The 53,205-nt window shown below is 69.1% G+C and carries 57 protein-coding genes (1 of these 57 running past the window's edge); 33 read left to right on the forward strand and 24 right to left on the reverse strand.

Annotated elements, in window-relative coordinates:
- From O9Y01_RS06140 to O9Y01_RS06170, 7 genes are all read left to right on the forward strand, one after another.
- Window positions 1-186, forward strand: the 3' portion of a protein-coding gene (locus O9Y01_RS06140; protein ID WP_269630654.1) for an NAD-dependent epimerase/dehydratase family protein. Its footprint begins 918 nt before the window's first position; only the last 186 of its 1,104 coding nucleotides appear in the window; its start codon lies beyond the left edge, outside the window; the stop codon is at window positions 184-186.
- Window positions 187-340: 154 nt separating this feature from the next.
- Window positions 341-2,296 carry a tRNA uridine-5-carboxymethylaminomethyl(34) synthesis enzyme MnmG gene (mnmG, locus tag O9Y01_RS06145; protein ID WP_269630655.1) on the forward strand — a complete coding sequence of 652 codons (1,956 nt, stop codon included), beginning with the start codon at window positions 341-343 and terminating at the stop codon, window positions 2,294-2,296.
- Window positions 2,297-2,387: 91 nt separating this feature from the next.
- The gene (rsmG, locus tag O9Y01_RS06150) at window positions 2,388-3,065 is read left to right on the forward strand and encodes a 16S rRNA (guanine(527)-N(7))-methyltransferase RsmG (protein WP_269630656.1); all 678 of its coding nucleotides are present in this window, start codon (window positions 2,388-2,390) and stop codon (window positions 3,063-3,065) included.
- Between the two features lie 139 nt (window positions 3,066-3,204).
- Window positions 3,205-3,972, forward strand: coding sequence for a ParA family protein (locus tag O9Y01_RS06155; RefSeq protein ID WP_269630657.1), 768 nt, complete (start codon window positions 3,205-3,207; stop codon window positions 3,970-3,972).
- A 1-nt stretch (window position 3,973) separates the two neighbouring features.
- Window positions 3,974-4,762, forward strand: a complete 789-nt coding sequence (locus tag O9Y01_RS06160) for a GNAT family N-acetyltransferase (protein WP_269630658.1) — start codon at window positions 3,974-3,976, stop codon at window positions 4,760-4,762.
- A 102-nt stretch (window positions 4,763-4,864) separates the two neighbouring features.
- Window positions 4,865-5,911, forward strand: coding sequence for an OmpA family protein (locus O9Y01_RS06165; protein ID WP_269630659.1), 1,047 nt, complete (start codon window positions 4,865-4,867; stop codon window positions 5,909-5,911).
- Between the two features lie 74 nt (window positions 5,912-5,985).
- Complete coding sequence (locus O9Y01_RS06170; RefSeq protein WP_269630660.1) at window positions 5,986-7,032, forward strand: OmpA family protein; 1,047 nt, start codon at window positions 5,986-5,988, stop codon at window positions 7,030-7,032.
- A 36-nt stretch (window positions 7,033-7,068) separates the two neighbouring features.
- Here the strand turns inward: O9Y01_RS06170 and O9Y01_RS06175 are convergent, their stop codons facing one another.
- Both O9Y01_RS06175 and argC read right to left on the reverse strand, forming a co-directional pair.
- Window positions 7,069-7,494, reverse strand: a complete 426-nt coding sequence (locus O9Y01_RS06175; RefSeq protein ID WP_269630661.1) for a GNAT family N-acetyltransferase — start codon at window positions 7,492-7,494, stop codon at window positions 7,069-7,071.
- Between the two features lie 11 nt (window positions 7,495-7,505).
- The gene (gene argC, locus O9Y01_RS06180) at window positions 7,506-8,450 is read right to left on the reverse strand and encodes an N-acetyl-gamma-glutamyl-phosphate reductase (RefSeq protein ID WP_269630662.1); all 945 of its coding nucleotides are present in this window, start codon (window positions 8,448-8,450) and stop codon (window positions 7,506-7,508) included.
- A 94-nt stretch (window positions 8,451-8,544) separates the two neighbouring features.
- On the opposite strand from argC, the gene O9Y01_RS06185 reads away from it, so the two are divergent.
- Window positions 8,545-9,123: an RBBP9/YdeN family alpha/beta hydrolase gene (locus O9Y01_RS06185; protein WP_269630663.1), complete on the forward strand. Its 579-nt coding sequence runs from the start codon at window positions 8,545-8,547 to the stop codon at window positions 9,121-9,123.
- A gap of 27 nt (window positions 9,124-9,150) precedes the next feature.
- Here O9Y01_RS06185 and O9Y01_RS06190 read toward each other — a convergent pair whose 3' ends face one another.
- The 4 genes from O9Y01_RS06190 to O9Y01_RS06205 are packed head-to-tail and all read right to left on the reverse strand — an operon-like array spanning window position 9,151 to window position 11,598.
- The gene (locus O9Y01_RS06190; protein ID WP_269630664.1) at window positions 9,151-9,510 is read right to left on the reverse strand and encodes a hypothetical protein; all 360 of its coding nucleotides are present in this window, start codon (window positions 9,508-9,510) and stop codon (window positions 9,151-9,153) included.
- On the reverse strand, window positions 9,507-10,070 hold the full coding sequence (locus tag O9Y01_RS06195) for an RNA polymerase sigma factor (protein WP_269630665.1): 564 nt from the start codon (window positions 10,068-10,070) through the stop codon (window positions 9,507-9,509). The genes O9Y01_RS06190 and O9Y01_RS06195 overlap by 4 nt, the downstream gene beginning before the upstream one ends.
- Complete coding sequence (locus tag O9Y01_RS06200) at window positions 10,063-10,464, reverse strand: DUF6249 domain-containing protein (protein ID WP_269630666.1); 402 nt, start codon at window positions 10,462-10,464, stop codon at window positions 10,063-10,065. The genes O9Y01_RS06195 and O9Y01_RS06200 overlap by 8 nt, the downstream gene beginning before the upstream one ends.
- 60 nt (window positions 10,465-10,524) lie before the next feature.
- Window positions 10,525-11,598 (reverse strand): S41 family peptidase, encoded by a 1,074-nt coding sequence (locus tag O9Y01_RS06205; protein WP_269630667.1) that lies wholly within the window; start codon window positions 11,596-11,598, stop codon window positions 10,525-10,527.
- Window positions 11,599-11,743: 145 nt separating this feature from the next.
- Between O9Y01_RS06205 and O9Y01_RS06210 the strand changes: the two genes are divergently transcribed.
- The 5 genes from O9Y01_RS06210 to O9Y01_RS06230 all read left to right on the forward strand — a co-directional run bounded on the left by O9Y01_RS06210 (window position 11,744) and on the right by O9Y01_RS06230 (window position 18,839).
- Window positions 11,744-12,655, forward strand: coding sequence for a ParB/RepB/Spo0J family partition protein (locus O9Y01_RS06210; RefSeq protein ID WP_269630668.1), 912 nt, complete (start codon window positions 11,744-11,746; stop codon window positions 12,653-12,655).
- A gap of 457 nt (window positions 12,656-13,112) precedes the next feature.
- On the forward strand, window positions 13,113-15,035 hold the full coding sequence (locus O9Y01_RS06215) for a PrkA family serine protein kinase (protein ID WP_269630669.1): 1,923 nt from the start codon (window positions 13,113-13,115) through the stop codon (window positions 15,033-15,035).
- Window positions 15,036-15,158: 123 nt separating this feature from the next.
- On the forward strand, window positions 15,159-16,439 hold the full coding sequence (locus O9Y01_RS06220; protein ID WP_269630670.1) for a YeaH/YhbH family protein: 1,281 nt from the start codon (window positions 15,159-15,161) through the stop codon (window positions 16,437-16,439).
- Between the two features lie 95 nt (window positions 16,440-16,534).
- Window positions 16,535-18,043: a SpoVR family protein gene (locus O9Y01_RS06225; RefSeq protein WP_269631375.1), complete on the forward strand. Its 1,509-nt coding sequence runs from the start codon at window positions 16,535-16,537 to the stop codon at window positions 18,041-18,043.
- Window positions 18,044-18,074: 31 nt separating this feature from the next.
- On the forward strand, window positions 18,075-18,839 hold the full coding sequence (locus O9Y01_RS06230; protein WP_269630671.1) for a substrate-binding periplasmic protein: 765 nt from the start codon (window positions 18,075-18,077) through the stop codon (window positions 18,837-18,839).
- Window positions 18,840-18,857: 18 nt separating this feature from the next.
- Here the strand turns inward: O9Y01_RS06230 and O9Y01_RS06235 are convergent, their stop codons facing one another.
- On the reverse strand, window positions 18,858-20,288 hold the full coding sequence (locus tag O9Y01_RS06235; RefSeq protein WP_269630672.1) for an FAD-binding oxidoreductase: 1,431 nt from the start codon (window positions 20,286-20,288) through the stop codon (window positions 18,858-18,860).
- 154 nt (window positions 20,289-20,442) lie between these two features.
- Between O9Y01_RS06235 and O9Y01_RS06240 the strand changes: the two genes are divergently transcribed.
- The 3 genes from O9Y01_RS06240 to O9Y01_RS06250 all read left to right on the forward strand — a co-directional run bounded on the left by O9Y01_RS06240 (window position 20,443) and on the right by O9Y01_RS06250 (window position 21,716).
- The gene (locus O9Y01_RS06240) at window positions 20,443-20,676 is read left to right on the forward strand and encodes a hypothetical protein (protein WP_269630673.1); all 234 of its coding nucleotides are present in this window, start codon (window positions 20,443-20,445) and stop codon (window positions 20,674-20,676) included.
- 64 nt (window positions 20,677-20,740) lie between these two features.
- Window positions 20,741-21,334: a cob(I)yrinic acid a,c-diamide adenosyltransferase gene (locus O9Y01_RS06245; RefSeq protein WP_269630674.1), complete on the forward strand. Its 594-nt coding sequence runs from the start codon at window positions 20,741-20,743 to the stop codon at window positions 21,332-21,334.
- 19 nt (window positions 21,335-21,353) lie between these two features.
- The gene (locus tag O9Y01_RS06250) at window positions 21,354-21,716 is read left to right on the forward strand and encodes a hypothetical protein (RefSeq protein ID WP_269630675.1); all 363 of its coding nucleotides are present in this window, start codon (window positions 21,354-21,356) and stop codon (window positions 21,714-21,716) included.
- On the opposite strand, the gene O9Y01_RS06255 is transcribed toward O9Y01_RS06250, so the two are convergent.
- Window positions 21,689-22,684, reverse strand: a complete 996-nt coding sequence (locus tag O9Y01_RS06255) for a helix-turn-helix transcriptional regulator (protein ID WP_269630676.1) — start codon at window positions 22,682-22,684, stop codon at window positions 21,689-21,691. The genes O9Y01_RS06250 and O9Y01_RS06255 overlap by 28 nt on opposite strands.
- 150 nt (window positions 22,685-22,834) lie before the next feature.
- Here O9Y01_RS06255 and O9Y01_RS06260 point away from each other — a divergent pair, with 150 nt between their 5' ends.
- Together O9Y01_RS06260 and phbB are read left to right on the forward strand one after the other, a co-directional pair.
- The gene (locus O9Y01_RS06260; RefSeq protein ID WP_269630677.1) at window positions 22,835-23,878 is read left to right on the forward strand and encodes a hypothetical protein; all 1,044 of its coding nucleotides are present in this window, start codon (window positions 22,835-22,837) and stop codon (window positions 23,876-23,878) included.
- Window positions 23,879-24,192: 314 nt separating this feature from the next.
- Window positions 24,193-24,918: an acetoacetyl-CoA reductase gene (gene phbB, locus O9Y01_RS06265; RefSeq protein ID WP_269630678.1), complete on the forward strand. Its 726-nt coding sequence runs from the start codon at window positions 24,193-24,195 to the stop codon at window positions 24,916-24,918.
- A 56-nt stretch (window positions 24,919-24,974) separates the two neighbouring features.
- On the opposite strand, the gene O9Y01_RS06270 is transcribed toward phbB, so the two are convergent.
- The 6 genes from O9Y01_RS06270 to O9Y01_RS06295 all read right to left on the reverse strand — a co-directional run bounded on the left by O9Y01_RS06270 (window position 24,975) and on the right by O9Y01_RS06295 (window position 28,642).
- The gene (locus O9Y01_RS06270) at window positions 24,975-25,193 is read right to left on the reverse strand and encodes a hypothetical protein (RefSeq protein ID WP_269630679.1); all 219 of its coding nucleotides are present in this window, start codon (window positions 25,191-25,193) and stop codon (window positions 24,975-24,977) included.
- Between the two features lie 44 nt (window positions 25,194-25,237).
- Window positions 25,238-25,756, reverse strand: coding sequence for a hypothetical protein (locus O9Y01_RS06275; RefSeq protein WP_269630680.1), 519 nt, complete (start codon window positions 25,754-25,756; stop codon window positions 25,238-25,240).
- Entirely contained in the window at window positions 25,753-26,469 is a 717-nt protein-coding gene (locus O9Y01_RS06280; protein ID WP_269630681.1) for an AbrB/MazE/SpoVT family DNA-binding domain-containing protein, read from the reverse strand. Before O9Y01_RS06280 ends, O9Y01_RS06275 begins: the two co-directional genes overlap by 4 nt.
- 465 nt (window positions 26,470-26,934) lie before the next feature.
- Complete coding sequence (locus tag O9Y01_RS06285) at window positions 26,935-27,453, reverse strand: GNAT family N-acetyltransferase (protein ID WP_183102481.1); 519 nt, start codon at window positions 27,451-27,453, stop codon at window positions 26,935-26,937.
- 155 nt (window positions 27,454-27,608) lie between these two features.
- A complete protein-coding gene (locus tag O9Y01_RS06290; protein ID WP_269630682.1) occupies window positions 27,609-28,280 on the reverse strand; it encodes a 3'-5' exonuclease in 672 nt (223 codons plus the stop codon).
- A 32-nt stretch (window positions 28,281-28,312) separates the two neighbouring features.
- Entirely contained in the window at window positions 28,313-28,642 is a 330-nt protein-coding gene (locus tag O9Y01_RS06295; RefSeq protein ID WP_442952718.1) for a nucleotide pyrophosphohydrolase, read from the reverse strand.
- A gap of 437 nt (window positions 28,643-29,079) precedes the next feature.
- Here O9Y01_RS06295 and O9Y01_RS06300 point away from each other — a divergent pair, with 437 nt between their 5' ends.
- Window positions 29,080-30,408, forward strand: coding sequence for a dicarboxylate/amino acid:cation symporter (locus tag O9Y01_RS06300; RefSeq protein WP_269630683.1), 1,329 nt, complete (start codon window positions 29,080-29,082; stop codon window positions 30,406-30,408).
- 170 nt (window positions 30,409-30,578) lie between these two features.
- Here O9Y01_RS06300 and queE read toward each other — a convergent pair whose 3' ends face one another.
- Together queE and O9Y01_RS06310 are read right to left on the reverse strand one after the other, a co-directional pair.
- Window positions 30,579-31,226: a 7-carboxy-7-deazaguanine synthase gene (gene queE / locus O9Y01_RS06305; protein ID WP_269630684.1), complete on the reverse strand. Its 648-nt coding sequence runs from the start codon at window positions 31,224-31,226 to the stop codon at window positions 30,579-30,581.
- 10 nt (window positions 31,227-31,236) lie between these two features.
- On the reverse strand, window positions 31,237-32,343 hold the full coding sequence (locus tag O9Y01_RS06310; protein ID WP_269630685.1) for a 6-carboxytetrahydropterin synthase: 1,107 nt from the start codon (window positions 32,341-32,343) through the stop codon (window positions 31,237-31,239).
- 380 nt (window positions 32,344-32,723) lie between these two features.
- Between O9Y01_RS06310 and O9Y01_RS06315 the strand changes: the two genes are divergently transcribed.
- The 9 genes from O9Y01_RS06315 to O9Y01_RS06355 all read left to right on the forward strand — a co-directional run bounded on the left by O9Y01_RS06315 (window position 32,724) and on the right by O9Y01_RS06355 (window position 37,155).
- The gene (locus O9Y01_RS06315) at window positions 32,724-33,101 is read left to right on the forward strand and encodes a hypothetical protein (protein ID WP_269630686.1); all 378 of its coding nucleotides are present in this window, start codon (window positions 32,724-32,726) and stop codon (window positions 33,099-33,101) included.
- 97 nt (window positions 33,102-33,198) lie between these two features.
- A complete protein-coding gene (locus O9Y01_RS06320) occupies window positions 33,199-33,672 on the forward strand; it encodes a hypothetical protein (protein WP_269630687.1) in 474 nt (157 codons plus the stop codon).
- 144 nt (window positions 33,673-33,816) lie between these two features.
- Complete coding sequence (locus O9Y01_RS06325) at window positions 33,817-34,122, forward strand: NIPSNAP family protein (RefSeq protein ID WP_269631377.1); 306 nt, start codon at window positions 33,817-33,819, stop codon at window positions 34,120-34,122.
- 34 nt (window positions 34,123-34,156) lie between these two features.
- The gene (locus O9Y01_RS06330) at window positions 34,157-34,633 is read left to right on the forward strand and encodes a hypothetical protein (protein WP_269630688.1); all 477 of its coding nucleotides are present in this window, start codon (window positions 34,157-34,159) and stop codon (window positions 34,631-34,633) included.
- A 306-nt stretch (window positions 34,634-34,939) separates the two neighbouring features.
- Window positions 34,940-35,191 carry a hypothetical protein gene (locus tag O9Y01_RS06335; RefSeq protein WP_269630689.1) on the forward strand — a complete coding sequence of 84 codons (252 nt, stop codon included), beginning with the start codon at window positions 34,940-34,942 and terminating at the stop codon, window positions 35,189-35,191.
- 6 nt (window positions 35,192-35,197) lie between these two features.
- On the forward strand, window positions 35,198-35,737 hold the full coding sequence (locus O9Y01_RS06340) for a metal-dependent hydrolase (protein ID WP_269630690.1): 540 nt from the start codon (window positions 35,198-35,200) through the stop codon (window positions 35,735-35,737).
- A complete protein-coding gene (locus tag O9Y01_RS06345) occupies window positions 35,734-36,165 on the forward strand; it encodes an SRPBCC domain-containing protein (protein WP_269630691.1) in 432 nt (143 codons plus the stop codon). Before O9Y01_RS06340 ends, O9Y01_RS06345 begins: the two co-directional genes overlap by 4 nt.
- Before the next feature lie 65 nt (window positions 36,166-36,230).
- Window positions 36,231-36,614: a VOC family protein gene (locus tag O9Y01_RS06350; RefSeq protein ID WP_269630692.1), complete on the forward strand. Its 384-nt coding sequence runs from the start codon at window positions 36,231-36,233 to the stop codon at window positions 36,612-36,614.
- Between the two features lie 43 nt (window positions 36,615-36,657).
- The gene (locus tag O9Y01_RS06355) at window positions 36,658-37,155 is read left to right on the forward strand and encodes an HXXEE domain-containing protein (RefSeq protein WP_269630693.1); all 498 of its coding nucleotides are present in this window, start codon (window positions 36,658-36,660) and stop codon (window positions 37,153-37,155) included.
- 82 nt (window positions 37,156-37,237) lie between these two features.
- On the opposite strand, the gene O9Y01_RS06360 is transcribed toward O9Y01_RS06355, so the two are convergent.
- Window positions 37,238-39,493 carry an aminotransferase class V-fold PLP-dependent enzyme gene (locus O9Y01_RS06360; RefSeq protein ID WP_269630694.1) on the reverse strand — a complete coding sequence of 752 codons (2,256 nt, stop codon included), beginning with the start codon at window positions 39,491-39,493 and terminating at the stop codon, window positions 37,238-37,240.
- Between the two features lie 235 nt (window positions 39,494-39,728).
- Here O9Y01_RS06360 and asd point away from each other — a divergent pair, with 235 nt between their 5' ends.
- A complete protein-coding gene (asd, locus tag O9Y01_RS06365) occupies window positions 39,729-40,571 on the forward strand; it encodes an archaetidylserine decarboxylase (protein WP_269630695.1) in 843 nt (280 codons plus the stop codon).
- Window positions 40,572-40,574: 3 nt separating this feature from the next.
- Here the strand turns inward: asd and O9Y01_RS06370 are convergent, their stop codons facing one another.
- On the reverse strand, window positions 40,575-41,579 hold the full coding sequence (locus O9Y01_RS06370; RefSeq protein WP_269630696.1) for an aldo/keto reductase: 1,005 nt from the start codon (window positions 41,577-41,579) through the stop codon (window positions 40,575-40,577).
- 129 nt (window positions 41,580-41,708) lie between these two features.
- On the opposite strand from O9Y01_RS06370, the gene O9Y01_RS06375 reads away from it, so the two are divergent.
- The gene (locus O9Y01_RS06375) at window positions 41,709-42,623 is read left to right on the forward strand and encodes a LysR substrate-binding domain-containing protein (RefSeq protein WP_269630697.1); all 915 of its coding nucleotides are present in this window, start codon (window positions 41,709-41,711) and stop codon (window positions 42,621-42,623) included.
- A gap of 14 nt (window positions 42,624-42,637) precedes the next feature.
- Here the strand turns inward: O9Y01_RS06375 and O9Y01_RS06380 are convergent, their stop codons facing one another.
- The gene (locus O9Y01_RS06380) at window positions 42,638-44,938 is read right to left on the reverse strand and encodes a putative bifunctional diguanylate cyclase/phosphodiesterase (RefSeq protein WP_269630698.1); all 2,301 of its coding nucleotides are present in this window, start codon (window positions 44,936-44,938) and stop codon (window positions 42,638-42,640) included.
- A gap of 212 nt (window positions 44,939-45,150) precedes the next feature.
- Here O9Y01_RS06380 and O9Y01_RS06385 point away from each other — a divergent pair, with 212 nt between their 5' ends.
- Both O9Y01_RS06385 and O9Y01_RS06390 read left to right on the forward strand, forming a co-directional pair.
- Window positions 45,151-46,455, forward strand: coding sequence for a tryptophan--tRNA ligase (locus O9Y01_RS06385; RefSeq protein WP_269630699.1), 1,305 nt, complete (start codon window positions 45,151-45,153; stop codon window positions 46,453-46,455).
- 213 nt (window positions 46,456-46,668) lie between these two features.
- Complete coding sequence (locus O9Y01_RS06390) at window positions 46,669-48,357, forward strand: AMP-binding protein (protein ID WP_269630700.1); 1,689 nt, start codon at window positions 46,669-46,671, stop codon at window positions 48,355-48,357.
- Between the two features lie 3 nt (window positions 48,358-48,360).
- On the opposite strand, the gene O9Y01_RS06395 is transcribed toward O9Y01_RS06390, so the two are convergent.
- From O9Y01_RS06395 to O9Y01_RS06415, 5 genes are all read right to left on the reverse strand, one after another.
- Window positions 48,361-49,521: an acyltransferase family protein gene (locus O9Y01_RS06395; RefSeq protein WP_269630701.1), complete on the reverse strand. Its 1,161-nt coding sequence runs from the start codon at window positions 49,519-49,521 to the stop codon at window positions 48,361-48,363.
- 72 nt (window positions 49,522-49,593) lie between these two features.
- On the reverse strand, window positions 49,594-50,076 hold the full coding sequence (locus O9Y01_RS06400) for a GNAT family N-acetyltransferase (protein ID WP_269630702.1): 483 nt from the start codon (window positions 50,074-50,076) through the stop codon (window positions 49,594-49,596).
- Window positions 50,073-50,468 carry a VOC family protein gene (locus O9Y01_RS06405; protein WP_269630703.1) on the reverse strand — a complete coding sequence of 132 codons (396 nt, stop codon included), beginning with the start codon at window positions 50,466-50,468 and terminating at the stop codon, window positions 50,073-50,075. Before O9Y01_RS06405 ends, O9Y01_RS06400 begins: the two co-directional genes overlap by 4 nt.
- Before the next feature lie 28 nt (window positions 50,469-50,496).
- Complete coding sequence (locus O9Y01_RS06410) at window positions 50,497-51,063, reverse strand: GNAT family N-acetyltransferase (RefSeq protein WP_269630704.1); 567 nt, start codon at window positions 51,061-51,063, stop codon at window positions 50,497-50,499.
- Between the two features lie 82 nt (window positions 51,064-51,145).
- A complete protein-coding gene (locus O9Y01_RS06415; RefSeq protein ID WP_269630705.1) occupies window positions 51,146-51,538 on the reverse strand; it encodes a hypothetical protein in 393 nt (130 codons plus the stop codon).
- Window positions 51,539-51,692: 154 nt separating this feature from the next.
- Here O9Y01_RS06415 and O9Y01_RS06420 point away from each other — a divergent pair, with 154 nt between their 5' ends.
- Entirely contained in the window at window positions 51,693-53,201 is a 1,509-nt protein-coding gene (locus O9Y01_RS06420; protein ID WP_269630706.1) for an FAD-binding oxidoreductase, read from the forward strand.
- The last annotated feature ends 4 nt before the right edge of the window (window positions 53,202-53,205 follow it).

Below are 53,205 nucleotides of genomic sequence, written 5' to 3' on the forward strand. Positions count from 1 at the left end.
AGCGGCGCCTCTGCCGAAGGCCTGGATTTCCTGATCCAGGACCCCGCCTTCGACACCGGACCAGCCCAGGCCCTGAACCAGCGCTGGGGCCTGCGCGCCGCGCCCCTGGCCCAGGCCCTGGCCGCCACGGCGCGCTTTGTCGCGGGGGACCTCAGCCACCCGCCGACCCGGCCCACCGCGGCCTGAGCGCACAGGGTGCTGCCGCAGGGCGTATGCAGGGCCGTGGGGATGATGGCGCCCAGCTCGCACTTATCCACAGGCCCCGGTAAAATCCTTGCCCTTCCCGCTGCTGATCTCGGGCCCCACGCTGTCAAGGCGCTGGCGGGCCCCTGCCCTTGCCATGCTGTATCCCAAAGAGTTCGACGTCATCGTGGTTGGCGGCGGTCATGCCGGCACCGAGGCCGCCCTGGCCGCTGCCCGCATGGGCGTGCGCACGCTGCTGCTGACCCACAATATCGAGACCCTGGGGCAGATGAGCTGCAACCCGTCCATCGGCGGCATCGGCAAGGGGCATCTGGTCAAGGAGGTGGATGCGCTGGGCGGTGCCATGGCAGCGGCCACGGACGAATCGGGCATCCAGTTCCGCATCCTCAATGGCTCCAAGGGACCCGCGGTGCGCGCCACCCGCGCCCAGGCCGATCGCGTGCTCTACAAGGCGGCCATCCGCCATCGTCTCGAGAACCAGGCGAACCTGTGGCTGTTCCAGCAGGCGGTGGACGATCTCATGGTGGAAGGCGATCGCGTCGTCGGTGCCGTGACTCAGTCCGGTTTGCGCTTCCGCGCGCGTGCCGTGGTGCTGACGGCGGGCACCTTCCTTGACGGTCGCATCCACATCGGCCTGGAGAACTACAGCGCCGGCCGCGCGGGTGATCCGCCGGCGGTGAGCCTGTCTGGCCGACTGAAGGAGCTCAAGCTGCCACAGGGCCGCCTCAAGACCGGCACCCCGCCGCGCATCGACGGCCGCAGCATCGACTTCTCGCAGTGCACCGAACAGCCGGGCGATCTGGACCCCGTGCCCGTGTTCAGCTTCATGGGCTCGGCGGACCAACATCCCCGCCAGCTACCCTGCTGGATCACCCACACCAACGAGCGCACGCACGCCGTCATCCGCTCCGGCTTTGACCGCAGCCCCATGTTCACCGGCGTGATCGAAGGCGTGGGCCCGCGCTATTGCCCCTCCATCGAGGACAAGATCAACCGCTTCGCCGACAAGGACTCGCACCAGATCTTCCTCGAACCCGAGGGCCTGAGCACGCACGAGTTCTATCCCAACGGCATTTCCACCTCCCTGCCCTTTGACATCCAGCTGGCGGCCGTCCAGACCATCCCAGGCCTGGAGAACGCGCACATCCTGCGCCCGGGCTATGCCATCGAATACGACTACTTCGACCCGCGCGAGCTGAAGTCCAGCTTCGAGACGCGAGCCATCCAGGGCCTGTTCTTCGCGGGCCAGATCAACGGCACCACGGGCTATGAGGAAGCGGCCGCCCAGGGTCTCTTCGCGGGCATGAACGCCGCCCTGCAGGTGCAGGGGCGCGAGGCCTGGCTGCCCGGCCGCGAACAGGCCTACCTGGGCGTGCTGGTCGATGACCTCATCACCAAGGGCGTGACCGAGCCCTACCGCATGTTCACCAGCCGCGCCGAGTTCCGTTTGCAACTGCGGGAAGACAACGCCGACATGCGTCTGACCGAAAAGGGCCGCGAACTGGGCCTGGTGGATGACGCGCGCTGGGATGCCTTCAATCGCAAGCGCGATGCTGTTTCACGTGAAACAGAGAAGCTGAAGAGCACCTGGGTCCATCCTGGCATCCTTCCAGCGGCAGACGCCGAGCGCCTCGTGGGCAAGGCCCTGGAGCGCGAATACAACCTGGTCGACTTGCTGCGCCGGCCCGGCGTGAGCTATGGCACCGTGGTGGAGGTCGCCGCCATTGCGCGGCCCGAAGCCGGTGTTTCACGTGAAACCCTCGATGCCGAACTGGGGAGCACCCTGGCCGCAGCCGTGATCGAGCAGGTGGAGACCAGCGTCAAGTACGCCGGCTACATCAGCAAGCAGACGGAAGACGTCGCCCGCGCGGCCCATTTCGAGCATCTCAAGCTGCCCGAGGAGCTGGACTACGCCCAGGTCACCGCCCTCTCCTTCGAGGTTCGCCAGAAGCTCAACAAGCACCGGCCCGAGACCCTGGGCCAGGCCTCGCGCATTTCGGGCGTGACGCCTGCAGCCATCTCCCTGCTCCTGGTCCACCTGAAGAAGGGTCGTTTCAAGGGCTTCGCGGACGATGCCCGGATCAGCGCATGAGCCACCTGCCTGCCCGCGACTGCCGGGCGCAGGTGGCGGCGCCTGCCTCCCCGGCCTTCCCTCATCACCCAAGCCTGAGACCCCCCACCGCATGAGCGCCACCGAACTTCTTGCCCCCTTGCGTGAGGCCGCCCGGACCCTGGGCCTTGACCTCAGCGAGACCCAGCTGCAGCAACTCCTGGACTATCTGGGCCTGATCCAGAAATGGAACAAGGTCTACAACCTGACCGCCGTGCGTGATCCGCAGGCCATGCTGGTCCAGCATCTGGTGGACAGCCTCAGCTTGATTCCGGCCCTGCGCCGCCATCTGGCCACAGCTACGGCCGCAGATCCGACCGCACGGCCGGGCCTGCGCCTGATGGACGTCGGCAGCGGCGGTGGCCTGCCCGGCGTGGTGGTGGCCATCTGCGAACCCGGCCTGGATGTCAGCTGTGTGGACGCCGTGGCCAAGAAGGCCAGCTTCATCCAGCAGGTCGCGGCCGAGCTGCGTCTTCCCAATCTGCATGGCCTGCATGCCCGCGTGGAGGACCTGAAGGTGCCGCCCTTCGACGTCATCACCTCCCGGGCCTTTGCCTCGCTGCTGGACTTCACCACCCTCACCCGCCAGCATCTCAAGCCCGGCGCCATCTGGCTGGCCATGAAGGGTCAGCACCCGGACGACGAGCTCGCCGCCCTGCCCCCGGACCTGAGCGTGTTTCACGTGGAACAGCTCCAGGTGCCCGGCCTGGACGCCCAGCGCTGTCTCATCTGGATCAAAACCGCCGCATAAGCTCGGTGCCTCTCACCATCCCAAGTACGATAGCCCCCCTAAGCACACCACGCACCCGATGACCGAGTGGAGCCCGAAGTTCCGGCTTCGCCGGGCCTGCCCTTCCGGGGATGCCCGCAGCGCGTAGGGGGGAGCCACCATGAAGATTTTCTGCGTCGCCAATCAAAAAGGTGGGGTCGGCAAGACCACCACCACCGTCAATCTTGCTGCGGGCCTGGCCAAGGTCGGCCAGCGGGTGCTGGTGGTCGACCTGGACCCGCAGGGCAATGCCACCATGGGCTCGGGCGTGGACAAGCGGGCGCTGGAACTGAGCGTCTACGACGTGCTGCTGGAGTCCGCCAGCATCGCCGAAGCCCGGCAGCGCAACGAGAAGGTGGGCTACGACGTGCTCGGCGCCAATCGCGAACTGGCCGGTGCCGAGGTCGAGCTGGTAGAACTCGAGCGCCGCGAGCGTCGTCTCAAGGCCGCGCTGAAGGCCGCCGAGGGCGACTACGACTTCGTGCTGATCGACTGCCCGCCGTCCCTCTCCATGCTGACGCTGAACGGCCTGTGCTCGGCCCACGGCGTGATCGTGCCCATGCAGTGCGAGTACTTCGCCCTGGAGGGCCTGTCGGATCTGGTGAACACCATCAAGCAGGTCCACGCCAACCTGAACCCCGACCTGCAGATCATCGGCCTGCTGCGCGTCATGTTCGACCCCCGCATCACGCTGCAGAACCAGGTCAGCGAGCAGCTGAAGGCGCACTTCGGCGAGAAGGTCTTCGACACCGTCATCCCGCGCAATGTGCGCCTGGCCGAAGCCCCCAGCTACGGCCTGCCGGGGGTGGTCTTCGATCCCTCGTCCAAGGGCGCCCAGTCCTTTGTCGAGTTCGCCCGAGAAATGGTGCGCCGCATCTCGGCCATGTGACATGGACGCCGCCGAGCTGGCTGAACTGGGACGACAGGCCGAACAAGCCGGTCTCAACGCCACCTCGCCGCCGCAGGAATCCCGCATCGAGGGCTGGCTGATCCGGCTCTCCCCCGGTCAGGCCAAGCGCGCCCGCTGCATCAACGCCCTCGAGCCGGGCTCCCTGCCCGTGGAGGAACTGCTGGCCCGCTGCGCCCGCAGCTTCCATGCCGCAGGCCTGCCCCTGGTGGTGCGCATCACGCCCTTCACCCAGCCGCCGGAGCTGGATGCTTTGCTGGCCGCCAAGGGCTGGCCCGCCTATGACGCCGCCGAGGTCCTGGTGCGGCCCCGGCTGGACGATGTCATGGGCTGGCCCCTGCCCGGGGGTCAGGTCTTGCATGCGGTGGATGCCCTGGACTTCGCCCGCCAGATGGGCGAGCTCAAGGGCAGCAGCGCGCTCGAGGTCCAGTCCCAGGCCGAGCGGCAATCGCAGTCCCCTGTGCCCTACCAGGGCTTCTGGCTACGCCGCAACACCATCCGCGGCTGGGAGCTGCTCGCCTGCGGCCAGATCGCCCGCGAGGGCGACTGGGTGGGCCTCTATGACATCTACACGCCCGCCCCCTTCCGCGGCCAGGGGCACGCCCGCAGCCTGTGCCTGGCCCTGCTGCAGCAGGCCTGCGCACAGGGCGCGCGCCGGGCCTATCTGCAGGTGGGCGAGGCCAATGCACCGGCCCTGGCCCTGTACCGCGGCCTGGGCTTCCAGCAGGCCTATCGCTACCACTTCCGCAGCCCGCCGCAAGACCTTCGCTGAGCCCTCCAGCCAAGCGGGGCGAGGCAAGCACATCGTTACATCATGTAGAAGTGTGCTGGGTAGCATCCCGCTGCATTGCCACTCCCATGAAAGACGCTGTCGATGCGCCTCTCCAGCCTCCCCCGCCTGACCCGCCCTGCCCTGCTGCTGGGTCTGGCCCTGAGTGCCTTCGCGGCCCAGGCCGCAGCGCCCAGGGCCGACGTTCCCGGGGCCAAGGACCACCCGGTCCTGCAGCGCTTCAGCGGCAGCCTGCTGGTGGGCTATGCCCAGCAGGACTGGGACCAGCGCCAGTTTCCCGATGCACGCGGCGCCGCCAAGGACGACAACCGCTTTGCGAATCCGGTCGCTGTCGAAGGCAAGGTGACGCGGTTGTTCTACCTCGCCCCCCTGGGCAAGAGCCCGCTGGAGGTTTTCCGGAACTACCAGCAGGCCCTGATGGCCGCGGGCTTCAAGACCACCTGGACCTGCGAGACCGAGGCCCAGGGCTGCGCCCGCGCCTACTTCGCGCTGGACGGCTACGAGCGCGCCAAGGGCATGCGCTGGGCTGAGGGTGACCTGCCCGGCATCGACGCTGCCTACCGCGACAGCAGCTGGAACCTGGAGATGTCCCTGAGCTACGAGCAGGGGCGCATGCTGGTGGGCACGCTGCCCAGCGGCGGCCGCAACCTCCAGGTGCTGCTCTACACCTCGATCGCCGACAACGCCCACACCGGCCGCACCGCCACCTACATCGAGATCGTCGAGCCCAAGGCCATGGCCACCGGCCAGGTCACGGTGGACGCCAAGGCCCTGGGCCAGGGCCTGCAGACCGAGGGCAAGATCGCGCTCTACGGCCTGTCCTTCGACACCGGCAAGACCGAGGTCAAGCCCGAGAGCCAGGCGCAGCTGGACCAGATGGTTGCCGCCCTCAAGGCCCAGCCTGCGCTCAAGGTGCTGATCGTCGGCCACACCGACAACGTCGGTGGCATCGACGCCAATCTGGCGCTGAGCCAGGGCCGGGCGCAGGCCGTCGTCGCGGCCCTCGTGCAGCGCGGCATCGCGGCCGGCCGGCTGCAGGCCCGCGGCGTTGCCAACTTCGCCCCACTGGCCAGCAATGCCGGCGAGGACGGCCGCGCCCGCAACCGTCGCGTGGAGATGGTGCTGCAGTAAGCAGCCCTCCCCCGCCCCTGCATCCCGCAGGGGAGCCCGGCGGCGGGCTTCCCCTGATTCCTGGAGAAAACCTCATGGCATCCATCCGTGCACTCGGCGCCGGCGCCCTCCTGGCGCTGGGCACCGCCCTGTCACCCCTGCCCTCCCGGGCCGACGTACCTGCTGCCGACGTACCCGGCGGCAATGACCACCCCGTACTCCGACGCTTCACCGGCAGCGTGCTCGTGGGCTTCGCCCAGCAGGACTGGGAGCAGTCCAGCTTCCCGGACGCCAGCGGCGTTGCCAAGAACGGCGACAAGTTCGCCAACCCGCAGACCCTGGAAGGCAAGATCACCCGCCTGTTCTACCTGGCCCCGCTGGACAAGGGCCCGCTGGAGGTCTTCCGCAATCACCAGCAAGCCTTGCAGGCCGCCGGCTTCAAGACCGTCTGGACCTGCGAAAGCAAGGAGCAGGGCTGCACCAAGGCCTACTTCGCGCTGGACAAGAATCAGCGCCTGCGGGGCATGAGCTGGGCCAAGGGTGACCTGCCCAACATGAGCAAGCCATCCGGCGGACGCTGGTCCCTGGAAGCCAGCATCACCACCGACGGCGGCCGCATGCTGGCCGGCCAGTTGACCCAGGGCGGCCGGACCTTGCACCTGCTGCTCTACACCTCGTTGGCCCAGAACGACTACACCCACCGCACGGCCACCTACATCGAGATCATCGAGCCCAAGGCCATGCCCACCGGCCAGGTCACGGTCGATGCCGGCGCCATCGGCCAGGGCCTGAAGGCCGAGGGCAAGGTGGCGCTGTACGGTCTCTTCTTCGACACCGGCAAGAGCGAGGTCAAGCCCGAGTCCCAGGCCCAGCTGGCCGAAATGGCCCAGGTGCTGAAGGCCGATCCCAAGCTGCGGGTCTTCATCGTCGGCCACACGGACAACGTCGGGGGCTTCGAGGCCAACCAGGTGCTGTCCCTGGCCCGGGCGCAGGCCGTGGTCGCCGCGCTGGGCAAGCCGCCCTACGGTATCGAGGCCAGCCGCCTCAGTGCCAAGGGCGCCGCCAATATCGCGCCCCTGGCCTCCAATGCCGACGAGGACGGCCGTGCCCGCAACCGGCGGGTGGAGATGGTGCTGCAGTAAGCGTCTGCCGCTTCAGCAGGGCCGGGCCCGCGGACCTCAGTCCCGCGGCCGCCAGACCTTCAGCAGGGTGTGCCGGGTGAAGCCGGGCACGAAGTCGTGGACGTGGGCGATGCAGGCATAGCCCAGGTGCTCGTAGATCGCCGCGGCTTCGTCGAGCAAGGTCTCGACCAGGGCGTCCCGGCAGCCGCGCCGCAGGGCCTGGGCTTCCAGGCGGCGCAGGGTGTCCCCGCCCAGGCCCTCACCGCGGCGGTCCGGGTGGACCCACAGGTAGTCGATGTAGAGCCGCTCGAACTCGGTGCGGCCGCAGGCACCGGCCAGCAGGGTGCCGTCCTCGTCATGGACGGCGCAGGCGATGTCCCGGGCATCGCTGCCCTGGGCCTGCTGCCGGCCGTGCAGGATCACGCCCTCGCGCAGGGCCTGCAGGTCTGCTGCGGGCACCGCCTCGTCGCTGCTCCAGTGCATGGAGGGCGGGCTCAGACCAGGCCGAGGGTCTCGTCCACGCCCAGGTGCACGTTCATGCTCTGCACCGCGGCGCCGCTGGCGCCCTTGCCCAGGTTGTCCAGGCGGGCCATGACGAGGATTTGGGTGTCACTGCCGAAGACGAAGAGGTCCACGCGGTTCGTGTCATTGCAGGCCTGCACGTCGAAGAAGCCGCTGGCCAGGGTGTCGGCATCGCGCAGAGGCATCACGCGGATGAAGCGCTCACCCTCGTAGTGCGCGGCCAGGGCCTCGCGCACCTGCTCGGGGCTGGTGCCCGCACGCAGCTGCTGCAGGTGCAGGGGCACGGTGACGGCCAGGCCCTTGTAGAAATCGGCCACGATGGGCATGAACACGGGCGCCGTCTTCAGGCCGGTGTGCGCCATCATCTCGGGCAGGTGCTTGTGGGCCAGGCCCAGGGCATAGGGGCGCGGCGACTTCAGCTGGGCATTCCCGCCGGCCTCGTACTCCGCGATCATGCCCTTGCCGCCGCCGGAATAACCGGTAATGGAGGTGGCCGAGATCAGGGCCTCGGGCGCCAGCAGGCCGGCATCCACCAGGGGGCGCACGGCCAGGATGAAGGCGCTGGCGTGGCAGCCCGGGTTGGCGATGCGCTTGGCACCGCGGATGGCCTCGCGCTGGCCCCTGCACAGCTCCGGCAGGCCGAAGGTCCAGCCCGGCACGGTGCGGTGGGCGGTGCTGGCGTCGATCAGGCAGGTGTTGGGGTTGCTGATCATGGCCGCGGCCTCGCGGGAGGCGGCATCCGGCAGGCACAGGAAGGCCACGTCGGCGGCGTTGAGCAGGCGGGCACGCTCGGCGGCGTCCTTGCGCTTGTCGGCGTCAATGCGCAGCACCTCGATGTCGCTGCGCTGGGCCAGGTACTCATGGATGCGCAGGCCCGTGGTGCCCTCCTGTCCATCCACAAACACGGTGTACGTCATGAGATCTCCAGCACAATCAATGGGAACAATACGACAGCATAAGGGATGACCCGGCCCCCCGGCTGTGCAGGGCGGGCCCCATCCTTCGCCCCTGATGATGCCTCTGCCCTCCTGTGACACGCCCCCACCCGTCTACCTGCTGCCCGGCTGGCTCAATTCCGATCCTGAGCACTGGCAGAGCCGCTGGGAGCGGCAGCTGGGCCATGTCCGCATCGAGCAGGCCGACTGGGATTGGCCGCGCCGCGGCGACTGGATGGCGCGGCTGGACGAGGTGCTGCTGACCGACCCGCGCCTGGCGCAGACACCCGCCGTGCTCGTGGCCCACAGCCTGGGCTGCCAGCTGGTGGCGGCCTGGGCCGCGCATTCGCAGCACACCGGCCGCGTGCGCGGCGCCCTGCTGGTGGCGCCGCCCGACACCGAGCGCGAGGACATGCCGCCCCAGCTGCACAACTGGCGGCCCATCCGCCGCCCTCGCCTGCCCTTCCCGGCCATTGCCGTGGTCTCGTCCGACGACCCCTACTGCGCGCCCGAGCGGGCCGGCCAGATGGCCGCCGACTGGGGCGCCCGCCTGGTGATGGCGGGACCGCGCGGCCATCTCAACACCGAAAGCGGCCTGGGCGACTGGCCCGAGGGCCAGGCTCTGCTGGCGACGCTGTGCGGCGAGACGCGCTGAGACGCTCTGAGAGAGGCCCGGCCGCGCTCAGCCCTCGCGCTCCGCCCAGACCCAGCCGCTGACCCCGGCGCTGAGGCCCAGCACGCAGGCCAGGACGACGCCCAGCGCCGGCGTGAGCAGGCCTGCCGCTCCACCGGCCAGGGCCTGGGGCAGCAGGCCCGTGCCGGCCAGCTGCCAGACCAGCAGACCGCCGCCCAGCCCCGCCCCCCACAAGGGCGCCTTCGAGCGCCGACGGTAGCGCCCGGGGTCGGGCAGGCGCTGCATCAGCGCCGCGCTGAAACCGTCGTCCGGCACCGGGTCGAGCCGGGCCTGGGCCAGCCAGGCGTCCAGCACGGCGTCGTCGTCCGGATCCGAAGGCCCCAGGGTCTCGTGATTCAACTCGCTCATGGCGTCGTCTCCTTCCAGTCCTGCAACCAGCTTCGCAGACGCTGCTTGCCTCGTTGCACATGCGACTTCAGCGTGCCCAGGGGCAGTCCCATCACCTGGGCGGCCTCCTCGTGGCTCAGGCCCAGCTCGGCGCAATGCATCAGGGCCTGGCGCTCCGGGCGGGGCAGGCGCTCCAGGGCCTGCTGCAGGTCCAGGCGCAGGGCCGGCGAGGGGCCGAGGTCGGCACCAGCCGCGCCTTCCAGGTCCGCGTCGTCCTCCAGGGGGAGGTGGCGCTTGCGACGCGACTCCAGGAACACGGTGTAGGCCAGGCGGAACAGCCAGGTCGCGAAGCGGGCCTCGCCGCGGTACTGGTCCAGCTTGCGCCACAGACGCAGGAAGACCTCCTGCGCCAGCTCGTCCGCCTGGGCGGCGTCGCCGTGAAGCAGGCGGCGCAGCTGGGCCCGGACCAGGCCCTGGTGGCGCCGCAGCAGCTGCTCGAAGGCCTGTGCCTCACCGGTGTCCAGCACCCGCCGCACGAGGAGCCGGTCCAGCCGGTCCTCCGGGTCGAGGGGCTCAGCCATCGGCCCGCTGGCCGCGCTGGCCCAGCCACCAGCTGGCCAGGTAGCCCAGGCCCACCATCAGCGGCAGGCAGGCCAGGCCCCACAACTCGCCCAGGCGATGCCCCTCGCTGTACTCCAGCGGCAGCAGCTGCAGGCTCAGCCAGATGCCCACGGCCGCGCTGACCAGCACCAGGCCGCGGCGGCGGTCCGCCTCGGTCGGCGTGGGCTCCTTCAGCAGCTCCGGCGGCAGCACCTGATGGCGGTCGGCCAGGTCCAGCAGGAAGCGGTAGCGCTGTTCCTTCTGGCGGGTCTGGTGGCGCATCAGGCGCAGCAGCACCATCACCGGGCCGATGATGGCGACCAGCGTCACCACGATCATTCCCAGGCCTACAAACAGCTCGTTCACGTTGTCCATCGTCGTAATCCTTCGTCATGACGGGGTCAGGCCGCTTCCGGCCGGGCCGCGGTGCGGGGCTCAGAGGCCCAGCAGTTTCGATACTTCGTCCAGTTCGCCCAGGATCTCTTCCCGCTCGCCTGGCATGGCGCTCGGTGCCTTGGCCTGCACCAGGTCCTTCAGCGCCCGGCCATAGGCCACGCGTCGCGCCTCTGGGGCCTTGACGCGCTCGTCGGGCTGGACGCCGTGCCCTTCCCAGTTGCCACCCGTGACCGGGCTCACCGAGCGCGCCAGCGAAACCCACAGGCGGAAGTGCGGATGCACAGTGCGGAAGGCGCCGGGATTGGCTCCGCCGCCGCTGGGTTCGCCGACCACCGTGGCGCGGCCGGCCTGCTGCAGGTCGTAGGCCAGGTGCTCGCCGGCCGAGAAGGTCTTGCTGCTGGTGAGCAGGTACAGCGGGACTCGGCTCAGGTCCGGCCCCGGCAGGCCGGCCTGCGTCTTCAGGGCTTCGCTGGAAGCATCACGGGCACGGACCATGGAACTCAGGGCTGTCTGCGGCGGCAGGAGGTGGCTGGCCAGCCATTGCACCATGTCCGGGCTGCCGCCGCGGTTGCGGCGAAGGTCCAGGATCAGGGCATCGCTCTGCGCCAGCACCTGCAAGGCGGCCGCCATCGTGGGCGCGCAGGCCTCGGGCGGGGCCATGGCATCCACGCGCAGGTAGCCGATATTGCCGGGATAGTGCTCCACGCGCTCCACACCACAGTTCAGGTGGCGCATCACCTCGGGGGGTGGGCCCGAGGGGCCCTCCTCGGCCGCGTCAGCGTCCAGCGGCAAGGCCTCGGGGCTGTAGACCAGGCGGGCATGGGCATCGTTGAGCTGATCCTGCAGCAGGCGGGTCCAGGCCTCGGCCAGGACCGGGCCTGGCAAGGCCCCGGCCTGCGGCTTCAGGGCTGCCAGCGCGGCGGGGACCCGGGTCAGGTCGTGATAGTCCCGGTTCAGGCGCAGGCCGATCTGCTGGCCCAGGGCCGCCTGTTCCGCAGGTGGCAGGACCAGGGGAGAGCCGACGCCTGGCGCGGCCATGCTCAGCGGGCTCAGCATCAGGGCGGCCGCCAGGGCCAGGCCTTGTGTCTGCCGTTTCATCTGGGGTGTCGACATGCAAGCGCTCCTCGTTTCAGGACCCCGCCACATGGAGGTCTCTTCTGCTTGGATGCAGGGAGCGCCGATCTGGATGCAGGTCGCCTGAAAAAATCCTCCGGCGCTGCGCGCAGGGGCGCAACGGCACTTTGCGACAATCCACCCCATGGTCACGAAAAAACCCAAGGGGCTCGGCATGGGCCTGGAGGCCCTGCTGGGCCCCAAAGTCTCTGAAACGCCCGCCGCGCGCGAAGGCGAGCCCAGCACACTGCGCCTGGAGCAGATGCAGGCCGGCAAATACCAGCCCCGCACGCGCATGGACGAGGGCTCGCTCTACGAGCTGGCCGAGAGCATCAAGGGCCAGGGCATCATGCAGCCCATCCTGGTCCGCCCCATTGGTGCCGACGCTTCCAAGGACGGCGTGGCCCGCTACGAGATCATCGCCGGCGAGCGCCGCTTCCGTGCCGCCAAGCTGGCCGGCCTGCGCGATGTGCCGGTGCTGGTCAAGGCTGTGCCGGATGAAGCCGCGGCGGCCATGGCCCTCATCGAGAACATCCAGCGCGAGGACCTCAACCCGCTGGAAGAGGCCCAGGGCCTGAAACGCCTCACGGACGAGTTTGGGCTCACTCACGAGCAGGCTGCACAGGCCGTGGGCCGCTCGCGCAGCGCCGCCAGCAACCTGCTGCGCCTGCTGAACCTGGCCGAGCCGGTGCAGGCCATGCTGATGGCGGGTGACCTCGACATGGGCCATGCCCGCGCCCTGCTGGCCCTGGACGGCGCCCATCAGATCACCAGCGCGACTGAAATCGCCGCCAAGAAGCTGAGCGTGCGCGAGGCCGAGAAGCTGGTGCAGCGCCACCAGGGCGCCGGCCGCCAGGCACCGCTGCTGCGCGTCAAGGGCGACAAGAGTCGCGACGTGCTGCGCCTGGAGGAAGAGCTGTCCGATCTGCTGACCGCACAGGTGGAGATCCGCGTGAAGAAGAAGACGCGGCGCGGCGAGTCCGGCGAGATCGCCATCCAGTTCAGCTCGCTGGACGAGCTCAACGGCCTGATCGAGCGCCTGCGCGGGCCTCAGTGAAGCCTTTGTGAGTCCGCGCCGCGCCTGACACGCGTCCACGCTCCCAAAGCCGTGCCCTGTGCACGGCTTTTTTTCACGCCTTTCGACACCGGATTCCCTGCCCGCGCATCATGCAGGGGTCTATGCTGTAAACGCGCCCCCGCAGGACAGCGTTGCGAAGTCATCGTGAAAGGACTACAAGTGAAGCCATGAGGGGTCAGGTCTTGTGTCCTTCCTTGCCGCGACAAGCGGCGTAGGATGGGAACCGGCCCCTGATTGCAGCAGACAGGCCTCGAGAAGTCGCCCCGCACGGGCCTTTTTCGAGGACTGCCGGATCCCCCGCTGCACGACGCTGCTGACCAGCGCTGATGCTCGGAAAGCTCTGATGACGCCTTGCCCCAGGACGTCACCAGAACTTCCCGGACGATGCCGGATGTCATATGCCCGGCATCGCCTCCAACGAACACAGGAGGTCAGCATGGACGTGATCAGCAACTACACCGCACGCTACGAGCGCAGCCGGATCGAAGAGCTCTCGCTCGAAGAGTACCTGGCCGAGTGCAAGCGCAATCCCCTCGCCTACGCCACCGCCGCGGAGCGCATGCTCAAGGCCATCGGCGAACCGCAGATGGTGGACACGCGCAACGACCCACGGCTCTCGCGCATCTTCGCCAACAAGACCATCAAGCTCTATCCCGCCTTCGCCGAGTTCTACGGCATGGAGGAAGCCATCGAGCAGGTCGTCAGCTACTTCCGCCACGCCGCACAGGGCCTGGAGGAAAAGAAGCAGATCCTCTACCTGCTGGGCCCGGTGGGCGGCGGCAAGAGCTCCATCGCCGAGCGGCTCAAGCAGCTGATGGAGCAGGTGCCCTTCTACGCGCTGAAGGACTCGCCGGTGAACGAATCGCCGCTGGGCCTCTTCGACCCGGTGGAGGACGGCCCGCTGCTCGAGAAGGAGTTCGGCATCCCCAGCCGCTACCTCAACCGCATCCTCTCGCCCTGGGCCGTCAAGCGCCTGGACGAGTTCGGCGGCGACATCCGCAAGTTCCGCGTGATCAAGCGCTACCCCAGCGTGCTCAAGCAGATCGGCGTGGCCAAGACCGAGCCGGGTGACGAGAACAACCAGGACATCTCCAGCCTGGTGGGCAAGGTCGACATCCGCAAGCTCGAGACCTACGCGCAGGACGACCCCGATGCCTACAGCTACAGCGGCGGCCTGTGCCTGGCCAACCAGGGCCTGCTGGAGTTCGTGGAGATGTTCAAGGCGCCCATCAAGGTGCTGCACCCGCTGCTGACCGCCACGCAGGAAGGCAACTTCAAGGGCACCGAAGGCTTCGGTGCCATCCCCTTCGACGGCATCGTGCTGGCGCACAGCAACGAGAGCGAGTGGAAGACCTTCCGCAACAACAAGAACAACGAGGCCTTCCTCGACCGCATCTACATCGTCAAGGTGCCCTACTGCCTGCGTGTCAGCGAGGAGATGAAGATCTACGAGAAGCTGATCCGTGGCTCCTCGCTCGCCGAGGCCAAGTGCGCCCCGGGCACGCTGAAGATGATGGCGCAGTTCGCGGTGCTGACCCGGCTGAAGGAGCCGGAGAACTCGACGCTCTATTCCAAGATGCAGGTCTACGACGGCGACAACCTCAAGGACACCGACCCGCGCGCCAAGAGCCTGCAGGAGTACCGCGACTACGCCGGCGTGGACGAGGGCATGAACGGCATCAGCACGCGCTTTGCCTACAAGATCCTTTCCAAGGTCTTCAACTTCGACCCCAGCGAGGTCGCGGCCAATCCGGTGCACCTGATGTACGTGCTGGAGCAGCAGATCGAGCGCGAGCAGTTCTCGGGCGAGCTGGAGCAGAAGTACGTCGGCTTCATCAAGGAGGCGCTGGCGCCGCGCTATGCGGAGTTCATCGGCAAGGAGATACAGACGGCCTACCTGGAGAGCTATTCCGAGTACGGTCAGAACATCTTCGACCGCTACGTCACCTACGCCGACTACTGGATCCAGGACCAGGAGTACCGCGACACCGACACCGGCGAGGTCTTCGACCGTTCGGCGCTGAACGCCGAGCTGGAGAAGATCGAGAAGCCCGCGGGCATCAGCAATCCCAAGGACTTCCGCAACGAGATCGTCAACTTCGTGCTGCGGGCCCGCGCCAACAACGCCGGCAAGAACCCGGCCTGGACCAGCTACGAGAAGCTGCGCACGGTGATCGAGAAGAAGATGTTCTCCAACACCGAGGAGCTGCTGCCCGTGATCAGCTTCAACGCCAAGGCCAGTGCCGAGGAGGCCAAGAAGCACGAGAACTTCGTGCAGCGCATGGTCGACAAGGGCTATACGGCCAAGCAGGTGCGCTTGCTCTGCGAGTGGTACCTGCGCGTGCGCAAGAGTAGCTGACCGGACCACCCCCTACGCGCTTCGCGCGCCCCCTCGAGGGGGCGGGCCCGACGGCCCGGCCAAGCCGGATCCGCGGGCCCCGCTCGGGAAAGCCGGGTGGAGCGGGCTACAGAAGGACAGCACATGCTGCAGCAGATCATCGATCGACGGCTTTCGGGCAAGAACAAGTCCATCGGCAATCGCGAGCGGTTTCTGCGTCGACACAAGGACCAGATCCGCGAGGCGGTACGGCGGGCGGTGGACGGGCGTGGCATCCGGGACATGGAGCGCGGCGAAGAGGTGCACATCCCCAAGAAGGACCTCAGCGAACCCGTCTTCGGCCATGGCGAGGGCGGTACCCGCGAGGTGGTGAGGCCGGGCAACCGGGACCACGTCAAGGGCGACCGCGTACCCAAGCCCCAGGGCGGCCAGGGCCAGGGCCAGGGCAGCCAGGCCAGCGACTCCGGCGAGGGCGAGGACGACTTCGTCTTCCACCTCAGCAAGGAAGAGTTCATGCAGGTCTTCTTCGACGACCTGGCCCTGCCCAATATGGCCCGCACCACCCTGGCCGAGACGCCGGAATGGAAGAGCCACCGCGCCGGCTTCACCAGCGACGGCACGCCCACCAACCTGCACGTGGTGCGCTCCATGCGGGGCGCCCTGGGCCGTCGCATCGCGCTGGGCATGGGCAAGCGGCGCGAGCTGCATGAGCTGGAGGAACGCCTGGCCCTGCTGCTGCGCGAGCTGCCCGAACATCCCGAGAACAAGCCGCTGATCGAGGACACCGAGGCCCGCATCGCCCATCTCAAGGGGCGCATCGAGGCCATCCCCTTCCTCGACCCCATCGACCTGCGCTTCCGCTCGCGGGTCAAGGTGCCGGTGCCCACCACGCGCGCCGTGATGTTCTGCCTGATGGACGTCTCCGGCTCCATGGACGAGGCCCGCAAGGACCTGGCCAAGCGCTTCTTCATCCTGCTCTACCTCTTCCTCACGCGGCACTACGAGAAGATCGAGGTGGTCTTCATCCGCCATCACACGCAGGCCCAGGAGGTGGATGAGCAGAACTTCTTCCACGCCACCGAGACCGGCGGCACCGTGGTGTCCTCGGCCCTGGTGCTGATGGAGCAGATCATCCGCGAGCGCTACTCGCCCTCGGAATGGAACATCTACGGCGCCCAGGCCAGCGATGGCGACAACTGGCACCACGACAGCGGCCGTTGCCGCGAACTGCTCACCGACAAGATCCTGCCCCTGTGCCGCTACTTCGCCTATGTGCAGGTGGCGGAGGCCGAACAGAACCTCTGGGAGGAATACGCCAAGCTGGCCGACGAGGTGCCGCAGTTCGCAATGCGCAAGGCCGTGGAGGTGAACCAGATCTACCCGGTCTTCCGCGACCTGTTCAAGAAGGAAGGAGCCTCCGCATGAACCGCTCTCCCGATCTTGAAAACCGCCGCAGCACCGGCCTGGCGGCCAACCGCCATGAATGGGGTGGCCGCCGCTCCCCGCCTCCCCTGCGTCAGATGAAACCCCTCGAGAAACGACCGGACCACCCCCTGCCCGCTCCCAGCGACTGGACCTTCGAGCTGATCCACGAGTACCACGAGGTGATCCGCCAGACCGCCGAGCGCTACGGCCTGGACACCTATGCCAACCAGCTGGAAATCATCACCGCCGAGCAGATGATGGACGCCTACGCCTCCGTGGGCATGCCGGTGAACTACCGGCACTGGAGCTACGGCAAGGAATTCATCGCCACCGAGCGCAACTACAAGCGCGGCCAGATGGGCCTGGCCTACGAGATCGTCATCAACTCCGACCCCTGCATCGCCTACCTGATGGAGGAGAACACCATGGCCATGCAGGCCCTGGTGATCGCCCATGCCTGCTATGGCCACAACAGCTTCTTCAAGGGCAACTACCTCTTCCGCATGTGGACGGACGCCTCGTCCATCATCGACTACCTCGTCTACGCCAAGAACTACGTGGCCGAATGCGAGGAGCGTCATGGTCTGGACGCGGTGGAGGCTGTGCTCGATTCCTGCCACGCCCTGATGAACCACGGCGTGGACCGCTACCGGCGGCCTGCCAAGCTCTCGCTGGCCGAGGAGCGCAACCGTCTCAAGGATCGCGAGTCCTACGCCCAGCAGCAGATCAACGACCTCTGGCGCACCCTGCCCCGCCGGGCCGACAAGGACGCCGAAGCCCAGGCTGCACGCCGCTTCCCCGAGGAGCCGCAGGAGAACCTGCTGTACTTCATCGAGAAGAACGCACCCCTGCTGGAGCCCTGGCAGCGCGAGATCGTGCGGATCGTGCGCAAGATCGCCCAGTACTTCTACCCGCAGCGCCAGACCCAGGTGATGAACGAGGGCTGGGCCACCTTCTGGCACCACCGCCTGCTCAATCAGATGTACGACGACGGCTACCTCACCGACGGCATGATGATCGAGTGGCTGAAGTCGCACACCAACGTCATCGCGCAGCAGCCCATGGCCAACCTGAATCCCTATGCCCTGGGCTTTGCCATGTACACCGACCTCAAGCGCATCTGCGAGGCCCCCACCGCCGAGGACCGCCAGTGGTTCCCCGACATCGCCGGCAGCGACTGGCTGCCCACGCTGCAGCACGCCATGCGCAACTTCAAGGACGAGAGCTTCATCGGCCAGTACCTGAGCCCCAAGCTCATGCGCGACTTCAAGCTCTTCGCCATCCTGGATGACGAGAAGGAGAAGGAGTACCTGATCTCCGCCATCCACGACGAGAGCGGCTACCAGCACGTGCGCGAGGCCCTCTCGCGCCAGTACGACCTCTCCACCCGCGAGCCCAACATCCAGGTCTGGAACGTCAACCTGCGCGGCGACCGCTCCCTGACCCTGCGCCACACCCAGCATCTGGACCGTCCCCTGCATGAGGGCGCCCAGGAAGTGCTCAAGCACGTGGCCCGGCTGTGGGGCTTTGGCGTGCAACTGGAGAGCGTCAACGGCAAGGGCGAGGTGAGCAAGCGCTGGACCGTGCCGGCGCCTGCACATTGAGCACGGCGCCTTCCCTCAGGAGGCCCTGAGCATGGGCGCCTGGGCCGCGCGGGCCTGCACGCTGGCCATCCTGGCCCTGAGCCTGGCTGCCGAGGCCGCCGCACCACCGCTGCGCCTGCTGGTGACCACGGGCGCCAGCCTCCCCTTCGCAGACATCAGCCAGGGCAGCGGCGAGGCCCGGCTGCAGGGCGGCATCGTCCATGACTGGGGCCTGGCCCTCGCGCAGCGCCTGGGGCGCGAGGCCCGCTTTCTCCTGATGCCCACGCGCCGTGTGGGTCAGCAGCTGCGCGAAGGCGGCTTCGATGTGCAGTGCTTCGAGAACCCCCAGTGGTACAGCGCGCAGGACGAGGCCTGGATCGAGTGGCTGCCGCGGCCGCTGATGGAGGTGGTCGAGGAGCTGGTGAGCCTGCCCGGCACGCCCCTGGTGCGGCATCTGGAGCAGCTGCAGGGCCGGACCGTGGGCGTGGTCAGCGGCTACCGCTATCCGCTGCTGGACCCGCTGTTCGAGGCCGGCCACCTGGAGCGCAGCCTGGCGCACAACGAAGGGCGCCTGCTGCTCATGCAAAGCCTGGGTCGTGCCGACTACAGCGTGATCAGCCATCTGCAGTTCGCCTATGCCCGGGCGCATGACCCCCGGCTGCGCATCCTGGTGACTTCGCCGCTGGAGGTCTCGCGCACGGCCCTGTACTGCCTGCGCCAGCGCAGCTCGCCCATTCCGCTGTCCGAGCTGGCCTCGGCCCAGCAGGCCCTGCTGAGCGAGGGCCGGCTGGAGGAGATCCTGCGCCGCTATCGCTAGCGGCCCTGCCCGCCGGGCCTAGGCGCCCGCCTGACCGGGAAAGATCTTGCCCGGATTCATGATGTCCAGCGGGTCCACCGCCCGCTTGAGCGTGCGCATGAGGTCCACGGCTTCCGCGCCGGCCTCGTCCAGCAGGAAGTCCTGCTTGTGCAGGCCGATGCCGTGTTCGCCCGTGCAGGTACCACCCAGGCGCAGGGCGCGTGCCACCATCTGTGCCGACAGGCGCTCGGCCGTCTCGCGCTCGGCCGGCAGGGCCGGGTCGATCAGGTAGCCCATGTGGAAATTGCCGTCCCCCACGTGCCCCACGATGAAATAGGGCAGCCCCGAGGCCTGCACCTCGGCCACCGACTCGTTGATGCTCTCGGCCAGGCGCGAGATGGGCACGCAGGTGTCCGTGGTGACGCAGCGGCAGCCGGGCTTCATCTGAAGGGCCGAGAGGTAGGCGTGGTGGCGGGCCGTCCACAGCCGGGTGCGCTCCTCGGGCGTGCTGGCCCACTCGAAGTCCTCGCCACCGCAGTCGCGGGCGATCTCCTGCACCGTGCCGGCCTGTTCGGCCACGCTGGCGGCCGAGCCGTGGAACTCCATCAGCAGCATGGCCGATTCCCGCAGGCCCAGGTGGTCATGCGCATTGACGGCCCGCACCGTGTGGGCATCCAGCAGCTCGCAGCGGGCGATGGGCACGCCCATCTGGATGATCTGCATGGTGGTCTGCACGGCCGCATCGATGCTGGGGAAGAAGCAGATCGCCGCGGACACCGCCTCCGGCAGCGGATACAGCCGCAGCGTCAGCTCGGTGATCACGCCCAGCGTGCCCTCGCTGCCCACGAAGAGCCGGGTGAGGTCATAGCCCGCGCTGCTCTTGCGCGCCCGAGAGCCCGTGCGCACGACGCCGCCACCCGGCGTGACCACGCGCAGGGCCAGCACGTTCTCGCGCAGCGTGCCGTAGCGCACGGCATTGGTGCCGCTGGCCCGCGTGGCCGCCATGCCGCCCAGCGAGGCATCGGCTCCCGGGTCGATGGGGAAGAACAGGCCCTGGTGGCGCAGCTCGTCATTGAGCCGGTGGCGCGTGACGCCGGGCTGCACCGTCACCGTCAGGTCCTCGGCCTGGATGGCCAGGATGCGGTTCATGCGCGAGAGGTCCAGGCTGATGCCGCCCTGCACCGCGAGCAGATGACCTTCCAGCGAGGTGCCCGCGCCATAGGGAATCACCGGCACCGCGTGCTGCTGGGCCTGGGCCAGCACGAAGGCGACCTCCTCCTCGCTCTCGACGAAGAGGACCAGGTCCGGCGGCTCCACGTCGAAGGGGCTCTCGTCCCGGCCATGCTGCTGGCGCACCGCCAGCGACTCGACGCAGCGCGCGCCGAAGCGTTCACGGCAGGCCTGCTTCAGCAGCTCGGGCACGGCGCGGCGCGGGCCGTTCAGGGCGGCAGGCAGGGAGGCATGGGTCATGGCGGAACTCCGGCATTGCTTCGATGGGCATTCTAGGAATCGGTGCTGAACCGCGCCTGAACGGGCCGGACCTGCGCTGGCGCAAGTGCGAAGGCTTGAAGCCCCGGCGCGCCCGTGCCACCATGGTCGCACGATCGCCGCACGAGGAGCTTTCATGACGACTTCGAGTTGGATCCTGCTGATCGCCGTCGTGGCCCTGGCCCTGCTGGGCCTGTGGCGGCGCGACATGCTGGCCCTGCTGGTCCAGAACATCATGAACGCCTTCCGTGCGCCCGCCACACCTGCGGCACCGCCGGGCCATGAGCCCAAGCCCCATGGCGAAGGCGCGCATGCGCACCCGGCCCGTCCCCAGCGGCCCGACTTTCACCGCAGCGGACGCAGGGGCTAATCCGGGCACCCGGTCGGACTGAGGCAAGATGCGGGCCTCATCAACAAGCCCGCTCCCTGTCATCATGGCCAACCGACTTTCCCAGATCGCCACCCGCACCGGAGATGACGGCACCACCGGCCTGGGTGACGGCACGCGCGTGCCCAAGGATCACCTGCGCGTCCAGGCCATGGGCGATGTGGACGAGCTCAACTCCACCCTCGGCGTGCTGCTGGCCGAGCTGCTGCCCGAGGACGTCCGCGAGCTGCTGATCACCATCCAGCACGAGCTCTTCAACCTGGGCGGCGAGCTGTGCATGCCCGGCTACAGCCTGCTCAAGGAAGACGCCGTGCTGCGCCTGGACGAGGCGCTGGCCCACTACAACGCCCATCTCCCCCGCCTCAAGGAATTCATCCTGCCCGCCGGCACCCGCAGCGCCGCCATCGCGCACGTGGCCCGCACCATCGCCCGCCGCGCCGAGCGGTCCGTGGTCCATGCCCTGCACCAGGGCGAGAAGATCGAGGCCGCACCCCGCCAGTACCTCAACCGCCTCTCCGACCTGCTCTTCGTGCTGGCCCGCGTGCTCAACCGCGCCAACCTCGATGGCAAGGGCGGGGACGACGTCTACTGGCACAGCGAACGCCTCCAGCGCCAGCAGGACGAGCCCGGGCAGGCCTGAGCACGGCCCTCAAGGTCCCGTGCTGCGCATCCTGCTCTTCGCCCTGGGCGGCACGGGCCTGCTGGCCCTGAACAGCCGCCTGGAACGCCTGCACCACCCGATGCCAGCCTGGCTGCTGCTGGGGCTGTTCCTGCTGCTGTGTGCTGCCACGGGCATGGGCCCCTTCGGCGAGGACGATGAAGCGGAGGCGTCCAGCCCGCTGGGCCATGCCCTGCGCCTGTTCTTCTTCGGCGGCGTGGGCCTGGGATCGCTGGTGCTAGGCGGCCTAGGCTGGCCGGAGCGGCACAGCGGCGGGTGGTCCACTCTGCTGGCCCTGCAGATCCCGGTGGGCCTGCTGAGCCTGGCCCTGTGCCTCTACTTCCTGCTGCGCGGCAGACGCTGAAGCGCCTGTCGCAGGCGTTCCTCGTAGGCCTCGGCCAGGGCGGCGGGCGCCAGGACCTCCACCTCGCCGGCATGGCGCAGCAGGTCCATCAGCAGCTCGGTGGCGTCCACATAGGGCACCTCCAGCTCCCAGCGGCCGTCCGCCAGCCAACGGCTCCGCTGAGCAGGATGCCATTCCTCGCGGGAGACCCACTGCGCCGCTTCGGCACTGAAGACCAGGCACGCCCGCTGCGGCCGCCCGCCCGCGAAGATGCCATAGCCCTGGTCCAGCTCAGACTCCAGCTGCTTCACCGCGACCGGGCGCGCCTTGTCCGGCGTGGCCTCGGCCGCCTCCACCGCATCCAGTGCAAAGCGCCGCAGGCCCTCGCTCTGGTGGCACCAGGCGTCCAGGTACCAGGTGTTGCGGTAGTGGACCAATCGCTGCGGTGACACCACCCGCTCGCCCAGCGAGCCCGCCTGCCCCCCGCGCCCCCTCTTGCGATAGGACAGGCGCAGGCGCTGGCGCTTCACCAGGGCGCTGCCGACGGTCTCGAAATGCTCGGAAGGCACCCGGCGCCGGGCGGTGGAGATGAGCTTGACCCGCCGCGTCAGCTCGCGGGACTCGGCCTCGTCGCTGCCCAGCATGCCGCTGAGCTTGTCCAGCATGGGCTGCAGGTGGCGGGTCAGCAGGCCGTTCTCGTCCAGGCTGGACAGCAGCTGGTTCATGGTCAGCAGGGCATGCAGCTCCTTCTCGCTGAACCACACGCCTGGCAGCTCGTGCTTCTGGCCGCGCCAGTCCTGGCTGAAGCGATAGCCGTTGTCCAGGGCGTCGTACTCGATGGGAGCGTCCATGCGCTCACGCAGGTACTGCAGGTCGCGCTTGAGCGTGGCCGGCGAGACCTCCAGCGCCTCCAGCAGCGTCGCGAAGCTGACGCACTCCTGGGCGCGGATCAGCATTTCGATCTTGTAGAAGCGCTCGGTTCGATCCATGGCCAGCGGCCCTCCCTGTCGTGGTTTTCCCCTGCTTTCGCACGAAGCGCAGGTAGCTCACGCCTTGAGCTACCTGCACCGCACACTGTGCCACAAGGTCGCTGACAGATTTGTGGCGGCCAGCACTCCCAACCTTTGCAGGAGATGACCATGGCCCAACTCAGCGCTTTGACCCTTCCCGCCGCCCCGGCCCAGCTTGACCTGGCCATGGACGAGGCGCCCGCCCTGCCCGCCGGCAAGCAGGTCGGCTTCGAGCTCGGCTGGGACCACGCCCGCCACGGCCTGACGCCGGCGGTGGAACACCTCTTCAGCGCCTCGCCCCTGCGCCAGGGCTGGCAGGCCGGCCACGCCACCTTCGGGCGCCGCACGCTGAAGGCCGGCGGCCACACCCAGCGCTGGCTGCAACTGCGCACCCATGCCTGGGCCCGCGGCCGCAGCTTCGAGACCACCCTGCTCACGCCCAACTACCTGCAGCAGCTGGACACCGGCCATTGCCCCATCAGCCGCCAGCCGCTCAACGACATCCCCGGCGACCCCTGCCAGCGCAGCCTGGACCGCGTGCGCGACGATGCGGGCTATGCCGCCGGCAACCTGGCCATGATGAGCCGCCAGGCCAACGCCGCCAAGGGTGACCGGGACTTCGCCGCACTGCAGGCCGCAGCCCGAAGCCTGCAGCAGGGCCCGATCCGCCAGATGGGCGGGCTGGATGCACAGGCCTGGCAACGCCTGGCCCTGCTGAGCAGCTTCGTGACGCCCCTGCCGCACGAGCAGGCCGCCGCCCTGCCCCTGCATGTGCTGCCGCCCAACCGACTGCGTCTCTTCAATCCCATCCAGGCTCTGCAGGCCCTGGTGACCCGCCAGTTCGCCACGCCCGGCTGGAGCCAGCGCCTCGCGCGCCTGGAGGCTCTGCTGCCGCAGCCGGACCTGCAGGCGGACTTCAACCGCTTCGTGCTGGCCTTCGTGCCGCGCGTTCTCCAGCAGCAGCAGCTGCAGGCGCCGCAGGACATCCGCCACGCCCTGGAGGACGCCTGGGGCCACGCGCTGGTGCAGCGCCGCTGGACCCGCTTCGCCCTGCGCCTCACGGCCGCACAGGCCGAGCAGCTGGTGCAACGTGCTGCCGCCAAGCGCCTGTGCCCGGTGCATGTGCAGCAGCACGAAGTGCCCGCGGCCACCGAGGGATGGGGGCTGGCCTGAGTCCGGAGAGCGTCTGCAGGAACGCCCTCCCCTCGCCGCTTCTTGCGCGGCGTCATTCCCATGTCATGCGAAGCTGGCACAGTGCCGGCCGTCGACTCACCGGCTCCGTGCCGGTGCCAGACGGAGCAATACTCTCGCTCTTGCCTTCTCGGCCCCGCCCGGCGCATGCCCGGCGGGGCTGTTTTTTATGCGCCGCCATCGCCCCTTCTGCCCTCATGCCGGGGGGCCGCAGCGGTTGACGCCCGAGGCCGTCCCGCGAATGATGCGGCGTTGGCGCGCACGCGCCATTTGCATCACACCAGGAGACATCAGACATGCAAAGAGTGGCCATCGTGACAGGCGGCACCCGCGGCATCGGCGCCGCCATCGCCCTGGGCCTGAAGGACCAGGGTTACCGCGTGGCCAGCGTCTATGCAGACAACGAAGCCGCCGCCGAGGCCTTCCATGCGCAGAGCGGCATCCCCGTCTTCCGCTGGGATGTCTCCGACTACGAAGCCTGCGAGCGCGGCGTGGCCCAGGTGGAGGCGCAGCTGGGGCCGGTGGACGTGCTGGTCAACAACGCCGGCATCACCCGCGACGGCATGCTGCACAAGATGACCCTGGCGCAGTGGCAGGCGGTGATCAACACCAACCTGAACTCGCTCTTCAACATGAGCCGCCAGGTGATCAACGGCATGCGGGAGCGCAGCTTCGGACGCATCGTCAACATCGCGTCCATCAACGCCCAGAAGGGCCAGCTGGGCCAGACCAACTACTCGGCCGCCAAGGCCGGCGAAATCGGCTTCAGCAAGGCCCTGGCCCTGGAGAACGCCAGCAAGGGCATCACGGTGAACGTGATCTGCCCCGGCTATATCGCCACGGACATGGTCAAGTCCATGAAGCCCGAGGTGGTGAGCAGCATGATCCTGCCGCAGATCCCGGTGGGCCGCCTGGGCACGCCGGAGGAGATCGCGCGCTGCGTGTGCTTCCTGGTGGCCGACGAAGCCAGCTTCATCACCGGCGCGACGCTCAGCGCCAATGGCGGCCAGTACATGACCTGAGCGAGCGCCTGGGCGTCGCGTGGCTGCGCCGGCAATCCAGGCAGCCAGCCAGGCATTCAGGCCGGCAATCCCTTGCTGAAGCGCTCCAGCGTGCCGGCGGAGTCCTGCAGGGCCACGTAATAGCCCCGCTCCTGGAACCACAGGGCCCAGTTCCGTGCGAGTTGCCGGTCTGGCAGCCAGGGCCCGGTGCGGTCCACATGGACGCGGTTTGCGCGGCGTTCATAGAACACCACGCGCCACATGCTTCCCGCGGATCCGAAGTTATAGCTGCTCATAAGCGGGCGTGAATCTATCAGATCGCCCCGGCCCGCACCGGCGCTCAGGTTCTCGATTCGTCAACCCATTCACGCAGGGTGCGCACACGCAGGCCCGGGTAGCGCGTGGCCTGCCGCGCGACATGGTTGCGCAGGGCCACCGACTCGCTCAGCAGCAGGCCGGCGCCCGCCTCCAGGGCCAGACTCAGGGCCAGCAGCGGCCCCTGTGGCAGGCGGGCGGCGGCGCGCCCTTGCAGGGGCTTGCAGACCTGTGCATAGGGCAGCACATCGGCCAGCAGCTCCTGTTGCTGCGCGGGCTTGAGCTTGAGCACCGGTGCGGCCAGGCTCAGCATCAGCAGCTGGGCCGTTTCCGCGCACACCAGCAGGGGCAGGCGCCCGTCCTGCCAGGCCTGGCGCAGCAGCGTGCCCTCGGCATCGTTGTGGAGCAGGACCTGCAGCAGCAGGGCGGTGTCCAGCACGACGCCCGAGGGTCGGGTCTTGCGTGACCGTGCCGCCGTGCGGCCCTTGCCTGCCGGTTCCTTGCCTGCTTTTGCCTGCACAGCCTTTGCGGTGCCCGCCTTCATGCGACGCGCCGTGCGCCTGCCGCGACGCGCTGGCTCCGGCTACGTGCACTGGCAGCCGCTGCAGGCTTGGCGGTCTTGCTCGATGGCTTTGCAGCCGTCTTGCGGACGGGTTTGGCCACCACCGCCGCCGCCGGACGGGCACTCGATGGTTTTGCACGCAGGCCCGCGGCCGGCTTCTTGTGGGTCTCGATGATTTTGGCGCCGGCCTTCTTGCCGGCTCTGGCGGCCGTGGTGGCCTGCGTTTTCCTGACCCCTGGTTTCTTGGCCACCGCTTTTTTCGGGGCGGGGGTACTCAATGGTTTTGCCGCCTTGGCGCCGGCTGCCTTTTTGGGGGTCTCAATGGTTTTGACAGCCCCCATCTGCGTTTCAGCCCAGCTCAGGGCGGCCTCCAGCGTTTTTGGCGAGAGGGCCAGTTCGGCCAGCTTGGCCCTCAGGGCATCACCTCGCTGGATTCGCACGGGGGTCAGCACGATTTGGCCGCCCCGGGTCTGCACGTCGAAGTACTGCACCGGCCCCAGGGGCTCGGTCACGCTCTTGGGCAAGGTCAGTTGATTCTTGGCGGTAATCTTCGCGAGCACTTTTTGGAAATTCGGAAAGTAAGGAACCCTTACTTTACCCTGGATCACGCACTGATCCAGCGAGGACCTCATTCGACCCATCAGGCCGACAGGGCCGATGAACACGGGGATCTCTCGAATCCGGATGATTGCCATGCAGCAGCTGGACGGGCGCGCGTAGGCAGACGTTGCCACCACGACGGACCATCGATGCGAGGAAGCAGCGCGCGAGGTGAAGCCGCGCAAGAGGAAGGGGGGCCGTCGACGCTGGCCCGAGCCAACGCCCTGAAGGCAGGCGGATGCAGGGACCGCCTGCGGCGGCGGAAAGGGCGGCGACCGAAGGCCTGGGCCCACAAGCCATCAAGCCATGCTGACGATGGCAACACGCCCTGCCACGAGGCAGGGCTCAGTCGAGGGACGAGGGCACGGAGAGGGGGCGCCAGCGCAGCATGCCGGCTTCAGGCTCGGCGGCACGGCAATCCGGCCGTGCAGGCAGCATGGCAGGCCGCTTGGCAGAGGGCCCATGCACAGGAGCCGCGGCGCTTGATGCGCCTGTCATCGCCACGAAGGGCGATTCAATGCAGCACCGGCTCTCACGAGCAGGCGCTGCGGAACAGTGTCTCAGACCAGGGAGCGATGCAGGCGCAGCTCTTCCAGGCGCACCGAGCCCACTTCGGTGGTCTTGGTGGTGTTGAGCTCGCGCTTGAAGCCGGCCAGCTCGAAGAAGCGCAGGGCGCGTTCATTGCGCAGATAGGTCCACAGCGTGACCTTGGTGCAGCCTTCTTCCTGCAGACCATCGCGGGCCGCGTCCCACAGGGCCAGGCCCACGCCCTTCTCCCAGTGCTTGGGCGCCACGTAGAGGGCCCAGATCTCGCCGGTGCTGGAGGGCGTGCCCTTGTCCCGCGAGCGGTCGAAGCCGACGAAGCCCATCATCTCGTTGTCGATGTGCGCGACCATCACCTGGGGCTCGCACAGGTCGATGGCTTCGCGCCAGAAGGCCTGGCGCTTCTGCACAGACCAGCTGTCCAGCACGGACACCGGCAGCAAATCCTTGTAGGCGTCCTGCGCAGCGGCGACGTGGATCTCAGCAATGGCCTTGGCGTCACGCAGCGTGGCCGGACGGACCTGAATACTCGACATACAAAGAAACCAGCGGCAAATGAAAGACGAAGGGCGGGATTGTGGCGGGCAAAACTCAAAATCGAGCCGCTTGACAAGGCGATATTTTCAGGCACGTTTTGGCGCAAAGGCCGCAGCCATGGGGCTTTGCAGCGAAGGCGGGGTCCTGGCGCCCGTCAAGCCTGCAGCGGCAGCACCTGCTGGGCACGCTTGCGCCAGACGTTTGCGTAGTCGCTCACGCAACGCTTCAGGGCCGTCTTGTTGGCCTTCTGCAGCCGCGCCAGCAGCTCGTGGCGCACAGGGGCCAGACCCAGTTCCAGCTCGAACTGCCGCTCGATGTCGCGCTCCATGCGGATCAGCAGATGGGCCGTGGTCTTGGCATCGGCCAGGGCCCGGTGGGCGCGACCCATGTCCGGCAGCTCGTGCCAGCGTGCGAGCTGCCCCAGCTTGCAGGACGGCGCCTCGGGGTACAGGCGCCGGGCCAGCAGCACGGTGCAGGCGAACTCGTGGGCGGGATCCGGATCGACCTCGGCCTTGCGCATCTCGAATTGCCAGAAGCCGCGGTCAAAGCCGGCGTTGTGCGCCACCATGGGGCAGCCGCGGGTGAACTCGGCCACCTCGCGCATCACCTGCTCGGCCGGCGGCGCGCCTTCCAGCATCTCGTTGCTGATGCCGGTCAGCTGCTCGATGAAGGGCGGCACGTGCACGCCGGTGTGCATGAGGCTCTGGTACTCGCCGACGATGCAGCCGCCCCGCACCAGCACGGCGGCGATCTCGGTGGCGCGACCGCCGTTGGCCGGGCCCAGGCCCGAAGTCTCGAAGTCGATGACGGCAACGGTCTCGCTCACGCCCAGGATTCCATTCACAAACAACGCTGCCTTCAATCGCCCGCGCCGGATGCCAGGGGCGGGTACTTCTTCGCATTGAGGGCCAGCTTGCGTTCCACCGCCGCGGCCATGTCGACCTGGCAATGGTCGGCGATCTGCAGCAGGTAGAGCATCACGTCGGCAATCTCCTCGCCCAGATGCACCCGCGTGACTTCGTCCAGGGCCTGGGACTCCTCGGCCGTCTTCCACTGGAAGATCTCCACCAGCTCGGCCGCCTCCACCACCATGGCCATGGCCAGGTTCTTGGGCGTCTGGTAGGGCTCCCAGCGGCGCTCGGCGGCAAAGGTGCGCAGGCGGGCCTGGAGGTCGGCAATGTTCATCATGGGCCGCGAGTGTGCACGCAGGCCCGACCCACGCCAAGTCCGGCGAGGCTGTTCAGGGAACGCCGTGCAACAGCAGGAGATTTTTTGCCGGGCTGATATCAACAAGACAAGATAGAAATCTTTACTTGGTAGTCTTAGTAGAGGGCGCCACTTCCTGTGGACAAGTCAATTTGTCCTTTGCAAATCAACAACTTGTTATCTAAACAAGTGTGTGGTTGAAGCCCCGGTTTTCGGGCGGACGGTTTGACAACAAGTCGAGCGACTCCACCCTGCCCTGTGCACAAGCACCGCCTTGCTCAAAACTTGTCCACAGCCTTGTGCCTTTACAGCGGCCGGCTGGCTGCGCTAGGGCCCCTCAAATCTGCAATTCCACGTACAGATTTGTGCGAATTCCGGGCGCACCATGAGCGCATCAACCCGATTCACGAGGTGCTGCCATGGCGACCGTGTCCAAACCCCCCTTCTACAAGTCCCTGTACCTGCAGGTGATCCTCGCGATCCTCGTGGGTGTCTGCCTGGGCCATTTCGCGCCTGAAACCGGCGCGGCCATGAAGCCCCTGGGCGACGGCTTCATCAAGCTGATCAAGATGCTGATCGCGCCCATCATCTTCTGCACGGTGGTGGTGGGCATTGCCGGCATGGAGGACATGAAGAAGGTCGGCAAGACCGGCGGCCTGGCCCTGCTGTACTTCGAGATCGTCTCGACGCTGGCCCTGATCATCGGCCTGGTGGTGGTGAACGTCTTCCAGCCCGGCGTGGGCATGAACGTGGACCCGGCCCACCTGGACACCAAGGGCATCGCCGCCTACACGGGCCCGGGCAAGATGCAGAACACCACCGAGTTCCTGCTGGCCATCATCCCCAGCAGCATGTTCGACGCCTTCGCCAAGGGCGAGATGCTGCAGGTGCTGCTGGTGGCCGTGCTCTTCGGCTTCGCCCTGCACCGCTTCGGCGGCCGCGGCACCCTGGTGTTCGACTTCATCGAGAAGAGCTCGCACGTGCTCTTCGTGATCGTGGGCTACATCATGAAGCTGGCCCCCGTGGGTGCCTTCGGCGCCATGGCCTTCACCATCGGCAAGTACGGCCTGGGCTCGCTGGTGCAGCTGGCCAAGCTGATGGGCAGCTTCTACCTGACCTGCCTGCTCTTCATCTTCATCGTGCTGGGCAGCATCGCCCGCGCGCATGGCTTCTCCATCCTGAAGTTCATCAAGTACATCAAGGAGGAGCTGCTGATCGTGCTGGGCACGTCCTCGTCGGAATCGGTGCTGCCGCGCATGATGGCCAAGATGGAGAACCTGGGCGCCAAGAAGTCCACCGTCGGTCTGGTCATCCCCACGGGCTACTCCTTCAACCTGGACGGCACCTCGATCTACCTGACCATGGCCGCGGTCTTCATCGCACAGGCCACCAACACGCCCATGAGCCTCACGCAGCAGCTGACCCTGCTGGCCGTGCTGCTGCTGACCTCCAAGGGCGCGGCCGGCGTGACGGGCTCCGGCTTCATCGTGCTGGCAGCCACGCTCTCGGCGGTGGGCGGCGTGCCGGTGGCCGGCCTGGCGCTGATCCTCGGGATCGACCGCTTCATGAGCGAGGCCCGCGCGCTGACCAACCTGATCGGCAACGGCGTGGCCACGGTGGTCGTCGCCAAGTGGACGGGTGACCTGGACACGGCTCAGCTGCAGGCGCGTCTCAATGCCGAGACCGAGCAGGAAGCCGAGTCTCCCGAAGCCGTGCTGGACCAGCAGACGGCACACCTGTCTGCTTGAGCGAACGCGGCTGGCGCCGCTCCCAACCCAAAGCCCCGGCCGCTCTGCCGGGGCTTTTTCGTTCACGGCCTGCGACTACGCAGGCCTGCTAACGGCGAGACTCCGCAACAGGCATGCAGCCTGTGGCCTGGCGCGCGCCAAGGGCGCAACACGTGCAGAGGTGGCCTGCGTCAGGCGATGCCCACCACCTTGTGCATCTGCACCGACAGCCGCCACTGCGGGTGGCTCATGCAGTAAGCCACCGCCTCGCGCGTGTGCTGCTTCTGCAGGATGGAGTCGAGGGGCTGCAGGAAGAAGTGCTGGAAGTCCAGCTGCTCGAAGCGCTCGGGCATGGCCAGGGGCTGCGGGTAGACCAGCTTCAGCTCGTGGCCCTTCGTGAGCACGATCTCGGCATCGGCCTTGGGGCTCACGCAGATCCAGTCCAGGCCTTCCGGGGCGGGCTGCGTGCCGTTGGTCTCGACGGCAATCTCGAAGCCGCGCGCATGCAGGGCCTCGATCAGGGGCGTGTCCAGCTGCAGCAGGGGCTCGCCGCCGGTGCACACCACGTAGGGGCGGCCCAGGCGCTGGCCTTGCGCATCGCGCGGCCAGAGGCTGTCGATGGCATCGGCCAGCTCGGCCGCGGTGGCGAACTTGCCGCCGCCCTCGCCATCGGTGCCCACGAAATCCGTGTCGCAGAAATTGCAGACGGCGCTGGCGCGGTCCTGCTCGCGGCCGCTCCAGAGGTTGCAGCCCGCGAAGCGGCAGAACACGGCCGGGCGGCCGGCTTGCGCGCCTTCGCCCTGCAGGGTGTAGAAGCGTTCCTTGACGGCGTAAGTCATCGCGGCGGCCTCAGACGGGAATGAGTTCATCGGCCGCGGCGGCGCTCACCAGCGCGCCCGAGCCCCGGGTCTCGTAGAGGTCCACGCGATCGATCTGGGGCAAGACCTGGCACCCTTCGCGCAGGATCCAGGCGGCCAGGGAGGCGGTGTCGCTGTCGGCCAGCGAGGGGATCTCGTGCAGGGGGTGGTGGTCCAGGGCCTTGAACAGCGGATTGAACAGCGTCTTCACGTCACCGAAATCCACCGTCCAGCCCATCACCGCGTCCAGCGGCGCCGAGAGGTGCAGGCGCAGCGTGAAGGTGTGGCCATGGATGCCGCGCTGCGGATGGCCGTCCGGCGCGCGCTTGAGCTGCACGGCGCTGTCCAGGGTCATCTCCTTCCAGATGCGGTAGTTCGCGCCATCGAAGTTGGCGCCGCTGGAACCCGTCTCGTAGACCGTCACCCAGGACAGCTCGGGCAGCTGCGGGCGGATGCGGTCCCACAGCCAGGCGGAGATCACCTCGCTGGTCGGGTTGTGCAGGCCCTCGATCTCGTTGAGGCAGTGGTAGTTGAGCTGGGCATGGAAGGGGGCCCAGATCTCGTCGAGGTGGTCGTAGTCGATGCTGAGGTCGCGCTCGCCCAGGTCCTGGTTGGCATGCAGGATGACCTCAAAGCCATGGCCGTGCATGCGACCGCACTTGTGGCCCAGGGGCACATTGGGCAGCTGGTGAGCCGCCTGGAAGCGGTAGCGGCGCCAGACATGGGCCTTGCCGGAGACATCCAGGTCCACGCCCGAATGCGTGGTGCTCTGGATGCCCACCTGCTGGATGCCCGGCACGCCGAACTCCGTGGCCAGGCGATGGCGGATCCAGCGGGCGATGTTCTCGTCCGTGGGGTTGTCGATCTGCTCGTTCAGCAAGCCGTGATCCAGGGGCGCCACGCAGGCGGCCAGGCGCTCGCGCAGCGCTTCCACCTCGCCGCCCGGGAAGGGCGCCCAGCCGGCGGGCAGATCGGCCCGCACGGTGGCGAAGTAGCTGTGGCCATGCAGGCCATGGGCGCGGTGCGGGGCCGGCAGAGCCGGGATGCGGCAGGCGGACTCAAAGCCCGCCGAGGCGCAGAAGAGCGAGGTGGTGTTCATCAGGAAGATGCCAGCGAGGTGGCAGGAAGCGGGCCGGAAGCGGTCTTGAGGCCCGCCGGAAGGCCAATCCCCGATTTTTTCACGTCCCGTCTTTCAACAACAGTAGTTAAAGATCTTTATCTGGTAGGAGTAGTAGAGGACGGCAGATTCTGTGGACAAGTGCGCAAATCCTTTTTGCGACAAGCACTTGCATCACCACAAAGCCTGTGCGCGCCACCCGGGATTGCATCCGCGCGTTTCGACAACAACTTCCCCGATCCGGTCCGGCCTGTGGATAAGCCCTGGCTTGTTCAAGAATTGTCCACAGGCTTGTGCCTTGACCCGCCCGCCGTGCCCGGGCATCGTGCCGCCCGTGGCTGCACAAGAAGGGACTTGAAGGCATGGAATGGTTGGCGGAACTGGTCGTGGAGCTGGTGGGTGAATTCCTGCTGGCCCTGGTCCTGGAAGTTGGCGGGCGTGCCCTGCTGGCCCCTTTTCGCGCGGAACCCTCGCCCTGGATCAGCAGTGCCGGCTACCTCTTGCTCGGGGCCCTGCTGGGGGGCTTGAGCCTGTGGCTGGTGCCGCATCACCTGGTCCAGCAGCCGGCACTGCGGGTGCTCAACCTGCTGCTCACGCCTTTCGCCGTGGGCGCGACCATGGGCCTGATGGGCCAGTGGCGGGCGAAGAAGGGCCTGCGCGTGCTGCGCATGGACCGCTTTGCCCATGGCTACCTGATGGCGCTGAGCCTGGGGCTGGTGCGGTATCTGGGTGCCGCCTGAGGATCTCGATGCATCAGGCGGTCACGAACGCACCGGTCCTCGCAGCGTTAGCATGGCAGCCCATCGACCATCCCCTGAGGCCAACTTGACCCTTCGCATGCTGCTTTCCATCCAACGACCCCTGTGGCAGAAGGTCGCTGCCGGCCTGTCCAGCGCCTGGACCTTTCTTGTCCTGGCCCTGGTCTTGAATGCCGTGCTCCGGGCACCGTCCTTCGAGGTCGCGGCGAGTGAACCTTGCCCGCAGTTCTTGCTGCCGATCGCCGGTCCGGTTGAGCGGTTCCTGTGGCGCATGGACGCCCGTCTGGTCGTTCCCTTTGTCCAGTGGAAGGACGCCGTCAGCCGCGAGCGCATCACGACCTTTCGCCGCCATGAGCAGGCGCTCAGCTGCACGACAATGGAGTACCGTGCCCAGGCTTTCCTGGCTGCGGCGCAGGCCGGCCTGCTGACGCCCCGCGTTTCGATCCACCGCGGAGCATTGGCGCTGCTGGTCCTTGTTCCCAGCGGCCTTTTCGTTCTGCTGTCCTATCTGGTTTTCCGCAGCCGTCCTGCTCGAGGAGGAGCATCCGGCTGACGAATCCGCCCACCAAGGGCTGCGGCAAGTCTCCCAGGCCCGCTCTGGCACGTGGCAGTTTCAGAAGTGCTGCGACGAGCCCGAGCCCAGGAACGGCAGCCGGAGCATCGAGCGCTGCATGCAGCGTTGAGGGAATTGTTGAAGATGATCACCTGCCATGTCCGCTATGTCCTGGACCCCGCCAAGATCCCGGAATTCGAGCACTACGCCCGTCTGTGGATCCCGCTGGTCCAGCAGTTCGGCGGCCAGCACCACGGCTATTTCCTGCCCGGCGAGGGGGCCAATGATGTCGCCCTGGCCCTGTTCTCCTTTCCCAGCCTGGCGGCCTACGAGCAATACCGTCTGAAGTCCGCGGAGGACCCCGGCTGCCAGGCGGCCTTTCGCCATGCTCAGGAGACGCGCTGCATCCGCAGCTACGAGCGGTCCTTCTTCAGGCCGGTGCTGGCCTGACAGGTCCTCGACCACCACCTCTACAAACCAAGCCATGTCCGCACACCTGCCCCTCTCGACTCTCGGCACCACGAACTACGAACGTGTCATGGGCCATGCGCCGCATGTGCTCGGGCCCTGGTCTGCCCTGGAAGAGACCTTTTTCACGCGCTCCCTGTTGCCCGCCGATCTGCTGGAGCAGGTCCGGCGCACCCTGGCCCTGGGGCACGGCTGTGCCTATTGCCAGGCCAAGGCCGGTCCGCCCGATCGCAGTCACGCGAGCCTGCGCACCTCGCTGGCCGTGGCCTTTGCAGAGGCCTTTGCAGCGGACCACCGGGCCATCGAGGCCAGCCAGGTGCAGATGCTGCGCGAGCACTTCAGCGACGCCGAGCTGGTGGAGCTGGTCGCCTTTGTGAGCTTCATGTGGGCGGGCGGCAGTTTTGGCAAGGTGCTGGGCATTCAGCCAGCGCCTGCATCCCCTCTTCTCGACGGCCAGATCGGGAACGCATCGGGGCGAGCGTCCGTTGAATAGCGGGCGTTCGGGAAACAGACCAGCAGCCACGCTGTGTTGACAGGCTGGGTGGGCGGGCGCGCTGTGCCGCAGGGCTTTAAGTCTCGGGTGCCCAGGGGGCGTGCAAGGAAGCGCTCTTCCTGGTGAGCCCGACGGACCGGTTGGCCGAGCGCCTGGCGGATGCTGCCGGCACCTGAGAACCGAACTACGATGGCTGCCATGTACGAGTGCCCTTCCTGCCATCAAGAGGTCTTCCGCTGGCGTGACAAATGGCGGGCCCTGGCTCGCAGGCCCCTGTTGTGCCCCGCCTGCCAGTCCCGCTGCTGGATGCATGCGGCGCCCGCGGACGGCTGGCTTGTGCTGGCGGTCCTGCTGGCCCTGTGCGCAGGCATGGCGGCCCTGGCCTTGCAGTCGGTGCTGCCCTGGATCGCGGGCCTGGCGGTCTGGCTGCTGCTGCGGGCCTGGGATGTGCATCGGCGTCCTCTGCAGGCGAGGCCCCCGCTGTCTGTCCCCCCTCCCAAACGCACCGGCGCCTGGGGGGCATTGGATCTGCTGATTCTTTACATCTGGTGGCGTTGAGGCGCGATGCCTTCCGCGCTCTCCCACCCCGCGGTGCCCCTGGCGCTTGCCCTGGCCCTGGGGCCGGCCCGCGTGCCACCCCGGCTGCTGGCCCTGGGCATCGTGGCGGCCATCCTGCCGGATGCCGATGCGCTGGGCCTTCGCCTGGGCATCGCCTATGAGTCCGGCCTGGGCCATCGAGGGGCCAGCCATTCCCTGCTGATCGCTGCCTTGATGGGCCTGCTCGCGGCAGGGGTGGCACCCGGACTGCGCTGCGGGCGCTGGGCCGCCGCGCTCTTCGTCGCCGGCTGCGCGGCCTCGCATGGCCTGCTGGACATGGCCACGAACGGCGGTCATGGCGTCGCGCTCTGGTGGCCCTTCAGCGAGGAGCGCCTGTGGTGGCCCGAGCGCCCCATCGAGGCCTCGCCGCTGAGCCTGCGCCGCTTCTTCACGTCGCAGGGCGGGGCGGTGATACTCAGCGAACTGCGCTGGATCTGGGCGCCGGCCGCCCTGCTGGGCCTGTCCGGCTGGTGCTGGCGCCGGCGTGCTTCGAGGACCTCACGATGACATCGTTCCATCACCAACGCCTGATCGCAGCCACGCCCGCACAGGTCTTCGCTGCGATCGCCGACCCTGCACGCCTGGCGCGCTGGTGGGGCCCGGCGGGCTTTCGCAACAGCTTCCAGCATTTCGACTTCCGCGTCGGCGGGCGCTGGCAGTTCACCATGCACGGACCCGACGGGCGGGACTATCCGAATGAGTCGGAGTTCCTGCACATCGCGCCTGACCTGGTGAAGCTGCGCCATGTCTGCGCGCCCTTCTTCGAGCTGAGCATGGGTCTGCAGCCGCAGGGCCAGGGCACGCTGGTGGACTGGCTGCAAGTCTTTGACGATCCCCAGGTGGCGGCGGCAGTGCGCGCCATCGTCGAGCCGGCCAATGAACAGAACCTGGACCGCCTGGCCGCCGAGCTGGCGTCCGGTGCCGAGCCTGCCTAGGGACCGGCCGCTTCACGCGTGAGCCAGCGGCCACGCCACCCCTGACCCTGCCAAGGAGCATTGCGATGAAACGAGTGACCGGCCTCGGTGGCCTCTTCTTCAAGGCCCAGGATCCCAAGGCCCTGGCGGCCTGGTATGAACGCCACCTGGGCATGAAGGTGGAGCCCTGGGGCGGCGTGGTGTTCCGCTGGGCCGACGATCCCGCCGGCACCGAGGGCACCACCATCTGGAGCCCCTTCGCCGCCGACAGCGGCTACTTCGCCCCCAGCGCCGCGCCCTTCATGCTGAACCTGCGCGTGGCCGACCTGCACGCCCTGCTGGCCGCCCTGCGCGCCGAGGGCTGCCAGGTCGATGACAAGGTCGACGAGTCCGAGTACGGCAAGTTCGGCTGGGTGGTGGACCCGGAGGGCAACAAGGTGGAGCTGTGGGAGCCGCCGGCGGGGCGCTGAGGCGCTGCGGCTGACCGGTCAATCGCAGAGAGCCCCTTGTCTCATGACGCGCGCCGATGGCCTGGGCCTGGCTTTCACAGCCGCCGTCCTTGTTCATAACGCTGAGGAGGCGTGGCTGTTGCCGCGCTGGTCTCGTGCACAGTCCTGGTACCGCCCGGTGGGCGACGGTGAGTTTCGCTGGGCCGTCTTGCTGCTGTCCCTGCTCTTGCTGGGATTGACCGGCCTGCAACTGGCCTGGGGAAGCCGGTTTGCCGAGCTGTCCGCAGTGTTCTCGGCCTATGTGATCGCCATGCTGGTGAACGCGTTGCTGCCGCATCTGGCCCTGAGCCTGCTGCAGCGGCGCTACATGCCGGGCACGGCCAGCGCCTGGTTGGGCGTCGTGCCCCTGGGGCTGGCCTGGCTGCAGGCCGCGCAGGCCGAGGGCCGCCTGCTGCTGGCAAAGCATGCCTGGACGCTGGTGCTCAGTGGGCTGGTCCTGGCACTGTTGGTGCCGGTGCTGCTGTGGCTTGGCCGGCGGCTGGCGGCGCGCAGACCCTCCTGAAGCCGCGCGCGCCAGGGGAAGTGCTGAGAAGGTGCAGAGGGTCAGGTCTTGCCTGGCGATCAGGTCGGCAAGCAGGTGCCGCTCAGACGTACAGCGCCGCCTCCAGCCCCGGCTCGCACTGCGGCCACAGGGCCAGGCCACCGGCCAGGGTGTAGGCAGCCTCGTGACCCAGGCGGCGCAAGGCGCGGGCGGCCTGCTCGCTGCGGTTGCCGCTGCGGCAGAAGAAGACCACCGGCGTCTCGGCCGGCAGGGCCAGCCACTGCGGCAGCTGGTCGACCAGCACCGACAGCGGCACCGCCTGCAGCCGCACCTCGCCCAGCTCGGGCAGCAGGCTCAGGCGCTGCTCGTAGGGCTCGCGCACATCCACCAGCAGGGCCTCGGGATGCTGGCGCAGCAGCTGGCGCAGGCCCCGGGCGTCGAGCTCCGGCGCGGCTTCGGGGCCGCTGCAGACGCGGGCGCCGCAGGCCATGGTCTGGTACTCGGTCAGGCCCAGGCCGCGCTCGAACTCGGCCTTGGCGCTGGCCAGGCCCAGGGCGTCCAGGCTGCCGTTGAGGGCGCCGGCCAGCAGGGGCTGGTGGGCGGCCTCGGTGCCCAGGGTGGTGGCGAAGCGGTTCTCGTAGTCATGGCCCGGGGCCAGCAGGGAACCGGGCTGCAGGGCATCGGCCAGGCGGCGCAGGGAATCGCGCAGGGCCAGGGGTTCGCTGACCGGGAAGTCCGTGCGGCCCAGGGCGCCGGGCATGACGGTGTCGCCGACAAAGGCCACGCGCACCTGCGTGCCCTGGCCCAGCAGATAGGCGGTGGAGTCCGCCGTGTGCCCGGGCAGGGCCAGGCGGCGCAGGGTCTGGTTCCCAAGGTGCAGGGTGTCGATGCCCAGCGGCCAGCCCAGGGCGTCGACCTCGGCATGCAGCAGCCGGTCCGGCAGGGCCTCGCGCAGGGCCTGGCCGGAGGAGGCATGGTCGCCATGGCTGTGGGTGTCCAGCACCGCCAGCAGGCGGTAGTCCTGGCAGCGCAGCAGGCGTTCCAGGCGTTCGTTCAGCTCGGGCAGGGGGTCGATGACGATGGCGGTGCGGCTCGCCGGATCGGCCAGCAGCCAGCAGCAGGCGCCGTCCACCACATAGCGGGTGATGGGGGTCAGCGGCGTGCCCTCCTGGGCCACGGTGCCGGTGAGACAGCTCTCGCGCAGGGACTCGCCACAGGCGCGGATGCGGGCGCAGGCCTCGGCGATCAGCTGCTCGTCGGCTGCCGGGCCGAAGGACAGGCGCACCGCGGCGGCCGTCTGCCACTCGGGCAGGCCCATGGCCTGCAGCACGAAGCTGGGCTGGGCCTTTGCCGCGCTGCAGGCCGAGCCGCCGCTGACGCGCACATCGGCCGCATCGAACAGGTCCAGCAGCAGCTTGGAGCTGAGGCCGGGCACGGCGAAGTTGAGGGTGGTCGGCAGGCTGAAGTCCAGCGGGGCATTGAAGACCAGGCCGGGGAAAGCGGCCTGCAGCGTCTCGGCCAGGCGATCGCGGTAGCGGGCGAGCGTGGCCGTGTCGCGGAAGGTCTGGCCGTCTTCCAGGGCCGCCAGCACCGCACCCAGGGCGGCGATGCCGCTCATGTTCTCGGTACCGGAGCGCAGGGCGCCTTCCTGGCCGCCGCCGGCCAGCAGGGGCGTCACCGGCGCGCCCTCGCGCACATAGAGCAGGCCGATGCCCTTGGGCGCATAGAGCTTGTGGCCGCTGAAGGGCGCGTAGTCGATGCGGCGGCTGGCCAGGCGCATCTCCAGCTTGCCCAGGCCCTGCACGCCGTCCACCATCCAGAAGGTCCGGCTGGCGCCCAGGGCCTGTTCGATGCCGTCGAGGTCGCTCACCACGCCGGTCTCGTTGTTGGCGGCCATGGTGCAGACCAGGCCGGCGCGCGGCGCCTGCAGGGCCAGCCAGGCGAGGTCGTGGCGGCCGTCGCGGCCCACGGGGATGGCGCGCACCTCCAGGCCCAGGCCCAGCAGCTCGTTCCAGTGCTTGAGCGCCTCGGGCACGGCCTTGTGCTCGGTCGCGCCGTACAGCAGCAGGCTGCCGATGGACTCGCCGGCGTCACGCCGGGCGCGCAAGGCACGCAGGGCCGACAGCACCGCGGTCTGGATGCCCTCGGTGGCGCCGCTGGTGAAGAGCAGCTGGCCGGCCCCGGCGCCCAGCAGGCGCTGGGCACGGGCCCGCACGGCGTCCATCAGCGCACGCGCCTTGAGGCCCGTGCTGTGAATGCTGCTGGGATTGCCGAAATCCTCGCTCATGGCAGCCAGGGCGGCGGCACGGGCCTGGGGCAGGACGGGCGTGGTGGCGTTGGCGTCGAGATAGATTTCCATGGGCACGTGAGCAGGGCGGGGCCGGAGGCGATGGGCACCGATTCTCCGCGAAGCGCGGCCGGCTTGACATGGCTCAGTTGCCGGCAGGGTCTCGGCGCGGTCCTGGAGAGGGCTCTCCAGCGGGCCGTCTGGCGGTGACGGGGCTCCTACAATCCGGCCCGCCTTGCTCGCATGCCCCTGCCCGGAGGCGCGCGAGGAGGTCCATACTCCCCTGCCACCTTCACCGGAATCCGCTGTGTCCGACCGCCTTGCCATCCTGCTCCAGTACCTGCTGCCCAAGCAGGCCCTGACCTCCCTGGCCGGCCGGGCGGCCAACGCACGGTGGGGGGGGCTGACCACCGCGGTGATCCGCCGCTTCATCCGGCGCTACGGCGTGAACATGGCCGAGGCCGCCAATCCGGACCCGGCGGCCTATCCGACCTTCAACGAGTTCTTCACCCGGGCCCTGCGTCCGGGGGCCCGCCCGCTGGCGGTGGCGGACCTGCTCTGCCCGGTGGACGGCGCGATCAGCCAGTTCGGCCGCATCGAGCGCGACCAGATCTTCCAGGCCAAGGGCCACCACTTCAGCACCACGGCCCTGGTGGGCGGCGATGCCACCCTGGCCGCGCGTTACGAGGACGGCCACTTCGCCAACGTCTACCTGAGCCCCAAGGACTACCACCGCATCCACATGCCCTGCGCCGGCCGCCTGCTGCGCATGATCCATGTGCCGGGCGATCTGTTCTCGGTGAATCCGGTGACGGCCCGCGGCGTGCCCGGCCTCTTCGCCCGCAACGAACGGGTGGTGTGCGAGTTCGAGCGCCCCGACGGCGAGCGCTTCGTGATGGTGCTGGTGGGGGCGACCATCGTCGGCTCCATGGCCACGGTCTGGCATGGCGTGGTCAACCCGCCGCGGCCCGGCCAGGTGCGCGAGTGGCGCTACGAAGACCAGCGCATCGAGCTGGCCCAGGGCGCCGAGATGGGCCGCTTCCTGCTGGGCTCCACGGTGGTGATGCTCTTCCCCAAGGGCCCGCTGAAGTTCAACCCCGCCTGGCTGCCGGCCGGCCCGGTGCGCCTGGGCGAGGTGATGGCCGACTGAGGCTCAGCGCTGCGGGGACTCGATGCCCACATAGCCCTGCGGCGTGTAGCGGGCGCCCTGCACGGCCTCGGGCGCGAACAGGGCGTCGAGCCGGGCCAGCTGAGCGGCGTCCAGCGTGCGGCGTGCGCCGTCCCAGTTGGCCTGCAGATGGGTCTCGCGGCGCATGCCGGGGATCACATGGGCATGGGGCTGGCGGCTCAGGATCCAGGCCAGGGCCACCTGCGCCGGCTTCATCTGCCAGCCCTCGGCCAGGCTTGAAAACTCGGCCACCAGCGCACGGTTGTGAGCGCCTGCTTCGCCGCTGAAGCGCGGCAGCTGGCGGCGGAAGTCCTTCGCGTCCAGCTGCTCGGTGGGCGGCAGCTCGGCGCTCAGCAAGGCCCGGCCCAGGGGGCTGTAGGCCACGAAGGCCACGCCCAGGGCCTGGCACAGGGGCAGCATTTCCGCTTCTGCGCCACGCTCCCACAGCGAGTATTCGTTCTGCAGTGCCGCCACCGGGTGCACGGCGTGGGCACGGCGCAGGGTGTCCGCCGAGACCTCGGACAGCCCGATCGCGGCGATCTTCCCGGCCGTCTTGAGGGCCACCAGGGACTCCATCAGCGCCTCGATGGGCACGGCCGGGTCGCGGCGGTGCACGTAGAACAGGGGCAGGCAGTCCAGGCCGAGGCGGCGCAGGCTGGCCTCGCAGGCGCTCTTCACGTAGTCCGGCGAGTTGTCGATGTTGCGCTCGTAGGTGCCCGGTGTGCGGCGGATGCCGAACTTGGTGGCCACGCAGACGCCGGCCCGTTCGCCGGGCGCCAGGCCGGCCAGGAAGCGGCCCAGCAGGGTCTCGTTGTGGCCCGAGCCGTAGGTGTCGGCCGTGTCGAAGTGGCGCACGCCGCGGTCGTAGGCCGCGCGCAGGGTGCGCAGCGACTGCTCGTCGTCGCTGGGACCGTAGAACTCGCTCATGCCCATGCAACCCAGGCCCATGGCGGGCAGCTGGAATCCGGCGAGGGGGCGAAGCCATGTCATGGGGTGATCCTTTGCAGATGAGGAATTGAAGAATTGAAGAAGGGATGCCGGCATCTTCTCCGCCGGCCATTGTTCAGACAATCCACGCAGTGCTTCACGGCCTGTGCAGTCCTGATGAACAATCAGGCGATGAACACCGCCACCCCGGACCTCGGCCAGATCCGCCTGCTGCTGGCCGTGGCCGACGCCCCGGGCTTTCGCCGGGCGGCCCTGCAGCTGGGACTCAGCCCCTCGGCCCTGAGCCAGGCCATCAAGCGTCTGGAAGCGCGCCTGGGCCAGCCCCTGCTCCTGCGCAGCACCCGCAGCGTGCGGCTCACCGAGGCCGGCGAGCGGCTGTGCGCCGCCGCCCGCGAGGCCCTGGGCCGGCTGGACCAGGCCTGGCAAGACCTGACCCCCTCCGCCCTGGCCCCGGGCGGCCTGCAGGGCCGGCTGCGGCTCTCGGTGCCGCGCAGCGTGGCCCGGCTGATGATGGGGCCGCTGCTGGCCGCCTACTGCCGCCGCCATCCCGGGGTGCAGCTGGAGCTCAGCACCGACGATGCCCTGGTGGACATCGTGGCCGCCGGCTTCGACGCCGGCGTGCGCTTCAGCGAGCGCCTGCCCCAGGGCATGGTGGCCCTGCCCCTCAGCGCGCCGCAGCGTTTCGTGGTGGTGGGCCGCCCGGAGCTGATCGCCACGGCCCCGCCGCCCCGGCAGCCGCAGGACCTGGCCCGCTGGCCCGGCATCCGCCAGCGCTTTGCCAGCGGCGCGCTGTTCGAATGGGAGTTCCGGCAGGGCCGCGAGACGCGGCACTTCATGCCTCCCGGGCCCTTGACCGTCGACGACCAGGCCGTGGTGCTGGCGGCCGCGCTGGAGGGTGCGGGCCTGGCCTATGTCTACGAGCAGCTCGCCCGCGAGGCCCTGGCCCAGGGCCGTCTGCAATGCCTGCTGCCCGAGTGGTGCCCGCCTGGCACGGCGGTGGAGCTCTACTACCCGGGGCGGCGCCAGGCCAGCCCGGCCTTGCGTGCCCTGATCGAGCTGGTGCGCGAGACGGTAGCACGATCCTGAGGAGGGCCGCGGCCTCAGTGCAGGGCCGGGCTGTGCCGCGGGCTGTCCTTGCCGCTGGACTGCAGCAGGGCCGTCGCGGCCGCGGGCTCCAGCGGCCGGCCCAGCAGATAGCCCTGCAGATGGGTGGCGCCCAGGCGCTCCAGGGCGTCGGCCTGCTCTTCGGTCTCCACCCCTTCGGCCACGATCTCCAGGTTCAGGCTGCGGCCCAGGGCGCAGGTGGCCTCGACGATGGCGGCGGCCTCGGGGCGCGGCAGGGGCTCGACCATGCTGCGGTCCAGCTTCAGCGTGCGGATGGGCAGCTTGCGCAGCATGGTCAGCGAGGACTGGCCGGTGCCGAAGTCGTCCATGGCGCAGGGCACGCCGGCGGCGCCGAGCTGCTCCAGCTGGCGCAGCACCTCGTCCAGCTGCGTCATGGCGGCCGTCTCGGTGATCTCGATCTCCAGCAGGCCGCGCGGCAGGCCGCTGCGGGCCAGCCGATCCAGCAGCCGGTCCGCAAAGCGGGGCTGGGTGAACTGCACGGGCGAGACATTGATGGCCACAGGCAAGACCTGACCCTGCTCGTGCCAGCGCTGCAGCTGCTGCAGGGCGATGTCCAGGATCAGCTCGCCCAGAGGCAGGATCTGGCCGGTGCGCTCGGCCGCAGGGATGAAGTCCGCGGGGCTGATGCGCTGGCCGTCCGGCCGCTGCCATCGCACCAGGGCCTCGAAGCCGCTGAGCCGCCGGCTGCCGCAGCGGAACTTGGGCTGGTAGACCAGCTGGAACTCGCGCGCGCGCAGGGCCTTGTCCAGCAGCTGCTCGGCCTGCAGCATGGAGCTGGCGCGGCGGTCCAGGGCCGGATCGAAGAGGGCGTGGGCGCTGCCGGGGATCTGCTTGGCGCGGTGCATGGCGGACTCGGCCGCGCGCAGCAGGGTCGCGGCATCGCTGCCGTCGCGCGGCGAGAGGGCCAGGCCCACCGACAGATGCACGGTCAGCTCCTGCTCGTCCAGCCTGAGCGGCTGGCGCGTGGCCTCCAGCAGGCGCCGGGCCAGGGCCTCGGCCTCCGAGGGCTGCTCCAGGCCCTCGACCAGCACCAGGAACTGGTCTTCGCCCAGGCGGCTGACGCTGGAGGGCAGCGCGCACTGCCGCATGTGCTCCAGCAGGCGCTGGCCCAGGGCGTGCAGCAGGCGGTCGCCGAACTCGGGGCCCAGGGTCTCGTTGATCAGCTGGAAGCGGTCGACATCGGCCGACGCCAGCAGCAGGGGCGTGCCCGCCGCGGTAAGCCGGCCCAGGGCCTCGACGGCGTGGTTGCGGTTGGGCAGGCCGGTCAGCTCGTCGAAGTGGGCCTGGCGGCGCAGGGCTTCCAGGGCCTCGTGGCGCGCGGTCTCGTCCAGCATCACGATCAGCTCGGCCGGGGCGCCGTCCCAGACCAGCTGGCTGGAGAGTCCGCGCAGGTAGAGCGGGCGCCCGTCCTGGCTGAGGCGCGGACCTTCCCACTCGATGCGGGCTTCGGGGTCGGCCAGCACGCGCGCATGGCGGGCCTGCGAGGACTGGGTCTGCTCGGGCAGCACCAGTTCCTGCAGCACGTCGCTCTGGCGGGCCTGGGCCAGGCCGGGGAAGCCGAACATCTGCAGCGCGGCCGGGTTGGCGTAGAGCAGCCGGTGTTCGCGCATCACCGCCAGGCCCTGCAGCGAATGCTCGGCCAGGCGCGAGAAGCGCAGGGCCTGGTCGCGGGCCTCCTTCTGCGCGCCTGCCGCGGCGACGATGATCAGCGTCAGGCTCAGCAGGGTCTGGACGATCAGACCGCTGGCATGGGTGACGGCGGACTGGCTCAGCGGATGCAGCAGCGGCCCGCTCGCATGCACCGCGGCCGAGGCCACGAAGAGCAGGGTCATGACGCGCTCGGCGAGGCGCGGCGTCCAGCCTATCCAGGCCGCGCAGCGCAGATTGCCCAGGCACAGCACGGTGGCGGCGAAGGCCACGGCCCAGGGCTTGTGCTGCTGCGCGAGGACGGCGATGCCCACGCTCATCACCAGCAGCAGCCCGGCCCAGAAACGCCCGGACCAGGGGCGGCGGCGGTACAGCGCGCTGCCCTTCATCAGCTGGTACAGCGAGGTCATCACCGCGGCTGCGGCCAGCCCGGCCAGCAGGTCCAGTGAAGGTCCGGGGCTCACCACCGGCGCCATGCCCACGCCCAGCGCCAGGCCCATGCCCAGCAGCACCGCGCTACGACCCCACAGCAGCACATGCTCGTGGCGCGGGTTGAGGCGCCACAGGGCGATCAGGGTGACGCCCAGCATCAGCTCCAGGAACGAACTCAGCAGCACCAGCAGATTCATTGGCGCGGGCTCCCTGTGCCCCGGGGCGGCCGAGGCGGTTCTGTCGGATGCTACCGTTTGCAACGACGCCTGAACCCCATGGTTGAGGGAACTGTTGCGGCAGGGTGCCAGGGACGGCGGAGGCGGGCGCTGGCCTTGTCGCGGCAAGCGGTGACAATAGCCCCCTCCCGGGCCTTTTTCCGCGCCCCGCCTGACTGCAACAGCCGCCCACCATGACCCAGCGCGTCCTCACCGGCATCACCACCACCGGCACCCTGCACCTCGGCAACTACGTCGGGGCGGTGCGCCCGGCCATCGCGGCCAGCCGCGAGCCCGGCGCCGAGAGCTTCTTCTTCATGGCCGACTACCACGCGCTGATCAAGTGCGACGAGCCGGACCGCATCGAGCGTTCGCGCCTGCAGATCGCCGCCACCTGGCTGGCCGCCGGCCTGGACACCCAGCGCGTGGTGTTCTACCGCCAGAGCGACGTCCCCGAGATCCCCGAGCTGACCTGGCTGCTGACCTGCGTCACCTCCAAGGGCCAGATGAACCGCGCCCATGCCTACAAGGCCTCGGTGGACGCCAACGTGGCCGCCGGCGAGGACCCGGACGCGGGCGTCACCATGGGCCTCTACAGCTACCCCATCCTGATGGCGGCGGACATCCTCATGTTCAACGCCCACCGCGTGCCCGTGGGCAAGGACCAGGTCCAGCACATCGAGATGGCGCGCGACGTCGCCCAGCGCTTCAACCACCTCTTCGGCAAGGGCCAGGACTTCTTCGTGCTGCCCGAGGCCCAGGTCGACGCCGAGATGGAGCTGCTGCCGGGTCTGGACGGCCGCAAGATGAGCAAGAGCTACGACAACGTCGTGCCGCTCTTCGAAGGCGGCGCCAAGGGCCTGAAGGAGGCCATCGCCCGCATCGTCACCGACTCCCGCCTGCCCGGCGAGCCCAAGGAGCCCGAGGGCACGGCCCTGGTCCAGCTCTTCGACGCCTTTGCCACGCTCGAGCAGCGCGCCGCCTTCCGTGCCGAGCTGCGCGCCGGCCTGGGCTGGGGCGAGGCCAAGCAGCGCCTCTTCGCCCAGATCGACGCCGAGATCGGCCCCATGCGCGAGCGCTATGAGCAGCTGATGGCCAATCCCGAGCGCATCGAGCAGATCCTGCAGGAGGGTGCCGCCAAGGCCCGCGCCATCGCCGCCCCGCTGCTGGCCCGCCTGCGCGAGGCCGTGGGCCTGCGCCGCTTCCAGCCCCTGCAGGCCAGCGCGGCGCCCGTGGCCAAGGTCAAGTCGGCCCTGCCGGTCTTCAAGCAGTACCGCGAAGCCGACGGCCAGTTCTACTTCAAGCTCAACGCGGCTGACGGCCAGCTGCTGCTGCAGAGCCAGGGCTTCGCCCAGGGCAAGGAAGCCGGCCAGTGGGTGGCCCGCCTCAAGCGCGAGGGTGCCGCGGCACTGGCCGAGGCCCCGGTGCAGCGCGGCGAGGTCGATGACGCCCTGCTGCAGGAGGCCCTGGCCGCCCTGCAGGCCGCCGACAGCGCCTGAGCGGCCCGCCCCTGCCCATCCGGGCAGGCGTGCCGCGCAGTGCGGCTGTTGTGGCTGCTTTGCCGCGCGATGTGTGCACCAGGCAGCGCAAGCCTGCAGTTTCGAGCGGTGCGTCCAGAACAAGTGCGCGCAAACCCGCTAGGCTGTTCGAGGGCGGGTAGCTAGTCTTTGCTATCGAGCTCGACAAGTCGATCAATAGCAGGAGACAAACCCATGAGCGCCATTGCCCCCGACACCCTGGCCCTTCAGTGCCTCTACCGCTGGGAGCGCGAAGCCGCGTCCCGTGTGGCGCTGACCCAACCCATGGGCGGCGGCGAGTTGAAGGATTTCACCTGGGCCGAGGTGGCCGACCAGGTCCGCCGCATGGCCGCCCACCTGAAGTCCCAGGGCTGGCCCGAGGGCTCCAAGGTCGCCATCCTGTCCAAGAACTGCGCCTGGTGGCTGATGAGCGACCTGGCGATCTGGATGGCCGGCTACGTCTCCGTGCCCCTGTACCCGACGCTGGCGGCCGAGACCGTGCAGCAGATCCTCACCCACAGCGAGGCCCGCGCCTGCTTCATCGGCAAGCTGGACGGCTGGGAAGGCATGAAGCCCGGCGTGCCGGCCGGCCTGCCCTGCATCAGCTATGCCCTGTCGCCCGATGACGCCCGCAAGAGCTACGAGGGCTGGGACGCCATCGTGGCACGCACCGCGCCGCTGCAGGGTCAGGTCTTGCGTGATGCCAAGGAGCTCGCGACCCTCATCTACACCTCCGGCACCACGGGCCATCCCAAGGGCGTGATGCACAGCTTCGGCAACTTCGCCTGGGCGCTGACGGCGGCGCTGGGCCGCTTCCCGATGTCGGCCTCCGACCGTCTGCTGTCCTACCTCCCCCTGGCCCACGTGGTGGAGCGGGTGCTGGTGGAGCACGGCTGGTTGCGCACGGGGATGCATGTCTTCTTCGCCGAATCGCTGGACACCTTCAATGCCGACGTCTGCCGCGCGCGGCCGACCATCTTCTTCTCCGTGCCCCGCCTGTGGGTGAAGTTCCAGCAGGGCGTGCTGGCCAAGATGCCCGAGCAGAAGCTGGAACGCCTGCTGCGCCTGCCCCTGATCGGCGGCCTGGTGCGCAAGAAGCTGAGGAAGGCGCTGGGCCTGGACCAGTGCCGCATCGCCGCCGGCGGCGCCGCCCCCATGCCGGTGGCCCTGCTGAACTGGTTCCGCCACATCGGCCTGCCGGTCAACGAGGGCTACGGCATGACCGAGAACCTCGCGATCAGCAACATCACCAAGCCCGGCGTGGACATGACGGGCACCGTGGGCCCCGCCTATGACGGCGTGCAGCTGCGCATCGACCCGGCCAATGGCGAGCTGCTGATGCGCAGCCCCGCCGTCATGCTGGGCTACTACAAGGAACCCGCCATGACGGCCGAGGTGCTGGACCAGGAAGGCTGGCTGCACACGGGCGACAAGGCCAGCATCGATGCCCAGGGCCTGGTGCGCATCACCGGCCGGGTGAAGGACCTGTTCAAGACGAGCAAGGGCAAGTACGTGGCCCCGGCCCCCATCGAGGACCGCCTCACCATGCACCATGCCGTCGAGGCCTGCGCCGTCACCGGCGCCAACCTGGGCCAGCCGGTGGGCATCGTGATGCTCTCGCCGGATGCCGCCCAGCGCACCGGCACCGAGGCTGACCGCCAGCAGCTGATGGCCCAGCTGACCCAGCACCTGGATGACATCAACGCCCGCCTGGACCCGCACGAGCAGCTGGACTGCCTCATCCTGGTGAAGACGCCCTGGACGGTGGACAACGGCTTCATCACGCCGACCTTCAAGGTCCGCCGCAACCGCATCGACGAAGTCTTCGGCCCCAAGCTGGAAGCCTGGGTGGAAGAGCGTCGCAAGATCATCTTCGGCGACTGAAGCTCAGGCCGGCTGCGCCGTCACGGGCTCGGCCGGCCGGAACTGGTTGGGCCAGCGGCGCTGGCGCCAGCGCATCAGCGGGCGCTCGATGGCGTGGTACAGCAGCCCGCCCAGGGCCACGCTGGCCAGGGCCGTGATCCCGAAGGCGGCCCAGTCGGGCAGCTCCTGCAGCAGCGGCTTCATCACGTGGGCCAGGGGCTTGTGCGTCAGGTAGACGGCATAGGACCACAGCGCCAGCGAGCGCGCCCCCGGCAGCGTGCGGCGTGACAGCCCATGCCCCGGCGCCAGGCAGCCCAGCAGCAGCAGCGCATAGGCCCAGGCCATGGCGCTGTAGCCGATGGCGCTCATGAACCAGCCCCAGCTGTCGTCCGGCAGCACGTAGTTGTGCACGGCCACGGTCCACATGAGGCCCACGGCGGCCAGGCCCAGGGCCAGCAGCAGGCGGCCATGGCGCATCAGCCGGGCCCACAGCCGCGGATGGCCGTGCTGCAGCAGGGCCAGGGCCAGGCCCGGCAGGAATTCGTCGGCGCGGCCCAGGGTGGCGTAGTAGATGTTCTGGTAGTAGCCCACGACGTCCGATTCGCGGCTGCCGTACAGCGTCCACAGGTGGTGGCGCCAGGCGATGGCGGCCAGCGTGAGGCTGGCGATGCCCAGCCAGGCCTGGCGCAGGCTCAGGCGCAGCGCGCGGGCCGCCAGCAGGGCCAGGGGCAGGACCAGGTAGAACTGCTCCTCCACGCACAGGGACCAGGCATGCGAGAAGGCCGTGCCCGGCGTCAGCTGGATGTTCTGCGTGAAGGTGAGGAAGCGCCACAGCGGCGGCGGCTCGCGCCCGCCAAGCTGGCCCGGCAGCAGGAAGAAGGCGGCCAGCACGAGCCAGTACAGCGGCCAGGTCCGCGTGGCGCGGCGGGCGTAGAAGCCGGCCAGCGAAAGCTGCTCACCACGCGCCAGGCCCGCCATCAGCTGCTCGCCGATCAGGTAGCCGCTCAGCACGAAGAACAGGTCCACCCCGCTCCAGCCGACGTTGGAGAACCAGCCCAGGTCCGGTGCACGGCTGACGAAGACGCGGTAGTGGAAGCAGAAGACAAGCACGATGGCCAGGGCACGCAAGGTGTCCAGGCCTGGGGCGCGGGGGTGGGCGCCGGGCGGGGCGCTGTGCTGGGTCATGGGCTTGTCGAGCGAGGTGGCGAGGCTGCGGATTGTGGGCAGCCTCGCCCCGCGGGGCAGGCCCTGGGCGCGTTACGCTTGTTGCAGCGACGGCCGGGCGGCACCGGGGTAGCGCTGGTAGGCCAGGAAGACCTGGTCCAGCACCCAGCCCTCGGACTCATACAGCGCCTGCGCCCGTGCATTGCTGCGGGCGGTGGTCAGGTCCAGGCGGGCCACGCCGCGCTCCAGGGCCAGGCCCTCGGCCGCGCGCAGCAGGGCCCGGCCCAGCCCCAGGCGCCGGGCCTCGGGGGACACGAAGAGGTCGTAGAGGCTGAAGATGGGCTGGGCCTCCACCGAGCAGAAGGTGGGATAGAGCTGGCAGAAGCCCAGACCCTGGCCGGCGGCGTCCTCGGCCAGCAGCACCACCGACTCCGCCCGGCGCAGGCGCTGCTCCAGGAAGGCCCGTGCGAGGGTCAGGTCTGAAGGCTGCTCGTAGAACTGGCGGTAGGCGTCGAACAGCGGGGCCAGCACGTCGAGATCGGCCAGGCCGGCAAGGCGGATGCGCGGCCCGCTCACGCGGCGCTTTCAGGCAGGTGGCAGACAGCCTCGATGTTGTGGCCGTCGGGGTCGTGCACGAAGGCGCCGTAGTAGTCGGGGTGGTAGTGCGGGCGCAGGCCCGGAGCGCCGTTGTCCTGGCCGCCGGCGGCCAGGGCGGCGCGATGGAAGGCATCCACCTCCGCCCGCGTGCCGACGCGAAAGGCGATGTGGATGGGCGGCTGGTTGGGCGTGCCGCGGCTGATCCAGAAATCGGGCTTGGGCGGCTCGCCGAAGCCAGCGACATCGGTGTGGCCGGTCACGGCGGCCGGGAACTCCAGCAGGAGCTGGTAGCCGATGGGGGCCAGGGCCTGGCGGTAGAAGGCCTTGCTGCGTTCGAAGTCGCTGACGACGACGCCGGTGTGGTCGATCATGGGGAACTCCCTCGTGGATGGATGGGGTCTAGAGCTGGCGCTGCATGAAGCGCCAGCCGGACTGCAGCGCGGCAGGCACCTCGGTGCCCGCATGGGGTGCGCAGTCCTGGAAGCCGTGGCGTGTGTAGAGCGCCTGGGCCTCCTGCATGAAGGGGGCCGAGTCCAGGCAGAGCTGGCGGTAGCCGAAGTCACGGGCATCGTCGACGAGCCGCTGCATCAGCAGCGCGCCCAGGCCCAGGCCGCGGAAGCCGGGGCGCAGATAGATGCGCTTCAGCTCGGCCCGCTGCTCATCCAGGCGGCGCAGGCCGCCCATGCCCGCCATGCGCAGCGCCGGCCCCTGCGCCTCGGGCACGGCCAGCAGATAGAAGCAGCCGGCGGGCGGGAGGTCGCTGCAGACCTTGTCCAGCATCCCGGCGGCGTAGTCGGCCACCGGACGCTCGGCCAGCGCCGCGGGCAGGGCACCGAAGTGCTGCTCGATGCCGGCGAAGACCCAGGCCATGTACTCGGTGTTCAGTGCCAGCAGCTCCTGCGCATGCAGGTCCAGCCGGGCCTGGATGAGCTGCGGGGTGGCGGTGGACGTGGCGGTGCTGCGCATGGGCGCGCAGACTACGGCATGCACCCGCCCCTGGGCAAGCACTGAGCGGCCCAGCGGCCGCACAGCGCACGGCCCCTCGCTGTCAGGCCTGGCGCCCTGGCGCCGTTCGCCGGGCCAGGTGCAGGCCCAGCCAGCAGCTCAGCGGCCAGCTCAGCAGCCAGGACAGCCAGTACCAGTGCGGCCAGCCCTTGCTCCAGTTGGGGATGGTGGCCGCGATGCCCAGCAACTCGCCCAGCACCATGAACCACAGCACATGGCGGGCCGGGCGCGCCGGGGCATGGCGGGCACAGAGCCAGGCACACAGGATGGAGATGCCGATGAACAGGCCGGTGCTGGCCATCAGCGGGAGCTCGGTAGGGATGCGGCCCTGGGCGAAGTCGCCCGGGAACAGGGCAGACAGCAGCGGGTCCGTGGCCAGGACCAGCAGGACCGACAGCACATAGCAGCCGAAGACCAGCGCCAGGGATCGCAGCATGGGGCCTCCTGAGGCAGGCGGGGCACCTGCCCGCCGACGGGCATGACGATAGCAAGCGCCGCCCTGCCCACACCCTCGGTGCTAACCCCCGCATGGATTGTCTTTGTTGGTATTAGACTGGTATTAAAGTGGCGACACAACACAGGGAGATTCCATGCACAGGCGCCAGACCCTCGGCTGGGCCGCTGCTTCAGCCGCGGCCTTTCTGCTGCCCGGTTGCGGGGGCGGCGGGAGCTCCAGCACGCCGGCGCCGACGCCCGGCCCCACGCCCTCGCCCATCCCCGCCGAATGGCAGGCCCTGAGCCGGCAGGTCCAGGGCCAGCTGCTCCTGCCGGGCCAGCCGGCCTACGAGCAGGGGCGGGTGGCGGCCAATGCCCGCTACGACGAGCGCCGGGCCCAGGCCCTGCTGCGCTGCGCCGTGGCCGCCGACGTGCAGGCGGGCCTGGCTCACGCGCTGAGCCAGCGCCTGCCCTTCAGCCTGCGCAGCGGCGGGCACAGCTATGTGGGCAGCTCCACGGGCAGCGGCCTGGTGATCGACCTCGGTCCCATGAACAGCGTGCGGCTGGAGGGCGAGGTGGCCGTCGTGGGGGCGGGCGCGACGCTGTCGGATGTCTACGGCACCCTCATTCCGCTCGGGCGCTGCGTGGCCTCGGGCAGCTGCCTCAGCGTGGGCGTCACCGGCATCACGCTGGGCGGCGGCTTCGGCGTCGTCGACCGATCCCAGGGCCTGGCCTGCGACCAGCTCCTGGGCGCCCAGCTGCTGAGCGCGGACGGCCGCCTGCTGGACTGCGACGCCCAGCGCCATCCGGAGCTGTTCTGGGCGCTGCGAGGCGGTGGCGGCGGGCATTTCGGCGTGGTGACGCAGCTGCGCCTGCGCACCCATGCCGTCGGGCCGCTGCAGCTGTTCGGGGCCGACTTCCCTCTCGAGGCCCTGCCCGCCGCCCTGGCCGCGTGGCAGGACTGGCCGGCCCAGGGCCTGCCGGAGGCGATCTGGTCCCAGTTCGTGTTGCCGGCCGGCGGCGCGCAGTTCCGCATCTGGGGGGTGGCCGCGGGCGAATCCGCCCCCTTGCAGCCCCACTGGACGGCGCTGCTGCAGCGCATCGGCCGCGAGCCGCTGTTCCAGGCCTGGCAGGCCAGCAGCTACGGCTCGGTGATGATGGGCGCCTGCCAGAGCTACAGCCTGCCGCAGTGCCACCTGCCCAGCCAGCGCGAGGGCGGCCTGCTGGGCCGCGTCTCGATGACGGCCAGCTCCGACTTCTTCGACCGGCCGCTGGACGCCGCCGGCATCGCGGCCCTGTCCGCGGGCGTGGCGGCCCGCCAGGGCACGGGCGTGGCGGTGCTGAACCTGATGGGGGGCGCCATCGCGCGCGTGGCCCCGCAGGACACGGCCTTCGTCCATCGCCAGGCCCTGTTCAGTGCGCAATACCTCGGCGAGTACCCCGCCGGCACGGCGGAAAGCACTCTGGCCGGCGCCGAGCAATGGGCCCAGGGCATGCGCGATCGCATGCAGGCCTGGAGCAGCGGCGGCGCCTACGTGAACTATCCCAATGCCCTGCAGGCGCGTGCCGCCGAGGCCTGGTACGGCGCCAATCTGGCGCGGCTGCAGGCGCTCAAGGCGGCCGTCGATCCGCAGGGGGTGTTCGCGCCGCTGGAGCGGGCTTGACACA

The organism is Pelomonas sp. BJYL3, assembly GCF_027257975.1.
Classification (GTDB): Bacteria; Pseudomonadota; Gammaproteobacteria; order Burkholderiales; family Burkholderiaceae_C; genus Roseateles_B; species Roseateles_B flavus.

Bases quoted from the DNA above. Each gene is read 5' to 3' on its own strand.
- O9Y01_RS06385 (WP_269630699.1), top strand. From the start codon at position 45,151: ATGACCCAGCGCGTCCTCACCGGCATCACCACCACCGGCACCCTGCAC.
- O9Y01_RS06215 (WP_269630669.1), top strand. From the start codon at position 13,113: ATGGACGTGATCAGCAACTACACCGCACGCTACGAGCGCAGCCGGATC.
- O9Y01_RS06210 (WP_269630668.1), top strand. From the start codon at position 11,744: ATGGTCACGAAAAAACCCAAGGGGCTCGGCATGGGCCTGGAGGCCCTG.
- O9Y01_RS06350 (WP_269630692.1), top strand. From the start codon at position 36,231: ATGAAACGAGTGACCGGCCTCGGTGGCCTCTTCTTCAAGGCCCAGGAT.
- O9Y01_RS06160 (WP_269630658.1), top strand. From the start codon at position 3,974: ATGGACGCCGCCGAGCTGGCTGAACTGGGACGACAGGCCGAACAAGCC.
- O9Y01_RS06295 (WP_442952718.1), bottom strand. From the start codon at position 28,642: ATGATGAACATTGCCGACCTCCAGGCCCGCCTGCGCACCTTTGCCGCC.
- argC (WP_269630662.1), bottom strand. From the start codon at position 8,450: ATGACGTACACCGTGTTTGTGGATGGACAGGAGGGCACCACGGGCCTG.
- O9Y01_RS06390 (WP_269630700.1), top strand. From the start codon at position 46,669: ATGAGCGCCATTGCCCCCGACACCCTGGCCCTTCAGTGCCTCTACCGC.
- O9Y01_RS06225 (WP_269631375.1), top strand. From the start codon at position 16,535: ATGAAACCCCTCGAGAAACGACCGGACCACCCCCTGCCCGCTCCCAGC.
- O9Y01_RS06230 (WP_269630671.1), top strand. From the start codon at position 18,075: ATGGGCGCCTGGGCCGCGCGGGCCTGCACGCTGGCCATCCTGGCCCTG.
- rsmG (WP_269630656.1), top strand. From the start codon at position 2,388: ATGAGCGCCACCGAACTTCTTGCCCCCTTGCGTGAGGCCGCCCGGACC.
- O9Y01_RS06360 (WP_269630694.1), bottom strand. From the start codon at position 39,493: ATGGAAATCTATCTCGACGCCAACGCCACCACGCCCGTCCTGCCCCAG.
- O9Y01_RS06410 (WP_269630704.1), bottom strand. From the start codon at position 51,063: ATGCGCAGCACCGCCACGTCCACCGCCACCCCGCAGCTCATCCAGGCC.
- O9Y01_RS06315 (WP_269630686.1), top strand. From the start codon at position 32,724: ATGGAATGGTTGGCGGAACTGGTCGTGGAGCTGGTGGGTGAATTCCTG.
- O9Y01_RS06185 (WP_269630663.1), top strand. From the start codon at position 8,545: ATGATGCCTCTGCCCTCCTGTGACACGCCCCCACCCGTCTACCTGCTG.
- O9Y01_RS06340 (WP_269630690.1), top strand. From the start codon at position 35,198: ATGCCTTCCGCGCTCTCCCACCCCGCGGTGCCCCTGGCGCTTGCCCTG.
- O9Y01_RS06200 (WP_269630666.1), bottom strand. From the start codon at position 10,464: ATGGACAACGTGAACGAGCTGTTTGTAGGCCTGGGAATGATCGTGGTG.
- O9Y01_RS06345 (WP_269630691.1), top strand. From the start codon at position 35,734: ATGACATCGTTCCATCACCAACGCCTGATCGCAGCCACGCCCGCACAG.
- O9Y01_RS06310 (WP_269630685.1), bottom strand. From the start codon at position 32,343: ATGAACACCACCTCGCTCTTCTGCGCCTCGGCGGGCTTTGAGTCCGCC.
- O9Y01_RS06155 (WP_269630657.1), top strand. From the start codon at position 3,205: ATGAAGATTTTCTGCGTCGCCAATCAAAAAGGTGGGGTCGGCAAGACC.
- O9Y01_RS06205 (WP_269630667.1), bottom strand. From the start codon at position 11,598: ATGTCGACACCCCAGATGAAACGGCAGACACAAGGCCTGGCCCTGGCG.
- O9Y01_RS06415 (WP_269630705.1), bottom strand. From the start codon at position 51,538: ATGCTGCGATCCCTGGCGCTGGTCTTCGGCTGCTATGTGCTGTCGGTC.
- O9Y01_RS06255 (WP_269630676.1), bottom strand. From the start codon at position 22,684: ATGGATCGAACCGAGCGCTTCTACAAGATCGAAATGCTGATCCGCGCC.
- O9Y01_RS06370 (WP_269630696.1), bottom strand. From the start codon at position 41,579: ATGACATGGCTTCGCCCCCTCGCCGGATTCCAGCTGCCCGCCATGGGC.
- O9Y01_RS06220 (WP_269630670.1), top strand. From the start codon at position 15,159: ATGCTGCAGCAGATCATCGATCGACGGCTTTCGGGCAAGAACAAGTCC.
- O9Y01_RS06280 (WP_269630681.1), bottom strand. From the start codon at position 26,469: ATGGCAATCATCCGGATTCGAGAGATCCCCGTGTTCATCGGCCCTGTC.
- O9Y01_RS06320 (WP_269630687.1), top strand. From the start codon at position 33,199: ATGCTGCTTTCCATCCAACGACCCCTGTGGCAGAAGGTCGCTGCCGGC.
- O9Y01_RS06270 (WP_269630679.1), bottom strand. From the start codon at position 25,193: ATGAGCAGCTATAACTTCGGATCCGCGGGAAGCATGTGGCGCGTGGTG.
- phbB (WP_269630678.1), top strand. From the start codon at position 24,193: ATGCAAAGAGTGGCCATCGTGACAGGCGGCACCCGCGGCATCGGCGCC.
- O9Y01_RS06245 (WP_269630674.1), top strand. From the start codon at position 20,741: ATGGCCAACCGACTTTCCCAGATCGCCACCCGCACCGGAGATGACGGC.
- O9Y01_RS06375 (WP_269630697.1), top strand. From the start codon at position 41,709: ATGAACACCGCCACCCCGGACCTCGGCCAGATCCGCCTGCTGCTGGCC.
- O9Y01_RS06335 (WP_269630689.1), top strand. From the start codon at position 34,940: ATGCATGCGGCGCCCGCGGACGGCTGGCTTGTGCTGGCGGTCCTGCTG.
- O9Y01_RS06330 (WP_269630688.1), top strand. From the start codon at position 34,157: ATGTCCGCACACCTGCCCCTCTCGACTCTCGGCACCACGAACTACGAA.
- O9Y01_RS06175 (WP_269630661.1), bottom strand. From the start codon at position 7,494: ATGCACTGGAGCAGCGACGAGGCGGTGCCCGCAGCAGACCTGCAGGCC.
- O9Y01_RS06275 (WP_269630680.1), bottom strand. From the start codon at position 25,756: ATGAAGGCGGGCACCGCAAAGGCTGTGCAGGCAAAAGCAGGCAAGGAA.
- O9Y01_RS06170 (WP_269630660.1), top strand. From the start codon at position 5,986: ATGGCATCCATCCGTGCACTCGGCGCCGGCGCCCTCCTGGCGCTGGGC.
- O9Y01_RS06355 (WP_269630693.1), top strand. From the start codon at position 36,658: ATGACGCGCGCCGATGGCCTGGGCCTGGCTTTCACAGCCGCCGTCCTT.
- O9Y01_RS06420 (WP_269630706.1), top strand. From the start codon at position 51,693: ATGCACAGGCGCCAGACCCTCGGCTGGGCCGCTGCTTCAGCCGCGGCC.
- O9Y01_RS06240 (WP_269630673.1), top strand. From the start codon at position 20,443: ATGACGACTTCGAGTTGGATCCTGCTGATCGCCGTCGTGGCCCTGGCC.
- O9Y01_RS06325 (WP_269631377.1), top strand. From the start codon at position 33,817: ATGATCACCTGCCATGTCCGCTATGTCCTGGACCCCGCCAAGATCCCG.
- queE (WP_269630684.1), bottom strand. From the start codon at position 31,226: ATGACTTACGCCGTCAAGGAACGCTTCTACACCCTGCAGGGCGAAGGC.
- mnmG (WP_269630655.1), top strand. From the start codon at position 341: ATGCTGTATCCCAAAGAGTTCGACGTCATCGTGGTTGGCGGCGGTCAT.
- O9Y01_RS06405 (WP_269630703.1), bottom strand. From the start codon at position 50,468: ATGATCGACCACACCGGCGTCGTCGTCAGCGACTTCGAACGCAGCAAG.
- O9Y01_RS06260 (WP_269630677.1), top strand. From the start codon at position 22,835: ATGGCCCAACTCAGCGCTTTGACCCTTCCCGCCGCCCCGGCCCAGCTT.
- O9Y01_RS06195 (WP_269630665.1), bottom strand. From the start codon at position 10,070: ATGGCTGAGCCCCTCGACCCGGAGGACCGGCTGGACCGGCTCCTCGTG.
- O9Y01_RS06165 (WP_269630659.1), top strand. From the start codon at position 4,865: ATGCGCCTCTCCAGCCTCCCCCGCCTGACCCGCCCTGCCCTGCTGCTG.
- O9Y01_RS06300 (WP_269630683.1), top strand. From the start codon at position 29,080: ATGGCGACCGTGTCCAAACCCCCCTTCTACAAGTCCCTGTACCTGCAG.
- O9Y01_RS06380 (WP_269630698.1), bottom strand. From the start codon at position 44,938: ATGAATCTGCTGGTGCTGCTGAGTTCGTTCCTGGAGCTGATGCTGGGC.
- O9Y01_RS06235 (WP_269630672.1), bottom strand. From the start codon at position 20,288: ATGACCCATGCCTCCCTGCCTGCCGCCCTGAACGGCCCGCGCCGCGCC.
- O9Y01_RS06395 (WP_269630701.1), bottom strand. From the start codon at position 49,521: ATGACCCAGCACAGCGCCCCGCCCGGCGCCCACCCCCGCGCCCCAGGC.
- O9Y01_RS06190 (WP_269630664.1), bottom strand. From the start codon at position 9,510: ATGAGCGAGTTGAATCACGAGACCCTGGGGCCTTCGGATCCGGACGAC.
- O9Y01_RS06285 (WP_183102481.1), bottom strand. From the start codon at position 27,453: ATGTCGAGTATTCAGGTCCGTCCGGCCACGCTGCGTGACGCCAAGGCC.